Origin of the sequence: Streptomyces sp. NPDC026589, assembly GCF_040638385.1 — a bacterium.
Taxonomy (GTDB): domain Bacteria; phylum Actinomycetota; class Actinomycetes; order Streptomycetales; family Streptomycetaceae; genus Streptomyces.
The window spans coordinates 222,049-262,723 of record NZ_JBEZYG010000014.1 but is presented as its reverse complement, the minus strand read 5'-3'; the positions used below and the strand labels follow the sequence as shown (position 1 = coordinate 262,723).

Here is a 40,675-nt window from a genome sequence, read left to right as displayed (position 1 = left end):
GGACCTGTGGTTCCGGACGCGGATCAACAGGGTGCTGCCCAAGCCGCTGCCGGAAGCGCCTGTTCCGACCGCCGCCGGCCACGCCGACCGCGCCGCCCCGCCGCGCTCGGATGCCGTGCTTCGGGCCTCACGCCCCCTTGAAGGTGCGCAGTCGCAGGGAGTTGCCGACGACGAAGACGGAGGAGAAGGCCATCGCCGCTCCGGCGAGCATCGGGTTGAGGAGCCCGGCGGCGGCCAGCGGGAGAGCGCCGACGTTGTAGGCGAACGCCCAGAACAGGTTGGTGCGGATGGTGGAGAGGGTGCGGCGGGCGAGGCGGATCGCGTCGGCGGCGGCGTTGAGGTCGCCGCGGACGAGGGTGAGGTCACTGGCCTCGATGGCGGCGTCGGTGCCGGTGCCCATCGCGAGGCCGAGGTCGGCCTGGGCGAGGGCCGCGGCGTCATTGACCCCGTCCCCGACCATCGCGACCGAACGGCCCTCCGCCTGAAGGCGCTTGACCACGTCGACCTTGTCCTGCGGCATGACCTCCGCGTACACCTCGTCGATGCCGACCTCGGCCGCGACCGACTCCGCCACGGCCCGGTTGTCGCCGGTGAGGAGGATCGGGGTCAGACCGAGGGCGCGGAGCCGGCGGATGGCCTCGGCGCTGGTGTCCTTCACCGCGTCGGCGACCTCCAGCACCGCCCGCGCCTCGCCGTCCCAGGCGACGGTGATCGCGGTGCGGCCGGCGGCCTCCGCGGCCTTCTTCGCCTCGGCGAGGTGGTCGGGGAGGCGGATCTCCCACTCGGCCAGGAGCTGTTCGCGCCCGACGAGGACGGCGTGGCCCTCGACGACGCCCTGGACGCCGAGTCCGGGGACGTTCTGGAAGTCCTCGGGGGTGGGGAGGGGGCCCGTGGCGTCGGTGGCCGCGGTGGCGACGGCCTGGGCGATGGGGTGCTCGGAGGCGTTCTCCAGCGCTCCGGCGAGCCGCAGGACTTCGGCTTCGGTGGTGGTGCCGGTGGTGTGGGTGGTCTGGAGGGTCATGCGGCCCGTGGTGACGGTGCCGGTCTTGTCGAGGACGATGGTGTCGACGCGGCGGGTGGTCTCCAGGACTTCGGGGCCCTTGATGAGGATGCCGAGCTGGGCGCCGCGGCCGGTGCCGACCATGAGGGCGGTGGGTGTGGCGAGGCCGAGGGCGCAGGGGCAGGCGATGATGAGGACGGCGACGGCCGCGGTGAAGGCGGTGGTGAGTCCGGCGTCGTTGCCGAGCCAGAAGCCGAGGGTTCCCAGGGCGAGGGCGATGACGATGGGGACGAAGACGGCGGAGATGCGGTCGGCGAGGCGTTGTGCGGATGCCTTGCCGTTCTGGGCGTCCTCGACGAGGCGGGCCATGCGGGCGAGCTGGGTGTCGGAGCCGACGCGGGTGGCTTCGACGACGAGGCGGCCTCCGGCGTTGAGGGTGGCTCCGGTGACGGTGTCGCCGACGGTGACCTCGACGGGCACGGACTCACCCGTCAGCATCGAGGCGTCCACGGCGGACGCGCCCTCGACCACGGTCCCGTCCGTCGCGATCTTCTCCCCGGGACGGACCAGGAAACGGTCCCCGACCTGCAACGAGGCGGTCGGGATCGTCGTCTCGACGCCGTCACGCAGGAGCGTGACCTCCTTCGCCCCCAGCTCCATCAGCGCCTTCAGCGCCGCCCCGGCCTTCCGCTTCGAGCGTGCCTCGAAGTAGCGCCCGGCGAGGATGAACGCCGTCACCCCGGCCGCGGTCTCCAGGTAGATGTTCGCGGCGCCGTCACCGCGGGCGATGGTCAGCTCGAAGGGGTGTGTCATCCCGACCATGCCCGCGGTCCCGAAGAACAGCGCCCACATCGACCACAGGAGCGCGGCCGACGTGCCGACGGAGATCAGCGTGTCCATCGTCGCCGCGCCGTGCTTCGCGTTGGTCCAGGCGGCACGGTGGAAGGGCCAGGCGGCATAGACGACGACCGGTGCGGTCAGCGTCAGGGAGAGCCACTGCCAGTAGTCGAACTGGAGGGCCGGGATCATCGCCATCGCGATCACCGGTACGGCGAGGAGGACGGCGGTGATCAGGCGCTGGCGCAGGGAGGTGAGCCCGTCGTCCTCGCTCTCCGCGGCCGCGCCCGCCGGGTCCGTACCCTTGCTCCCGGGGGAGGCGGTGGACGCGGGCGGTGCGGGTGGCCGGGCGGTGTAGCCGGTGGCCTCGACGGTCGCGATCAGGTCCTCGACGGACACGTCGGCGCCCAGGTAGGTGACCTTCGCCTTCTCGGTGGCGTAGTTCACCGTGGCCTCGACGCCGTCCATCCGGTTGAGCTTCTTCTCGATACGGGCCGCGCACGAGGCGCAGGTCATCCCGCCGATCGCGAGCTCGACCGCGGCGGTGTCGGCGGCGGAGCCGGCAGCGGTGGGGGCGGTGGTGGCGGAGTGCGCGGACACGGGGTCCTCCCTGAAGCTGTCCGGATACCCCTAGGGGGTATCTCTTTCTCTCCTCATGTATACCCCCCGCCCCTATGAAACGCAAGGGGTGATCGTGGCGAATGCGCCCGGTCCGTGCCGGTGTGCGCCCGTTCCGCGCCGACGGGCGTGACGGCGCGCGTCACTCGTCTGCGGGGTCGGCTCGCGCGTCGTCGTGGTCGTGCGTTCAGATAGAGGGCTGCGCTGCCCGTCTACCGACCCGTAGGCTGGCCATTGGACTAGACCTATAGCTGCGTATCGGAGGAATGGGGACCCATGAGCAACCGTGCAGTCCTGGAGGTGATCGCTCTCGACGCGGAGGACGCGGTCGCTGCCCAGGCCGGTGGTGCAGACCGCCTCGAACTGGTCACCGACATGGCCGCCGACGGTCTGACGCCGTCGCGGGAGACCTTCGCGGCGATCAGGTCCGCCGTGGACATCCCGCTGCGCGTGATGCTCAGGGTGGCGGACGGCTTCGCCGCCGGTGACATCGACGTACTGGTCGGCAAGGCCCGCGAGATGCGGGAGGCGGGAGCCGACGAGTTCGTGTTCGGCTTCCTCGACGGGGACGGCCACGCCGACCTCGTCGCCGTGGAGCGGCTCGTCGCCGAGCTGGACGGCTGCCGGTGGACGTTCCACCGGGCCATCGACCGGGCCGCCGACCGCGACGCCCTGCGCAAGCAGCTCGCGGAGCTGCCCGGCCTCGACACGTTCCTCACGGCGGGCTCGCCGGACGGGGTGGACGCCGGCATCCCGGTCCTCCTGGCCGAGGCGGCCCGTACCGGTGAGCCGGGATACCAGGCGAAGGTCCTGGTCGGCGGCGGTCTCCACCTGCGGCACCTGCCCCGGCTGCTGGCCGCGGGGATCGACGCCGTCCACATCGGCGGCGCCGCCCGGCCCGGGGGCTGGTCGGCCCCGGTGGAAGCGGCAGCCGTACGGGAGTGGCGCGAGGCGCTGGACGCCTGAGGGACGCCGGGGCGGGACCGCGGTGGACACGGTGGACGAACAACCGTGTCCACCGCGGTTCCGCCCCTCCGCCCCGGCGCGGTCCCGCTACCCCAGCGCCTGGGGCAACGGCGCCGCGTGCAGCACCGTGAGCCCGGAGACCGCACGGGTCAGCGCCACGTACAGCCGCCGCAGCCCGGTCCGCTCGTCCGGCTCGCCGTCGACCACGGCCGCCGGTTCGTCGAGCACCACGTAGTCGTACTCCAGGCCCTTCGCGAGCGACGCGGGCACCAGCGTCAGCCGGGACGCGGCGGTCGTCTCCTCACCCGGGGAGAGATACGCGTGGCCCGCCGCCGTCAGGGCCGCCCCCAGCGCCGGGATCCGGGCGTCGGCGGCGATCAGCCCGACCGACCCCTCGTGGCGCAACGACTCCTCGCAGGCGGCGACGACGGCAGCGTTCAGCGCGTCCGCCGGGCCGGCCGGGTCGGCCGCGTCCAGACCGTCCGCACCGCCCGTACCGTCCGTCACCTCTCGTACGACCAGCGACCCGGGCGACTCACGCACCGACTCCACCGCCGCGAGCCCCGGCGAGATCACGGGCAGCAGCCGGGAGGCGTACGCGATGACCTCGCGCGGCACGCGGAAACCGGCGGTCAGCTCCTCCACCACCGCGTCCGCCTTGCCCAGGTGGAACAGCGCCTCGCCCCAGCTCTCCGTGGACCACGGGGTCGTCCCCTGGGCGAGGTCCCCGAGAACGGTCGCCGAACCGGTCGAGCACCGCCGCCCCACCGCCCGGTACTGCATGGGGGAGAGGTCCTGCGCCTCGTCGAGCACGACATGGCCGAGCGAGTGCGTACGGGCGACGAGGTCGCCCGCCTCGTCGATCAGCACGGCGTCGGCCGCCGACCACTTCGCGGACTTCACACTGCGGGCGGGCTTCGCCCACAGCAGCCGCTTCTGCTCGTCCTCGGTCAGCAGACCCTCCGCGTGGGCGGCCAGGAACTCCGCGTCCGAGAGCAGCCGCAGCACCAGCTTCGCCGGGTCCACGGCGGGCCAGACGGCCTTGACGGCCGCCTTCACCGCGGGATTGCGGGCCACGGTGTTCTGCACCCGGTCGTCGGGGGCCTCCCCGGCCTCCTCCATCCGTACGAGCACGGCGTGCGCGATCCGCTGCGGCAGCGCCTCGTGCGCGGCCCCGTACCGCATGTCGCGGGCCAGCAGCTCGTCGACCATCTCCTGGACCTCGTACGCGGGCACGCGCCAGCGCCGGGACCCGCGCACCACGACGACGGGCTCGACGGGCGGTGTGACGTGCGAGCGGATGGCCCGGCGCAGCACCTCGGCCATGCGGGCGTCGCCCTTGACGACGGCGGTGGCCGCCTCGTCCTCGCCCCGGACCTCGACGCCGGTGCGCACCAGGTCGTCGACGGTGGCCTGCTTCACCGCCAGCTCGCCGAGGGCGGGCAGGACCTGCTCGATGTAGTGCAGGAAGGAACGGTTCGGCCCGATGACGAGGGTGCCGGTGCGGGCGAGCCGCTCACGGTGTGCGTACAGGAGGTACGCCACCCGGTGCAGGCCGACGGCGGTCTTCCCGGTGCCGGGGCCGCCCTGGACGCAGACGGTGCCGCCGAGGTCGCTGCGGACGATCTCGTCCTGCTCCGGCTGGATGGTGGCGACGATGTCGCGCATCGGGCCGACGCGCGGCCGCTCGATCTCCGCCTGGAGGAGCCGGCTGGTGTGCTCGGCCTCGGTGGGGTCGGTGAGGTGCTCGTCCTCGTACGCGGTCAGCTCGCCGGCGGTGTAGCCGAAGCGGCGGCGGAGCGCCACGTCCTGAGGGTTCTTGCGGGACGCCTGGTAGTACGGCTGGGAGACCGGCGCACGCCAGTCGATGACCATGGGGTCCCCGACGGCGTCGTGGACGTGCCGGCGCCCGATGTAGAACCGCTCACCCTCCGCGCCCTCGGCCGGCTCGCCGCCGACGGCGTGCAGATAGTCGAGGCGGCCGAAGAACAGCGGGGTGTGCGAGAGGTCGGCGAGCGCCTTGACGCGGTCGTCGATCTGGGACTGGAGCACGGCGGCGTTGACCCAGTTCGCGGTGACGTCGCGGATGTCGAGGGCCTGGACGTCCTCGCGCATCCCGCGCAGGGCGGCACGGGACGCGGCGAGATGGGCACGCTCGTGTGCCAAGGGGTCGGTGGCGCCGGTGGAACCGGTGGGATCGGGGGCGCCGGTGGGATCGGGGGTGGAATCGCTCTCTGCTACGTGCGCGGGCACGGTGTTGCCTCCGGCTCTTCAACGCAGGACGGCGGACCGCACGCGCTGCGGTGCCATGGCGGCACGCGGAGCGACAGGGTCCGCTGGGAAGGTACGTATCCGTCGGGTGTCGGCCGGTTTCCGTCCGGTCGGCGGCGCTCCCGGGGCCGGGAAGACGGCGCGGGAGGCGGGCAGACCCGCGATTGTAGCCACGGAGAGGGGCCACGGCGAACCGGAATACGGCCCGCGCGGGCCGCCCGGCCTCTGCCGGTCTCGGCTCCGGTCTCCACCCCGGTCTCCGCCTTGGGCGTCTCCTGGGCCTCCCCGGGGGCTGAGACGCCAGGGGTACCCGTAGGGGACGCGCGCGCCCGGAGCGGTACCGGAGGGCTACCCGCCCGGCCCAGGGGTTCCGTCTGCGGGCCGACGCGCCCGAACGGGTGACAGGAGCACCATGGATACATGAGCACAGCCACTCTGAACCCACGCAGGACCGGCCCCGCGCACGGCGCGACCGCGGTCACCGGTCACCACCGACCCCACCGCGTCGGCGACGCGGTGCGCGCCGTGAAGGTGTTCGTCACGGCGGCGTTCGGCGTCGTCGTCCTGGGGGAGTACGCGGAGGAGGCGGGCGTCGCGGGCCGGGGCCGCTGACCGCCTGCCGCTGACCGCCCGCCCTCCCGGGGTCCTCAGTCGTCGGCGAGCAGTTCGTCCGCGTCGACGATGCGGTACGCGTACCCCTGCTCGGCCAGGAACCGCTGGCGGTGCGCCGCGAAGTCCTGGTCGATGGTGTCGCGGGCGACGACCGAGTAGAACCGGGCCTCGTGCCCGTCGGCCTTCGGCCGCAGGACCCGGCCCAGCCGCTGGGCCTCCTCCTGCCGCGACCCGAAGGTCCCGGAGACCTGGATGGCGACGGTCGCCTCGGGCAGGTCGATGGAGAAGTTGGCGACCTTGGACACGACGAGGACGCTGATCTCGCCCTGGCGGAACGCCTCGAAGAGCTTCTCGCGCTGGGCGTTGCTGGTCTCGCCCTTGATCACGGGGGCGTCCAGGTGCTCGCCCAGCTCGTCGAGCTGGTCGATGTACTGGCCGATGACGAGGGTCTGCTCGCCCTGGTGCTTGCGCACCAGCGCCTCGGTCACCTTCCGCTTGGTCGCGGTGGTGGCGCAGAACCGGTACTTCTCCTCCGTCTCGGCGGTCGCGTACGCGAGCCGCTCGGCGTCGGTGAGATTGACCCGTACCTCCACGCAGTCGGCGGGCGCGATGTAGCCCTGCGCCTCGATCTCCTTCCACGGGGCGTCGAACCGCTTCGGCCCGATGAGCGAGAAGACGTCGGACTCCCGCCCGTCCTCCCGTACCAGCGTCGCCGTGAGCCCCAGCCGCCGCCGGGCCTGGAGGTCGGCGGTGAACTTGAAGACGGGCGCGGGCAGCAGGTGGACCTCGTCGTAGACGACCAGGCCCCAGTCGCGGGAGTCGAACAGCTCCAGGTGCGGGTAGACGCCCTTCCGCCGGGTTGTCAGCACCTGGTAGGTGGCGATGGTGACCGGCCGGATCTCCTTCCGCGTCCCGCTGTACTCGCCGATCTCGTCCTCGGTCAGCGAGGTCCGCTTCACCAGCTCGTGCTTCCACTGCCGGGCGGAGACGGTGTTGGTGACCAGGATCAGGGTGGTGGCCTTGGCCTCGGCCATCGCACCGGCGCCCACGAGGGTCTTCCCGGCTCCACAAGGCAGCACCACAACCCCCGACCCGCCGTGCCAGAACCCCTCGACGGCCTGCTTCTGGTACGGCCGCAGCGACCAGCCGTCCTCGGCCAGCTCGATCGGATGGGCCTCGCCGTCGACGTACCCCGCGAGGTCCTCGGCGGGCCACCCCAGCTTGAGCAGGGTCTGCTTGACCTGCCCCCGCTCGGAGGGGTGCACGGCCACGGTGTCCGGGTCGATCCGCGCCCCGACCAGCGGCTGCACCTTCTTCGACCGGAGGATCTCCTCCAGCACGGGCCGGTCGGTACTGGTGAGCACGAGCCCGTGCACCGGGTGCTTGGACAGGGTGAGCCGCCCGTACCGTGCCATCGTCTCGGCGATGTCGACCAGGAGCGCGTGCGGCACGGGGTAGCGGGAGAACTCGACCAGGGCGTCGACGACCTGCTCGGCGTCGTGCCCGGCGGCGCGGGCGTTCCACAGCCCGAGCGGGGTGACCCGGTACGTGTGGATGTGCTCGGGCGCGCGCTCCAGCTCCGCGAACGGCGCGATGGCACGACGGCAGGCGTCCGCCCGGTCGTGGTCGACTTCGAGGAGGAGCGTCTTGTCGCTCTGGACGATGAGGGGTCCGGTCACGCGCTTCGGCCCTTTCTGCGGGGTGCGGCCACGGCTGCGGCCAAACGTCCAGTGTGCCGCATCGGGGGGCGGGGCGGGGTGGGCGTGCGGTCAGCCTCGGGCGCGCGGCCTGCGCTGCGGGCCGAAGCGCACCGGGACGCCCGGGGAGTACAGCACGCTCACCGGCTCGCCGCCCGGCGCGGGCAGGCCGCCCGCCGTCACCAGGTCCTCGTCGCACTCCAGGAGCTCCGCCCGGTGCAGCGGCCAGCGGGGATGAGCGTTGGGCAGATAGGCGGTCCGCCCGAAGAACGAGCTGTGCAGGGCCCACCGGGCGGTGAGGAAGTGCTCCAGGGGCGTCGGCTCGTCGATCGCGTCCCCCGCCCGCAGCACGATCCTGCTCCGCGCACCACGCGGTCCGGGCCAGCGGCGGGTGCTCGTGTACGTGAGGGTGTCGCCGGAGCGCTCGATGTCCATCCGGGACCACACGTACGGCAACCGGAACGCGGCGCGTGCCACGACGACCGGGATGAGCCGCGAGGCGTCGAGCGAGCGGAAGACGACCCCGCGCCGACCGTGCTCGTCCACGGAGTACAGCCGGACGTTGGTCTCGGGGAAGGTCCCGAGGTACGGAAGCCCCGGCAACCCGAGCCCACCCACCCGGTACATCCGGAAGGCCACCAGACCCACGTACGTCGTCGTCCCGTCGAAGGTGTCCGGCACCGTCCCCGGCGGCAGCAGCGGTGCCACGTCCGCCGGATCGACCGCCCAGTGCAGGAACGCGAGGTCCAGCCAGGACTGGGTGAGCAGCGGGGGCATCGGCGCGGGGGGCGGGTCGGGCGACACGGACTCCGGGGGCACCGGGCCGGGGGCGGGGCGGGCTGTGGACATGCCCGCAGCATCGCAGACCGTGGGACGCGGACACCGCCCGACGGCGAACCGGCAGGGGCAGAGCGGCGGCGGGCTACTCGATCTCACCGGATCCAGCAGAACACACCAGGTCAACGAGGCGCGCAAGCCTCGTATGCGGCACCTTGCCAACGGCCGGTCGGCTGCGGTGGCCTCTCCCTGGATAATCGGCGTATGGCATCACAGCCCAGCCCTTCCGATCTCCGCCGTGCCAAGTTCGCCCGGCGCCTGCCCGCAGCACTCTCCGAGCTTGCGGGGCCCGAGCACGGAACAGTGAGCCTGCCGCTCCACCTGGCGTGGTCGGGACTGACCACGTTCGACCTCGACCAGCCCCGGCTGCGGATGAGCTACTACCGCATCGTGCTGGCCGAAGGGCAGCACGATGATCTGGTCCGGTACCTCCATCGCGGCCTCCTCGTCAGCTTGTGGCCCACACTGCGCACATTGATCAGCCGTGATGTCCGTGAAGTCTGGGAACACTCCTTCGGCGAACTGGCTCACAGCGCCCGGGCCGCTGCGTGAACCTCACCGACCTGCACCGTCGCCTGCTCGCGGACGTGCTCGCCGTAGGCAGCGCCTACCCTCTGGCACTTACCGGCGGATACGCGGTCCAGGCGCACGGCCTGGTCGACCGGCTCAGCCAGGACCTCGACGTCGCGACCGAGAACCCCGATCGCATGGAGAACATTGCTGCCGCCGTGCGCGCGGGCCTGCAACAACACGGGTGGCAGGTCAGAGCTCTGGAAACAGACCCGCTCTCCGCACGCCTGATCGTCACTGATCCCGTCAGCCGTGAAGAGTGCGAGGTCGACATCCTCAAGGAAGCACTCTGGCGGCCACCCGTGCAGACGGAACACGGTCTGGTGCTGTCCCTCGAAGACGTCGTCGGAACCAAAGTCCGCGCACTGTCCGACCGTGGACTCGCCAGGGATCTGATCGACGTAAAGGCCGCCGCAAACCGCTGGAGCCACGCCGAACTGGAAGAGCTCGGACGGCGTCATACCCGCGACTCCTTCGACCTGGACGAGCTTCAAGCGCGACTGGGCGGAGTCGACTGGATCGACGACACGGAATTCGCCGCCTACGGACTCGACGAACAAGCAATCACCGGGCTGCGCCGGTGGGCACAGGCCTGGGCCACCGACATCGGTGAACGGCTCCAGGAGCTGGAGACTCCGCACGAAGACTGATGGGTATCCGAAGGGCCGGGCACGCTCAGCCAGAGGCCCATCAGGCTCATCATGCCGCTCGGGGCACTTTCAGGCTTCCGGCCGGGGCCGGGCCGGTCATGGACGGCCCCCGGCCCGTCGCGTCCTACCCCTTCCCGTCGTCCGCCAGCTCCGCCACCCCCGTGATCCGGTGCAGCGGGTACGTGCGGACCTCGTCGGCCGTGTGGTCGTAGGCCGTGACGAAGCCGCCCTCCACGCGGACCGGGGCGATCACGCGCTGGCTGGCAGCGCCGTCCGCGTTGACGTAGCCGATCCAGACCGCGGAGCCCGTCATCGCGGCAGCCTGGACGGTGGCCAGGGTCTCGGCGGAGGTGGTGCGGGGGAGGGAGCCGGAAGGCGTGGTGGACGACGGGTCCTCGGACGTGTCCTTGCGGATCACCGTGGCGGCCGTGTCGCCCGCGCGGATGGCGCGTACGGCCGCACCGAGCAGGGTGTCGTCCGGGACCGGAGGGCCTTCGGGGACCGGGATCGGAGGGGTGCGGGGCGGGGTGCGGCGGGCGCCGGCGCGGGTGATCAGGACGTCGCCCTCGGCGGATTCGGCGGCCGGCGCGTACCCGATGTCGCGCAGGGCCTCCAGGAGGGAGCCGGGGTCGGCCTGGGAGGCCAGGACCGTGGGGGCCAGGCGGCGGAGGCGGAGCCCGGTGGAGCGGCGGTCGGCCAGGATCTCGTTGAGGACCGCCTCGTCGTCGCAGCGCACGTACGCGGACGCCGCCCCGATCCGCAGGTGGCCGTGGCGGCGGGCCACGTCGTCGATCAGATAGCTCAGCGGCTGCGGCACCGGCGTACGGCTGTGCGCCGCCAGGAACGCGTGCAGGTCGGTCGCCGCCTGCCCGGCGTCCAGGGCGCGGCGCACCGAGCCGGGCGTGAAGCGGTACACCGTCGCCCCGCCCTTGGACTCCACGTCGGCCAGGACGGACAGCGTCTCCGCCAGGGGGCGTTCGAGCGGGCCCGGCGCCACCGCCGTGAGGTCGGCCTGGAGCAGGACGTGGTCCAGGGGCTCGGGGACGAGCGGCGCGAGGAGGGCCGCCGCCGCGTCCGGGCCCTCCTCCAGCAGCGCGCGGGCCTGTGCGGAGAGCGCGCCCCGGCCCGTGATGCCCAGCAGTTCCGCCTCGTTGAGCGTCCACAGGGCGAGGCGGGAGCGGAGGTCCGTCCCCTCGGTCGAGGCCGCGGAAGGGGCCGCGCCGCCGCGCAACGGGCGTTCCCAGCGCAGCCTTCGCAGCAGCGTCTCGGCGTCCGGCGCGGTGCCCGGCGGGAGTTCGGCGAACAGGGCCAGGACCCGGCGGCGTACGTCGGGGGCGGCCGAGCGGTCCAGCTCCGGGCCGAGTGCGGAGAGCGCCCGGCCCTTGGCGTCCTGGCCGCCGACCAGGCCCGGGGTCCGGGTGGCGGCGAGCCAGGCGGTGGCGAGGTGCGTCCAGCGGTCCTCGGCGGACAGGTCGAGCCACTCGTCGGAAGCCGGCGTCGGCGCGTACCGCTCCTCGGGCTCCCCGTCGGAGGCCAGCAGCCCCGCACCGTAGGCCAGTTCGATCCAGAACGCGGCGATCGGCTCGGTCACGTCGAGGGAGTTCGCGGCGCGCTTCAGCTCCCGTACGCTCAGCCCGCCCGCGCGCAGGATCGCGGGGCCGCCGCCGTTCCAGAGCTTCAGCAGCTCCTCGACCGTGGACAGCGCCGTGAACGCCTGCCCGGCCGCCGCTCTGTCCACAGCCTGTGGATCGCGTGTCGCGGCCGCCGCGACGGCCGGGGGGACCGGTTCCGGTACGCGGTGCGCGCGTCCGGCGCGCAGATGCAGGGCCGCCTCGCGCGGCAGGACCACCGTGCGGGTGGAGACCGGCAGCAACAGGCCCCGGTCGCGCAGCCACTTCACGGGGGGAGTGGGGTTGGGCGTGACCTCCCCGTACGGCGGGCCCCACACCAGCCGGTCCAGGACCGACAGCGCCTCCACGGGGGCCGTGTCCAGCAGTTCCGCCATCCGCGTCCGGTCCGTGAACAGGGCGCCGAGCGCGGCCACCGCGGACACCGGGTCGTGCGTGGCGGGCAGACCGGTCGTCGCCAAAATCTCCTGGAGCCGGCCCGGCGACATCCCGGCCGTCGCCTCGGCGACCGTGGGGCCCAGGCCCGTGGGCGAGGGGTGCTGCGGGGACGGGGCGAGCAGTTCCCGGGCGGTGCGCACCAGCCGCAGCCGGTCGTCCTCGCCCCAGACCAGGGCCTGTTCGCGCAGCGCCGAGAGCGCGCCCGGCAGTGCGGCGGTGATCGCCGCCCCCGCGTCGTCGCGCTGGTCGCCGTCGTCCAGCCCGTCGCCCGTGAGCAGGGAGAGCAGCGTGCCGTACGGGGCCGGGTCCGGGGCCACCGCCAGTGCCTCGGCGGTCTGGAGTGCGAACCGGTCCAGGTGTTCCAGCGCGCGGACGACGGACGCCCGCGTGCCGGCCCGTGTGGCGAGCTGGGTGATGTCGTTCGGCACCGGGTTGAGGAGGTCGGGGCGGGCACGCAGCAGCCCGGCCAGCGATTCGTCGCCCCGGGCGCGCAGGGCTTCGGCGAGCGTGCGCGGTGGTGTGGTCGTCCCCATCCGTCCCACGGTAGCCGCTGGAACGCTACCGTCGGGGCAGGGCCGGTAGAGGGGATGCATCGCGTGGGGATCGAGAGCGACCAGCTCGTCTACGACTACCTGAGCCGGGTCGGCGACCTGGCCCAGCAGCAACAGCTGTCGTCGGGCGCCCGGATGCGCCTGGTTTCGACACTTCGGGGCGAGATCGACCGGCAGCGCGGCACGGAGGGTGCGGACTCCCCGGCGACCGTGCGCCGCATCATCGGCAGGCTGGGCAGCCCGGACGAACTGGTCGCCGCGGCGGCGGAGTCGGCCGACGGCACGGTCTCGCTGCCGTCCGCCCGGACCGGGGCGGGGGGCGGCGAGCAGCAGCGGCGGACCTCGCTTCCCCGGCCCCGGGGCGGACTGCTCCGCAAGGAGCCGAGGGAGCCCAAGGAGCCGAGAAAGCCGGAGGAGCCCGCGCCGGGGGCGGGGGGCGGCCGGGCGGAGAAGGCCCTCCGGAAGCCGAAAGCCGGTTTCGGGTGGGGCGCGTCGCGCCGTGATCCCGAGGGCGGCGGCGGCAGTGCTCCGGTCGGTGCTTCCGGCCATGCGCCCGGCGGTGCTTCCGGCCATGTGCCAGGCGGTGCTTCCGACAGTGCGCCCGGCGGTGCTTCCGGCGGGGCGCCCGACCGGGCTTCGGGCGGCGCGTCCGACCGGGCTCCCGGCGGTGCTCCCGGCGGTGCTCCCGACCGCGCTTCCGGCGGCGCGTCCGGTGCGCGGTCCGCCGCCGTGCCCCGCCCGGCTGCCGCCCCCGACGACCAGGTGGCAGACGACGACGCCGTCCCCGCCCGCGCCTGGCCCGACCCCTCCGCCCCGCACATGGTCGGCCAGGACCAGCAGGGGGACGCGGACGCGACCGACTGGTGGCGCCTGGAGCCGGGCCCCTTCGACGAGGGGACCGCCATCCCCGGGTTCTTCGGCGGCATCGAGGCCCCGGAGCTCCTCGGGAGGCGGCCGAGGCCCATCGAGAAGGACGGGCAGGACGGGCAGGACGGGCAGGACGGGCAGGACGAGAAAGGCGCGGCGGACGGGAAGGCCGGAGGCAAGGGCGAGGCCGGGACCACCGCGCGCCGCCGCTCCCTGCGCCTCCTGAAGCTCCGTCGCCGCAAGGCCGCCGCGGCGGTCGCCGAGCCCGAGGCCGCCGCCTCCGGCCCCCGCGGCGGCTTCGCCCACCCGCTGCTGCTCCTGGCCGCCGTCCTGCTCGTCGCCGGTGTGGTCACCGGTTCCTGGCTGCCCCTGGCGGGCGGCTGGCTGATCGCGTACAGCTCGCGCACCCTCTCCCGTACGGAGGCGAAGTGGGCGGCGCTCGGCCTGCCGGGCGTGGTGGCGGCCGGGGCCCTCGCGTGGGTCTGGGGGCGGATGGAGGGGCGCTGGGGCGAGCCGATCCGCGAGGGCGCGATGCGGGACGTCCTGCTGGACACCTGGCCGGTGGTCGTCCGCCTCGCCGCCCTCGCCTCCGCGCTCTACCTGGTGTGGCGGGCGCGGAGGCGGGCCGGCTGAGCCGGGCGCCCACGGCGCGCTCACGGCGACGGACGGGCGGCCGGTTCGGCCGGCCCGCCCCGGCGAAACACCGGACGAGGGGCTACTTCGTCATGCTGGTCTCGAACTCCTCCAGGATCTTGCCGGCGGCCGTGTAGCCGATGCCCGCGATCCACAGCCGGTCGTCGACCTTGAAGACCTTGTCGTTCTTGGCCGCCTTCAGCCCCTTCCACAGGCCGCTGTTCATCGTCTTCGTCGTCCCGGCCTTGCCCGGGTCGCCGTACGTCGACGTGAAGATGACGTCCGCGTCCGCGAGGTCGATCTTCTCGGGCGACACGTCGTACGAGAACCCGTCCTTCGCCTTGTCCGTGATCGCGGGGCGGCCGGTGCCGATGTCGGCGAGGATCGAGCCGATGTAGTTCTGCTTGCCGTAGATGCGGATCTCGGCGCCCTCGACGAAGCGGACGAAGTTGACGTCCGTCGCGGCGGCCTTCTCCTTGCCGCCGAGCGCCTCCGTCACCTTCGCCACCTGGGTGTCGTACGTGGCGAGGACCTTCTTCGCCTCGGCCTGCTTGCCGAGCGCCTCCGCGTGTACCTGGAAGTTCTCCTTCCAGGCGCTGCCGGTCGCCTCCGTCATCACGGTCGGGGCGATCTTGCTGAGCTCCTCGTAGCGCTCCCCGTCGCGGACCTTGCTGGTGAGGATCAGGTCCGGCTTGAGCGCGGCGACGGACTCCAGGTTCGCGTTGGCGATCTCGCCGACCGGGGTGATGTCCTTCGTCTCGCTCGCGGGGAGGTAGGAGGGGAAGGCGTCCTCGGACGCCGAGTGCGTCGCGCCGACCGGCCGGACGCCGAGGGTGATCGCGGAGTCCAGCTCGCCGGAGTCCAGGACGACGACCCGCTTCGGCGAAGCGGGGACGTCGACGTCCCCGTTCGCGGTGGAGACGGTGCGCGTCTTCGCCGGGGAGTCGGAGGAGGAGTCCGCCGCCGGGTCGGAGGAGCCGCACCCGGCGAGGGTGAGCGCGGCGGTCACGGCGAGGGAGCCGGCGACGAGGGTGCGGCGGCGGTCGCGGAGGAGGGGAGTCATGTCACAGACCTTTCTGGGAGGGGGAGACCACCGGGGACGGGGTCCAGGGGGCACTCGGGACGACGAGCGGCGAACCCGTCACCGGGTCCGGGACGATCACCGCCTCCAGGCCGAAAACCTCGGCGACGAGCTCGGCGGTGACGACGTCCCCGGGCCGGCCCTCGGCGACGATCCGGCCCTCTTTCATGGCGACCAGGCGGTCCGCGTACCGGGCGGCCTGGTTGAGGTCATGGAGGACGGTGACGACCGTGCGGCCCCGGGTTCCGTCGGCGGCGGGAGAAGCCAACTGGCGCACCAGGTCGAGGACCTCCACCTGGTGCGCGATGTCGAGGTACGTCGTCGGCTCGTCGAGCAGCAGCAGGTCCGTCTCCTGGGCCAGCGCCATCGCGATCCACACCCGCTGGCGCTGCCCGCCCGACAGCTCGTCCACCGACCGGTCGGCCAGCGCCGTGACGTCGGTACGGGCCATCGCGTCGGTCACCGCCCGCTCGTCCTCGTCCGACCACTGCTGCCACCAGCTCTGGTGCGGCTGACGGCCCCGCGCGACCAGGTCGGAGACGGTGATCGCCTCGGGAGCGACCGGGGTCTGCGGGAGCAGCCCGATGGACCGGGCGATCTGCTTCGTGGGGAGCCGCGCCAGCTCCGTACCGTCCAGCAGGACCGCCCCGCCGCGCGGCTTCAGCAGCCGGCCGAGCGCCCGCAGGGTGGTCGACTTGCCGCAGGCGTTCGGGCCGACGATGACGGTGACCTGCCCATCGGGCACGGTGAGGTCCAGTTCGTGGACCACGGTGCGGTCCTCGTACGCGAGGGTCAGGGAGCGCGCGGCGAGCCTGCCGGTCCGCTGCGCCGTGTCGTTCGTCGGGCTCGGGCTCGGGCTCGGACTCATGCGGTGCCTCCACTGCGGCCGCGGTGACCGCGGATGATCAGCCAGATCAGGTACGGGGCGCCGACCGCCGCCGTGAGGACGCCCACGGGCAGTTCGGTGGGCGCGAACAGCTTGCGGGCGAGCAGGTCGCCGAGGACGACGATCACCGCGCCCAGCAGCGCCGAGGACAGCAGCGGGATCTGCGCGGTCCGGGTCAGCCGGCGGGCGACCTGCGGGGCGAGCAGCGCCACGAAGTCCACCGGGCCCGCCGTGCCCGTCGCCACGGACGCCAGGACCACACCGAGCGCGACGAGTCCCAGCCGTACGCGCCCCAGGCGCACGCCCAGCGCGACGGCGGTGTCGTCGTCCATCGCGACGGTGCGCTGCGCGCGGGCCGCCCAGGCGATGGCGGGCAGCAGGATCAGCAGCGTCCAGCCGATCGGGGCGGCCTCCGACCAGCCGCGCCCGTTCAGCGAACCGGTCATCCATATCTGCGCCTGCTGGGCGACCAGGTAGTCACCCTTGGTCAGGAACAGCTGGGTCACCGACCGCAGCGCGATGGCGAAGCCGATGCCGATGAGGACGAAGCGGGTGGCGTGCAGGCCGCCGCGCCACGCGAAGACGTACACGAGGGCCGCCGCCGCGATGCCGCCGACGACGGAGAGGTAGGGCAGGACGGTGTACGAGGTGATGCCGAAGGTCATCGCGCCGACCGTGAGCGCGCTGGCGCCCTGGCTGATGCCGATGATGTCGGGGCTGGCCAGCGGGTTGCGGGCCACCGTCTGGATCAGCGCCCCGGCGATCCCGAACGCGGCGCCCACCAGCAGCCCGACGACCATGCGCGGCAGCCGCAGCGTGCCCACGACCAGTTCGGCCGACGACGGCTGCCCGAGGATCACCTTCACGACCTCGCCGGGTGCGACGAAGCTCTCGCCGACGCAGAGGTAGACGACGCAGACGGCGGCCAGGAACACGGCGAGGGCGGCCGCGACGACGGACGCCCGCCGGTGCAGCAGGAACCGGCCGCGCGGACCGGCCTTCACGACGGAGTAGCCGGCGGGCCGGACCCGTACGGCCTTCACGGGCGCGGTCACGGCCGTCGAGGTCTCGCTCATGCGGGCACTCATGCGGGCACCGCCTTCCGGCGTACGAGGGCGACCAGGAACGGCACCCCGATCAGGGCCGTCATCACGCCCGCCGGGACCTCGCTCGGCGGGAACACGATCCGGCCGACGACGTCCGAGACCAGCAGCATCACGGGCCCGATCAGCGCCGCCATGGGCAGCACCCAGCGGTGGTCGTTGCCGACGATCGCGCGGGCGATGTGCGGGACGGCGAGACCGATGAACGCGATCGGCCCGGCGGCGGCGACCCCGACCCCGGTCAGCACGGTCGCCCCGACACCGCCGACGATCCGCACCGCGGCGACGTTCTGCCCGAGCCCCTTCGCCACGTCCTCGCCGAGCGCGAGCGCGTCCAGGCCGCGGGCGACGGAGAGCACGAGGACCGCCCCGACGAGGAGGAACGGCCACACCTGCTGGACGACGTCCGCCTCCCGTCCCGCGATCGAGCCGACCTGCCAGAAGCGGAACTCGTCCAGCGCGGCGGCGTTCGTCGTGAGGATCCCCACCGTCACCGAAACCAGCAGCGCGTTGATCGCCGCACCGCCGAGCGCGAGCTTCACCGGGGTCGCGCCGCCGCGTCCGCTGGAGGCGATGGCGTACACGGCGACCGAGGCGAGCGCCGCGCCCGCGAAGGCGAACCACACATACCCGGTGAGCGTGTGGACCCCCGCGAACGCGATGGCCGTCACCACCGCGACCGAAGCGCCCTGGCTGATGCCGAGGATGCCGGGGTCGGCGATGGGGTTACGGGTGATGCCCTGGAGCACCGTGCCCGCGAGGGCCAGCGCCGCGCCGACCATCAGCCCGATGAGCGTGCGCGGCACCCGCATCGTGCGGATCACCTCGGCGGCGTCGGAGTGCCCGCCGTGCAGCAGGACGTCGAACACCTCGCCCGGAGGAATGGACCGCGCCCCCACGGCGAGGCTCAGCAGGACCGCCAGCAGCAGCGCGAGCACGGCCCCGGCGGTCGAGGCGGCACGTCGGGAGAGGCGGGGTGCACGGGGTGGCGCGGCGGTCCGCACGGGCGCTGACGCTGACATTTCACCCAATCGGGACGGACGCGGACGTGACGGAACGGAGGGGACGCCGGGGCGCGGGGCCAGGACGGTAAGGCTTGGCTAAGTGCGCGTCTCAGTCTAAGCGGCCGGATTCCGGCACCGACGGGGGCTTCGGAACAGCCTCCGGCCGGTCGGCACAATGGCACGCATGACTTCCACGGATCAGAACACTCCCCAGCACCCGCTTGAGCACTCCCCCGCGCCCTCCCCCCGGCGCCCTCTGACGGTCGGCTTCGACCTCGACCTGACGCTTGTCGACTCCCGGCCGGGTATCGCCGCTGCCTTCCGGGCCCTCTCCGCGGAGACGGGGGTGGAGATCGACGTCGACCGGGTGGTGAGCCGGATCGGCCCGCCGCTGGAGACGGAGATGGCGCACTGGTTCCCGGCCGCCGAGGTGGTCGCCGCCGCCGACCGCTACCGGGCCATCTACCCGGACCACGGGATAGCCCCGAGCACGGCCCTCGCCGGGGCGCGGGAGTCGGTGGCGGCGGTCCAGGCGCTCGGTGGCCGGGCGATCGTCGTCACGGCGAAGTACGAGCCGAACGCGAAGCTGCACCTGGCCCACCTCGGCATCGAGCCGGACACGGTGATCGGCTCACTGTGGGCGGAGGCCAAGGGGGAGGCGCTGCGCGAGCACGGCGCGCAGGTGTACGTCGGCGACCACACCGGCGACGTACGGGGGGCCCGGGTCGCCGGAGCGCTGTCGGTCGCGGTGACGACGGGCCCGTGCGACGCGGCGGAGCTGCGGACGGCGGGCGCGGACGTGGTGCTGGAGGACCTGACGGGCTTCCCGGCCTGGCTGGCCGCCTTCGAGGCGGCCCGGGCGGCGTGACGCGGCCCGGGCGGCGTGGCGGGGAGGGGCGTCAGGCGCGGTTCGCGGCCCGCTTCGGAGAGTTGGACCAGGCCGAGCGCACGACGCCCGCCCCGGCGATCAGGAACCCGACGCCCATCAGCATGCAGACCGCGTACGCGACCGGAGGGAACGGGTCCGTGCCCAGGAACAAGGGGGCCACAGTGACCAGAGTGGCCAGTGCGCCGACGAAGAAGACGATCGCGCCGACCTGAACGAGCCGGTCACCTGCGCCTGAAGGAGTAGTACTCACGCGACCAGGGTAGTTCCCAGCCCGGAGGAACTCTCCGGCGACGTCTTGTCACCGGCCCTAGGCCCATTAGCCTGGGACCGGGCGGGTCACGGTGACCCGCTGTACTGCTATCCGGAGCCGTTTTCCCTGGGGACCGGCTCTTCCGCACACCGACGAGTACGAGGACGAGGACAGACGTGCCCACCGGCAAGGTCAAGTGGTTCAACCCCGAGAAGGGCTTCGGCTTTCTCTCCCGCGACGACGGCGGCGACGTCTTCGTCCACTCGTCGGTTCTCCCTGCCGGAGTCGACGCCCTCAAGCCCGGCCAGCGCGTGGAGTTCGGCGTGGTCGCGGGCCAGCGCGGCGACCAGGCCCTTTCCGTGGTGGTCCTCGACCCCACCCCGTCCGTCGCGGCCGCGCAGCGCCGCAAGCCGGACGAGCTGGCGTCGATCGTGCAGGACCTGACGACGGTCCTGGAGAACATCACGCCGCAGCTGGAGCGGGGCCGCTACCCCGACAAGGCCTCCGGCGCGAAGATCGCGGGCCTGCTGAGGGCGGTCGCCGACCAGCTCGACGTGTAGCGGACGCACCCCGCCGAGGCGCTGTCGTAGCGCGGCCCCTGCCGGGTCAGGCCTGGCTCTCCGCGAAGAGCCGGGTGGACCTGCCCAGGGCCGCGCGCACAGCGCCCGAGCGGGTCAGCGGAGCGCGGGCGACGTTCGGGGACCGTGAGGTGCCCTTCCGGTCCGCTCAGGGGAACGCGAGCGCGTCCGGGCCCAGCGGCGGTACGAGTCCCTCGGCCGCCGCGCGGGTCAGCAGGCCGCGGATCGCCGCGTAGCCGTCCTCGCCGAGGTCGGCGGTGAACTCGTTGACGTACAGCCCGATGTGCTGGTCCGCCACCGCCGGGTCCATCTCCTGGGCGTGCTCCAGGACGTAGGGCCGGGAGACCTCCGGGTGGTCCCAGGCGAGCCGGACCGAGCTGCGGATCGTGTCGGCCAGGCGGCGCAGGGTCTCCGCGCCGAGCGAGCGCTTGGCGATGATCGCGCCCAGGGGGATCGGGAGGCCCGTGGTGTCCTCCCAGTGGCGCCCCATGTCGGCGAGGTTGTGCAGACCGAAGTTCCGGTACGTGAAGCGGGCCTCGTGGATGACCAGGCCGGCGTCGACCTTGCCGTCCCGCACGGCGGGCATGATCTCGTCGAACGGCATCACGACGACCTCGCCGACGCCGCCCGGCACCATCTCCGCCGCCCAGAGCCGGAACAGCAGGTACGCCGTCGAGCGCTCGCTCGGCACGGCGACGGTCCGGCCGGTCAGGTCGAGGCCCAGCTCCTTGGTGAGGACCAGCGGACCGCAGCCCCGGCCCAGCGCCCCGCCGCACGGCAGCAGCGCGTAGTCGTCGAGCACCCACGGCAGCACGGCGTAGGACACCTTCAGGACGTCCAGTTCACCGCGCTCGGCCATGCCGTTGGTGATGTCGATGTCCGCGAAGGTCACGGCCGGCACGGGCGCGCCGGGGACCCTGCCGTGCGCCCAGGCGTCGAAGACGAAGGTGTCGTTGGGGCAGGGGGAGAAGGCGATCTCGATCGGGTCCGGGTTCGCTTCAGCTTCAGTGGTCATGCCGGTGCCAACCTTCCAGTACGGCTGCGGTTTTTCCGAACGCGTCCGTGAGCGCCGCCAGCGCGTCGCCGATGCGCCAGGCGTCCCGGTCGCGGGGGCCCACGGCGTTCGACACCGCCCGCAGCTCCAGCACCGGCACATCGGCCCGGGCGGCGGCCTCCGCGACCCCGAAGCCCTCCATCGCCTCGGCCAGCGCCCCCGGGTGCGCGGCGAGCAGGTCCCCGGCGCGCTCGGCGGTGCCGGTCACGGTGGAGACGGTGAGGACGGGTCCGGCGGCGGCGCCCGCGGCGGCCGCCACCTCCCGTACGAGCGTGGGCGGGGCGGTGAAGCGGTCCCGGCCGAAGCCGAGCGCGGTGACCGGCAGGAAGCCGTCGGGGGTGTCGGCGCCCAGGTCGGCGGCGACGATGTCGCTCGCCACGACCAGCGAGCCGAGCGGCGTCAGCGGGGTGAACGCCCCGCCGATCCCGGCCGAGACGACCAGTCCGTACGGCGTGGACGCCGACGCGGAGGCCGCCGCCAGGGCGAAGGCGGTGGCCGCGGCGGCGGCGGCCGGGCCCGCACCGCCCGCCAGGACGTCGAACGCCCCGGCGCGGTGCAGCTCGCCCCCCGGCAGCGCCACGATGTCCGGCGCGCCCCCGAACGCACGCGTGACCGCGTCCCGTTCCACCGGGACAGCGGTCACGACCAGCACACGCACGGATACAGCCTCAGGGTCGAGGACGGGGGAGGGGCGCTCTCGGTCGAGCGGGTCAGTCCTTCTTGAGCTCGAACTGCCAGATGCCCGTGAGCTTCTTGCCCTTGGTCTCCACGATGGAGATGTTCGTCTTCTCGGACGGCTGGCCCGTCTGGCTGGCGAAGAAGGCGCTGCCGGGGATCGTCCGGTAGGTCTTCTCGTACGGCTCCTGCTCGGCCTGCTGGCCGTTGATGAAGAGCGTCCAGCCGTTCTCGGCGATCTCGGGGTCGACGCCGAAGCGGACCTTGTCGTCCATGGAGACCGTGAGGGACTTCTCGGCCTTCTTGTTCAGGCAGCCCTGGATCAGGGACTCCTTGATCGCCTCGCCGTCGTTGTAGCAGGCGGCCTCGGTGTTCACCGAGTCACTGCCGACCGTCACGGTGGCGAGCGGCGTCGGCTTGTCGCAGGCGGACAGGACAAGGAGTCCCGCGGACACGGCACCAAGAGCGACGCCGATTCGGCGGCCCTTACCGGAGAAGAACGCAACGGTCATGGGCCGAAGGCTATCGGTCGCCTCGGCTCATGCCACGCGGGGGTGCGGCGTGCCGCGCCGTGCGGACCCGAGGAGGCCCCGTACGGACGTGGCCGCGCCGAGCGCGAGAATGCCCGCGGCGACCGACATGCCGAGCACCGCGTTGAGCGGCAGGGCGATGCCGATGGCGCCGCCGACCACCCACGCCATCTGGAGCAACGTCTCGGACCGGGCGAACGCGGAGGTGCGGACCTCCTCGGGCACGTCCCGCTGGATCATCGCGTCGAGCGACAGCTTGGACAGGGCCTGGGTGAAGCCGGCGACCGCGCCGAGCGCGGCGACCAGCACGGTGGAGAAGAAGACCGCGGTCAGGACCGCCACGCCCAGCGCGAGCCCCAGCACCGTCGCGATGATCACCTCGGGGCCGCGGGCCCGCAGCCAGGAGCCCACCGCCGTACCGCAGGCGTTGCCGACGCCCGCCGCCACGCCGACGATGCCGAGCGAGACCGCCGCGCTCTGCCCGGCCAGCGGGTGCTCGCGCAGCAGGAACGCCAGGAAGAAGATGAGGAAGCCGGAGAGGGCCCGGTGCGCGGCGTTGGCCTGGAGCCCGTGCAGGACGGACCCGCCGACGGACCGCAGACCCGGTGGCCGCTCCTTGGCCGGCTTCTCCCCGTTGCCGCGCCCGCGGAGGCCCGCCCGGGTGCCGCCCTTGCCGGGGGTGGGACGCGGGGTGGCTTCCTCGTGGTGCGGGACGATCAGCCGCGCCCGGCGCTCGCCCTTCGCGGAGTCGACCTTGGGCGGCAGGGTGAAGGCGAGGAACGTGCCCGCGACGAAGATCGCGCAGGCGCCGTAGAGCGGCCACGGTGAGCCGATGGTCTGGAGGCCCGCCCCGATCGGGGCCGCCACCCCGGTGGCCAGCAGCCCCGCCAGGGTGACCCGGGAATTGGCCTTCACCAGGGAGAACTTCGGTGGCAGCAGCCGTGGCACGACCGCGCTGCGCACCACGCCGTACGCCTTCGACGAGACCAGGACGCCCAGCGCGGCCGGATACAGCTCCAGACCCCCCGTGGCGACCGCGCCCGACATGGTGATCGCCAGCAGCGCCCGGGCCAGCATCGCGCCCGCCATCGCGGCGCGACGGCCGTGCGGCAGCCGGTCCAGGAGCGGGCCGATCACCGGGGCGAGGAGAGTAAAGGGGGCCATGGTGATGGCGAGGTAGAGGGCCACCCTGCCCCGCGCCTCGTCCGTGGGCACCGAGAAGAAGACGGTGGAGGCGAGCGCGACCGTGATCATGACGTCGCCCGCGCCGTTCACCGCGTGCAGTTCGATCAGTTTTCCGAGGCCGGATTCCCCCGCGCCGTGGGCGTGCGTCGCCTTGCGGATACCGCGCGCCGTGCCGGTGAACGGGGCGCGCAGGGCATGGCCCGTCGCCCGCCCCGCCCTGCGGAGCGGGCCGGGACCGTCGTGCGACCTGGCGGCAGTCACCCCGTCATAGTGCCCCAACCCCGGCCGGTATGAACGGCGATCGGCCGCGGACGCGCGTGTGACGTCCTGTCGGACGAGCGCGCCGGGACCGACCGGGGCCCTGCCGCCACCCGCGTCCGAACGGCATCGGCGGGCCCGCCGACGGGAACGGATACGGCACGTTTGGGGCGGGCAGGTGGGCGCAGCGCGGCGGAGAGGGTAGCGTGCGTAACGCGCCACCGGCGGTTGTTCTTGGCCGCGCGCCTCTCGGCGATCCCGCAGAATGGGTGGCAGAAGGCGCGCCCGAGGCAGGCACAACGGGTGTGGACGTCGACGCGGCCCTCAGGTCCGCTCCGCCCGCACTTGTCTGGCCGAAACGGCAATCGTGCGGCAGCCGGCGCGCTCGTGAGACTGGCGTATGGAGAGAAGCGAAGACCTGTGAGTGCTGCGACGACGACGCGAAGCCGTACGGCCCGGACCCCCGTTCCCGACCGCCTGTGCGCCGAGGCGGTGGACCTCGCGCGCGCGGCCGCGGAGGAGGCCGCCGCGCCCGGTGTGGTCGGTGAGCACATCGGCGTGGTCTCCGAGGGAGACCGGGTCGTCACCCACTACTTCGAGGCCAAGGAGCCCGGGTACCGGGGCTGGCGCTGGGCGGTGACGGTGGCGCGGGCCTCCCGCGCGAAGAACGTCACCCTGGACGAAACGGTGCTGCTGCCGGGGGACGACGCCCTCCTGGCGCCGGAGTGGGTGCCGTGGAGCGAGCGGCTGCGCCCCGGCGACATGGGCCCCGGCGACCTGCTGCCCACCGAGGCGGAGGACCTGCGCCTGGAGCCGGGCTGGACCGGTGAGGACGAGCCGCCGCCGAACTCCGTGGTCTCCCGTGAGCTGGCGGAGCTGGTCGACGCGGAGGACGCCGAGCTGACGGACCGGCCGGTGGCCGCCACCAGCCGCGGGTCCATCGCCGCGGTCGCCGACGAGCTCGGTACGCGCCGGGCGCGGGTGCTGTCCCGGTACGGGCTGTACGCGGCGGCCGACCGCTGGGACGAGGAGTTCGGCCCGAAGACGCCGATGGCCCAGGCGGCCCCGGCGACGTGCGTCAGCTGTGCGTTCCTGATCCCGATGGCGGGCTCCCTGAAGCAGGCCTTCGGGGTGTGCGCGAACGAGTTCGGCCCGGCGGACGGGCATGTGGTGTCGCTGGCGTACGGCTGCGGCGGGCACTCGGAGGCCGCGGTGATGCCGACGCCGCCGAAGCCGGCGCCGCACGCGCTGGACACGATGCGGGTGGACGCGTACTCGCTGCGGCCGGAGCGCGGTGGGGGCTCCGTGCCGGCCGAGACGGACGGGGCGTCGGAGGACCTGGGTCACTCCTGACGCTCCTGCCCGCTGAGGGGTCCGGGCTTGCGGTGCGCCCTTGCAGCCCGTCCGGCGTTTGAGGACGGAACCGTTGCTGTGGGGTGGGGTGCCCATTCCAGCCCGTCCGGCGTTTGAGGACGGAACCGGCGCTGTGGTGGCGGGTGTCGCTGCGGGGTACCGGGCCCCAGGGACCCTTCGCTGTGCCCGCCCACCCGAGCAAGGGTTCCGTCCTCAAACGCCGGACGGGCTGGGAATGCCGGGCTTGCCGGTCACCGTGAGGGCCGGGCGGGCCGGGATGGCCGGGCTTGCCGGTACGGCGGAGGCGGCGCGCGCGGTACCTTCGGGCGCACACTGGGCCGCACAGGCATACGCGGTCCCCACCCAGCGGAGGAGTCGAGAGCGTGAGCATGAAGGCGACCGAGGGGGCCGATCCGTTCGGGACGGCACGGCTGCGGCGCGGCGTGCTCGACGCGTGGGGGGCCGGGCCCGCCCGGTTCCGGGAGGACGCCAACGCCGAGGAGGACCTCGCGCTCGGCGGCTACCGTGACCGCCTCGTCGTCGAGCTGGCCCAGAACGCCGCCGACGCCGCCGCCCGCGCCCGCGTCCCCGGCAGGCTCCGTCTCACCCTGCACCCCGCCGCCCCCGGCGACCCGGACGACCGCTGCGTGCTGGCCGCCGCCAACACCGGCGCGCCGCTCGACGCCACCGGTGTGGAGTCCCTGAGCACCCTGCGGGCCTCCGCCAAGCGCGAGGGGCACGAGTCCTCCGTCGGCCGCTTCGGCGTCGGGTTCGCCGCCGTCCTCGCGGTCAGCGACGAGCCCGCCGTGCTCGGCCGGCACGGCGGCGTCCGCTGGTCCCTGGCGGAGGCCCGCGAGCTGGCCCGGGGGGCGGCCGTCGGAAGCCCCGGCCTCGGCGACGAACTGCGCCGCCGCGACGGACACGTACCGCTGCTGCGCCTGCCGCTGCCCGCCGAGGGCTCCGCGCCCGACGGGTACGACACCGTCGTCGTGCTGCCGCTGCGCGACGGCACCGCCGAGGACCTGGTGGCCCGGCTGCTGGCCGCAGTGGACGACGCGCTGCTGCTCACCCTGCCCGGCCTGGACGAGGTCGTCATCGAGACCCCGGACGGGACGCGGACCCTCAGCCGTTCGGCCCACGGCCCGTACACGCACATCGACGACTCCGCGCACGGCCTGGGCCGCTGGCGCACCGTGCTCCACCACGGGCCCATCGAGCCCGCCCTGCTCGCCGACCGCCCGGTCGAGGAGCGGCTGCGCCCGCACTGGTCGGTGACCTGGGCGGTGCCGGTCGACGAGGCGGGCGCCCCGCTCCACCCCCGTACCGCACCCGTCGTGCACGCCCCGACGCCCACCGACGAGCCGCTCGGCATCCCCGCCCTGCTCATCGCCTCCCTCCCGCTGGACACCGCCCGCAGGCACCCCGCGCCGGGGCCACTGACCGACTTCCTGGTGGAGCGGGCGGCCGACGCGTACGCGGAGCTGCTGGGCTCCTGGCGGCCCGTGTCGACCGGGACCATCGACCTGGTGCCGGGGCCGCTGGGCAAGGGCGGCCTGGACGGGGCCCTGCGCGGGGCGATCCTGGCCCGGCTGCCCCGGGTCGCGTTCCTGGAGCCCGCCGCACCCCGGGACCCCGAGGCCGAGCAGGGCTGGGCGGACGACTGGGACCGGGACCAGGACCGGGACCGTACGGAGAGCGCCGCCGACACCTCCGCCCTGCGGCCCGTGGAGGCGGAGGTCGTCGAGGGCGTCGGGGCCGAGACCGTACGGGTGCTCGCCGAGGTGCTGCCCTGTCTGCTGCCCGCGGGCCTGGAGCGGCGCCCCGAGCTGCGCACCCTGGGTGTCGCCCGCGTCCCCCTGACCGAGGCCATCGACCGCCTCGCCGGTCTGGAGCGCGACCCCGCCTGGTGGCACCGGCTCTACGACAGCCTCGCGGGCACCGACCCCGACCGGCTCACCGGCCTCCCCGTTCCCCTCGCGGGCGACCCGGACGACGGGCGGGCGGGCCGTCCGCCGCGCACCACGATCGGACCCCGGCAGGTCCTGCTGCCGCTGCCGGACGCGCTCACCGGCCCCGTCCTCGCCCGGCTCTCCCGCCTGGGTCTCAAGGTCGCCCACCCGGACGCCGCGCACCCGCTGCTGGAGAAGCTCGGGGCCCTGCCCGCCACGCCCCGCTCCGTGCTGAGGACTCCTCAGGTGCGGGCGGCCGTCGCCGGTTCGCTGGACGCGGGGGAGATCTGGGACGAGGACGCGCTCGGCGGCGAGGAGCTGGCCGAGACCGTGCTCACCCTGGTCCGGGACGCCGAGCTGGCCCCCGGCGACGAGCCCTGGCTCGGCGCGCTCGCCCTCCCCGACGAGGACGGCGAGCTGTCCCCGGCGGGTGAACTCGTCCTCCCCGGCAGCCCGTTCGCGCAGGTCATGCGCGAGGGTGAACTCGCCCTCGCCGACCAGGAGCTGGCCGACCGCTGGGGTGAAGGCCCGCTCACCGCCTGCGGGGTGCTCGCCACCTTCGCCCTCGTGCGAGCCACCGATGTCGTCCTGGACCCGGACGAACTGGAGCCCCGCGACAGCGACTTCGCCGAACCCGACGACGCCGGGCTGCTGGACGCCGTCGACGTGTGGTGCGAGGACCTCCTCGATCAGCTGCCCGAGACGCCGGTGCCGCCCGTCGCCACCGAGATCGTCGCCGTACGGGATCTGGACCTGGTCGACGACGACGCCTGGCCGCAGGCGCTCGCGATGCTGGCGAAGCCGCCGCTGCGCGACGCGCTGACACAGCCGGTGCGGGTGCTGCTCCCGGACGGCACGACGCAGTCCGTGCGCCCGTACACCGCGTGGTGGCTGCGGGACCACCCCGTGCTGGACGGCCGCCGCCCAGCAGGACTGCGCGCGGCGGGCGGCGACCCCCGGCTGGCCGGGCTCTACGACGCGGTGGACGCGACCGGCTTCGACGACGCCCAGGTGCTGCGGGCCCTCGGGGTGCGCACCTCGGTCGCGGCCCTGCTGGACGAGCCGGGCGGCGCGGCGGAACTGCTGGGCCGGCTCGCCGACGAGGACCGCCCCGTCACCCCCGTACAACTGCACGCGCTCTACACGGCGCTCGCCGAACTGGACCCGGACCAGGTGACGTTGCCGGACGAGCTGCGCGCGGTGGTGGACGGGGACGTGGCCGTGGTCGACGCGGCGGACGCCGTGATCGCGGACGCCCCCGATGTGCTGCCGCTGACGGAGGGCCTGCCGCTGCTGCCCGTAGCACCTTCCCGGGCCGCCGAGTTGGCCGAGCTGCTCCAGGTGCGGCGGCTCGGCGAGACGATCGAGGCGGGCGTGACGAGCGAGGGCGAGGAGCACCGCGTACCGGAGCCGGTCCGCGTGCTGCTCGGACCCGGGACCCCGGACACGTACGTCGAACACCCCGAACTCCGCGCGGGCGGCGTCGAACTGGACTGGCGCCGCACCCCGGACGGGACCGTCCACGCCGCGACCCTGGAGGGTGTGGCGGCCGGCCTGGCCTGGGCGGCCGGTCAGTGGCCCCGCCGCTTCGAGGTCGCGGCCCTGCTGGAGGACCCGTCCCGGACGGAGGAGCTGGCCCGGGACCGCTGGTTCGACTGAGGCGGATGCCGGGCGCTGTCCGCGTCCGGCGGTCAGGGCCCGGGTGGGCGCGCACCGAAGTGTCTTCACGAGAAACGCATATGCGTGTACAACCCTTCACGGGTGAGGCCGGTCTGATCAGACGAGTCACGGATTGCCGTCCGTAAGCAATCACCTCATGACCGTTCGGACCGGCCGCCAGGATCACCCTGGGCAAGGCCCTTTCTCCACGGGGAACACATGCGTATGCGTACATCTGCCGGCGTTGTCGTCGCCGGTGCTCTGGCCGTCTCCGCCCTCGCCGTCCCGGCCGCTCAGGCCGGCGGCGGTTCGGGTGACACCGCCATCACGAAGGTGACGGTCAACGGCGGCGCGGCTGTCGTCGTCGGCACGTCCGCCGCCAAGAAGTTCTCGGTCACTCTCACGGCCAAGGACGACTCGGGCATCAGTGACGCGGACGTCACTCTCTTCGGCCCCTCGTTCGGCATGCTGTCCCCGTCCAGCACCAGTTGCTCGGGCAACACGTGCACCGCCAAGTTCGTCGTCGACCCGAAGGTGGACCTCGCGTACAACAACGAGGTGGCCGGCACCTGGTACGTCGACGCCTGGGTGGACGCCAACGACGGCGACTACGTGTGGACGGAGAAGGTCAAGTCGTTCAAGTTCCAGCGTGCGTCAAAGCTCACGGTGAACGCCTCGCCGGAGCCGGTGAAGAAGGGCAAGACCGTCACCGTCACCGGGAAGCTCACGCGCGCCAACTGGGACACGTTTAAGTACCACGGGTATGCCAAGCAGTCCGTGAAGCTCCAGTTCAAGAAGAAGGGCGCCAAGAGCTACACGACCGTCAAGACGATCAAGAGCAGCGCGACCGGCGGTCTGAAGACCACGGTGAAGGCGTCCAAGGACGGCCACTGGCGCTACAGCTTCGCCGGGACGTCCACCACCCCGGCCGTCTCGGCCGGCGGTGACTACCTCGACGTCAAGTAGCGACCGGCGCGGGGCGCTCCCGGAGCGCAGGGCCTCGGGAGTACTTCGCCTCGACCTGCTTCACAGAAAAGTCACAGGTCCGCACAACCGTTCACCCTGTTCGCCTGTCTGTTCCTGTGAGCCAAGAGGCTCACAGGAACAGATGGGCCCTGCCGGGCTGACGACACAAGCGCGCCCCGGGGCCCCTTCTCCACTTGGGGACACATGCGTATTCGTGCCACCGTGGCCGCCGTCACCGGCGCCCTGGCCCTTTCCGCTCTCGCAGTACCGGCCGTCCAGGCCGACGAGAAGCCCGACGCCGGTCTGAGCGTGCCGTCCGGCGCCGAAGTCTTCGCCTCCGAGTCCGGCGCGCCCGCCGCCAAGGCCCGCGCCGCCCGTGCGGCCGAGACACCCGTCATCAAGAAGGTCGTCGTCAACGGCGGCAAGGACATCGTGGTCGGCACGAAGTCCAAGAAGAAGTTCACCGTCGCGATCACGGCCTCGTCGCCTTCCGGCATCGCCGACGCGTTCGCCTACCTGTGGCATGGTCACATCGACGAGGTCGACGGTTTCCTCGCTCCCACCCAGGAGTTCGGCAGCTGCAAGGTCTCGGCCGACCCGACCACCTCCACCTGCACCGTCTCGATCACGGTCGACCCGCGATCCGACGACCTCTACACGAGCAGCCTCGCCGGCACCTGGAAGGTCGGCGCCGGAGCGCTCGCGGCCACCGGCAGCGACCAGGACTTCATCTGGAACGACACCCAGGCGAAGACCCGCGTCCAGCGATTCTCCAAGCTGACCGTCAACGCCTCCCCGGAGCCCGTGAAGAAGGGCAAGACCATCACGGTCACCGGCAAGCTCACGCGCGCCAACTGGGACACCAACACGTACAAGGGCTACACCAAGCAGCCCGTGAAGCTCCAGTTCAAGAAGAAGGGCGCCAAGAGCTACACGACGGTCAAGACCGTCAAGACGAGCTCGACCGGCACCCTGAAGACCACCGTCAAGGCCTCGGCCGACGGCACCTGGCGTTACAGCTTCGCCGGTACGTCCACCACCCCGGCCGTCTCGGCCAAGGGCGACTTCCTCGACGTGAAGTAGTCCGGACAGCCGGAAGCCCCCGGGAGGACAACGGTCCTCCCGGGGGCTTCCGGCTGTCCGCGCCCGCATCTACATCCCGAAGCGCCGCCCCACCCAGCGCCAGACGAACTCCAGCAGGGCGGCCGCCGCCACCGCGATGCCGACCGCCGTCCACGGCATGGTCGTGCCGACCAGCTTCAGCGCGAAGAAGTCCTGGAGCCACGGCACCACGAGCACGATCAGGAAGCCGAGTCCCATCGTCGCCACCAGGCCGACGCGCCACCAGGTGTACGGGCGGGCGATGATCGCCAGCACCCACATCGCGACCAGGAACAAGGTCAGCGTCGCCGCGCTCGTCTCGGCCGCCAGCGCGCCCTCGCCGCTGTAGTGGTGCCGCGCCACCAGGTACGTCGTGAAGGTGGCCGCCGCCGCGATGACGCCCGAGGGGATCGCGTACCGCATGACCCGGCGTACGAAGTGGGGCTGGGCCCGTTCCTTGTTCGGCGCGAGCGCCAGGAAGAACGCGGGGACGCCGATGGTCAGCGTGGCCAGCAGCGTCAGGTGCCTCGGCAGGAACGGGTACTCCACCTGGGTGCAGACCACCAGGATCGCCAGCAGCACCGAGTAGACCGTCTTGGTGAGGAAGAGGGTCGCGACGCGGGTGATGTTGCCGATCACCCGGCGGCCCTCGGCGACCACCGAGGGCAGCGTCGCGAAGCTGTTGTTCAGCAGCACGATCTGCGCCACCGCACGCGTCGCCTCCGAGCCCGAGCCCATCGAGACGCCGATGTCGGCGTCCTTGAGGGCGAGGACGTCGTTCACGCCGTCACCCGTCATGGCGACCGTGTGGCCGCGCGACTGGAGGGCGGCCACCATGTCCCGTTTCTGCTGCGGGGTGACCCGGCCGAAGACCGCGTTCTGTTCCATGGCCGTGGCCATCTCGTCCGGATCGGTGGGCAGCCTGCGGGCGTCCAGCGTGTTCTCCGCGCCCGCGAGGCCCAGCTTCCCGGCGACCGCGCCGACCGAGACCGCGTTGTCGCCGGAGATGACCTTGGTCGCCACGTTCTGGTCGGCGAAGTAGGCGAGCGTGTCGCCCGCGTCCGGCCGCAGCCGCTGCTCCAGGACGACCAGGGCGGTGGGGGCGGCTCCGGCCGCCGCGCCGGGCGCGCTCAGCCCGCCCTCGGCGCGGGCCAGCAGCAGCACCCGCAGGCCCTGCTCGTTGAGGTGCTCGATCTCCGTGAGGGTCGCGTCGCCCTCGGACAGCAGGACGTCGGGGGCGCCGAGCAGCCACGCGGAGGCCGTTCCGTCGGCCTCGGCGAACGCCGCGCCGCTGTACTTGCGCGCGGAGGAGAACGGCATCGCGTCGGTGACCGTCCAGCTCTCCACGTCGCCGCCGGCGGCCGGATGCGCCTCGTCGTCGCCATGGCCCGCCGGGTACGCGTCGATGATGGCCCGGAGGCTGGCGTTGGGCCGCGGGTCCGAGGAGCCGAACGCCCGCAGCACCCGCGTCACGTACGCCTCGTCGCTCCCGTTGAGCGGCCGGACCTCCGTGACGTCCATGCCGCCCTCGGTGAGGGTCCCCGTCTTGTCCAGGCAGACCACGTCGACCCGGGCGAGGCCCTCGATCGCGGGCAGCTCCTGCACCAGGCACTGCTTGCGGCCCAGCCGTACGACGCCGATGGCGAAGGCGACGGAGGTGAGGAGGACCAGGCCCTCGGGGATCATGGGGACGATGCCGCCGACGGTCCGGGCGACGGAGTCCTTGAAGTTGTTGTCCTTCACGACCAGCTGGCTGATGATCAGCCCGATCGCGGTCGGCACCATCATCCAGGTGACGTACTTCAGGATCGTGCTGATGCCGCTGCGCAGCTCCGAGTGGACGAGCGTGAAGCGCGACGCCTCCTCGGCGAGCTGTGCGGCGTACGCCTCGCGTCCGACCTTGGTCGCGGTGAACGCGCCGCCGCCCGCGACGACGAAGCTGCCGGACATCACCGGGGCGCCGGCCTGCTTGACCACCGGGTCGGCCTCCCCGGTGAGGAGCGACTCGTCGATCTCCAGGCTGTCGGCCTCGGCGACCGTGCCGTCCACGACCACCTTGTCCCCGGGGCCGAGCTCGATCAGGTCGCCGAGGACGATCTCGGAGGTGGAGATCTCGGCGGCGACCCCGTCGCGCCGCACGGTCGGCTTCGCCTCACCGATCACCGCGAGGCTGTCCAGGGTCTTCTTGGCCCGCCACTCCTGGATGATGCCGATCCCGGTGTTGGCGACGATCACGAAGCCGAAGAGGCTGTCCTGGATCGGCGCGACGAACAGCATGATCACCCAGAGCACGCCGATGATCAGGTTGAACCGGGTGAGGACGTTGGCCCGGACGATCTCGGTGACCGAGCGCGAAGAACGTACGGGGACGTCGTTGACCTCGCCGCGCGCGACCCGTTCGGCGACCTCGGCGGTGCTCAGCCCGTCCGGCCGACGGGCGGGCGGTGGCTCCATGGGGTGCACGGGGTCGAGTTCCGCCCCCGCGTCGATCATGGCCGGCCGGGAGGTCCCGGGGGTCTGCTCCCCGGAGGAATCGAGTGCCCGCTGCGTCATGGGTTCGACGGTACGGGCGTGCGCGCCGAATCACCCACCGGAGGGTCGAAGATCCGACCAGGGGAGGACGGAGACGGTCCCGTGGTCGTACGGGAGCTTCGCGGAGGTGTCCTACGGGAACGGAGTCAGGCGGTCCGGTCGGCGCCGCCCGCCGGGCCGCCGCCCAGCGCGCTGTCCGTCGCCGCGGCCCCCGCGGCGTCCTTGGCCTCGACCTTGGCGGCGTGGCGCTTGAGGGCGGCGTCGCGCCCCCGGACGTACCAGATGCCGATCAGGCCGAGCCCCGCCCCGGCCAGCGGGGTCCACACCCACCAGGTGTGGCCCCGGTCGGCGAACCAGCCGTAGAAGGGAAGCTGGGCGAGGAAGAGGACGAACCAGAGAATCGTGCCGCCGACGACGGTGGCGACGACGGGGCCCTCCAGGGGGTCGGGCGCCTCGTGCTGCGGTGTCCACTTCTCCATGAGTTCAGTGTATGGGGCCACCCGATCGGGGGTGTACGGCCCGGTGGGCCCAAGGGGCCACGCGGGTCTACGCGCGGAGATAGCGATCTTCGCTTGATGTATTCATACTGAATCTGCTTTGGGTTGGCTGGTTTCGTTCGTCTGAACATCCAATTTCGATCACCTTGCCCGCCCCATCGCATCCACCCCTCTACGTACGACTGAGGTCACCCATGCCCCCCTCGGCCACCGCTCCGGTCGACTCCCCGCCCCCCGCGACTCCGCAGTCCCAGGGCAGCCTGGACCGGTTCTTCAAGATCTCCGAGCGGGGGTCGACCGTCGCCCGCGAGTTCCGCGGCGGGTTCGCCACGTTCTTCGCGATGGCGTACATCATCGTGCTCAACCCGATCATCCTGGGCAGCGCGAAGGACATGTACGGCAACCAGCTCGACAACGGGCAGCTGGTCACCGCCACCGTGCTGTCCGCCGCGTTCTCCACGCTGTTGATGGGCGTCATCGGCAACGTGCCGATCGCGCTCGCCGCCGGTCTCGGCGTCAACACGGTCGTCGCGCTCCAGCTCGCTCCCCGGATGAGCTGGCCGGACGCGATGGGCATGGTCGTCCTCGCGGGCGTCGTGGTGATGCTGCTGGTCGCCACCGGGCTGCGGGAACGCGTGATGAACGCCGTGCCGAAGTCGCTCCGCAAGGGCATCGCGATCGGTATCGGCCTCTTCATCCTGCTGATCGGCCTCGTCGACTCCGGCTTCGTCTCGCGCATGCCGGACGCCGCGCACACCACCGTGCCGCTCCAGCTCGGCGGCAGCGGCCACCTCGACGGCTGGCCGGTGCTCGTCTTCGTCCTCGGCGCGCTGCTCACGCTAGCGCTGATCGTGCGCAAGGTGCCCGGCGCGATCCTGATTTCGATCATCGCGATGACGGTCGTGGCCGTGGTCATCGACGCGGTGGCCGGAATGCCCGACGGGGCGTGGGGCCTGACGACGCCCGCGTGGCCGGGCAACCCGGTCTCTGCGCCGGACTTCGGGCTGCTCGGCGAGGTCAGCCTGTTCGGCGGCTTCGAGAAGGTCGGCGTCCTGACCGGCGTCCTGTTCGTCTTCACCGTGCTGCTGTCCTGCTTCTTCGACGCGATGGGCACCATTCTGGGCGTCGGCGACGAGGCGAAGCTGATGGACCAGGAAGGCAACTTCCCCGGCATCAACAAGGTGCTGTTCGTGGACGGCATCGCGGTCGCCGCGGGCGGCGGCAGCTCCTCCTCCGCCACCACGTGCTTCGTGGAGTCCACCGCGGGCGTCGGCGAAGGCGCCCGCACCGGACTGGCGAGCGTGGTGACCGGTCTGCTCTTCTCGGTGGCGCTGTTCCTCACACCGCTGGCGACCATGGTCCCGTCGCAGGCGGCCACTCCCGCCCTGCTGGCGGTCGGCTTCCTGATCATCGCGGGCTCGGTGCGGGACATCGACTGGAGCGACTACACGCTCGCGGTCCCGGCCTTCCTCGCGATGGTGATGATGCCGTTCACGTACTCGATCACCAACGGCATCGGCATCGGCTTCGTCGCCTTCTCCGTGCTGCGCCTGGCGGCCGGGCGCGGCCGTGAGGTGCCGGTGGCCATGTACGTGGTCTCGGCGGTGTTCGTCTTCTACTACGCGATGCCGGCGCTCGGCCTCACGTGATCGGTGGCGTCGCGCTCCTCCTGGAGTCGATCGGTGGCGTCATGCTTCCCCCGGGGTCGCCTCCCTCGGGGTCGCCGTAGAACTTCTCCGTCTCCTCGACGGCCGCCTTGAAGCGTTCGTCGAAGTCGTCGCGAATGAGCGTCCGGACCACATAGTCCTGGACGCTCATTCCGCGTTTCGCGGCGTGCTGCCGGAGCCGGTCGAGCAGCTCACCGTCTATCCGCAGGCTGAGCACTGTCGATCCCATGTCCAGCAGGGTCGCCGCCCCGGAGCGCTCTGTGCGTCACTTTCCGCCTCTAACTCACTCGTTCGGGTGAGCGGTTTCTCGCGCGTGTACCACCCGGTGGTATTTAGATTGGGTAATGAGTTACGCTAACAAACATGCCTGACCTGATCCACGACGGCGACAGTGCCGCCGCCGTGAGCTCCCTTCGCTCCGCCGTGATGCTGCTGGGCCGTCGACTGAAGCACCAGCGTGTCGACGAGTCGCTGAGCCCCACCGAGATGTCGGTGCTCGGCACCCTTGCCCGTTGCGGCTCGGCCACCCCCGGTGAGCTGGCCCGCAAGGAGCACGTGCAGCCCCCGTCGATGACCCGCATCGTCGCGCTGCTGGAGGCGAAGGGGCTGGTCAGGCTGGAACCGCACCCCGATGACCGTCGGCAGAAGAGGGTCAGCCAGACCGAGCAGGCCGAGGCCATGCTCGCGGAGAGCCGCACCAAGCGGAACGCCTGGCTGTCCCACCTCGCCGAGGGCCTGGACGAGGACGAGTGGGAGACGCTTCGGGCCGCCGCGCCCGTGTTGGAGAAGCTCGCCCACCTGTGACCCCGCGGGCGCGCCGACGGTGATCCGCCGCCGGACCGGAAGCACGAACCGGTCCGGACCGGATCACCGCCGGAGCGCCCGTCGTCACGTCCTCGTCGGACCGAACGCCGCAGACGCCCGAGGAGGCGAACCCTTTTGAGTACGGGATCCGGAGCAGACTCCGCCCCCGCACCGACTTCCACCCACGAGAGCAAGACCGGCGGGACCTTCTCGTCGCTGAAGATCCGTAACTACCGCCTGTTCGCCACGGGCGCCGTGATCTCCAACACCGGTACCTGGATGTCCCGCATCACGCAGGACTGGCTCGTGCTGAGCCTGACGGGTAGCGCCACCGCCGTGGGCATCACGACGGCCCTGCAGTTCCTCCCGATGCTGCTCTTCGGCCTGTACGGCGGCGTCATAGCCGACCGCCTGCCGAAGCGGCAGATACTGCTCGTCAGCCAGGCCCTGCTCGGCCTGTGCGGCATCGCGCTGGCCGTCCTGACCCTGTCCGGTGTCGTGGAGGTCTGGCACGTCTATCTGGTCGCCTTCCTCCTCGGCATGGTGACCGTCGTCGACAACCCGGCCCGTCAGTCGTTCGTCTCCGAGATGGTCGGCCCCGCGCAACTGCGCAACGCGGTCAGCCTGAACTCGGCGAACTTCCAGTCCGCCCGGCTCATCGGCCCCGCCGTCGCGGGCGTCCTGATCACCACGGTCGGCAGTGGCTGGGCCTTCCTGCTCAACGGCCTCTCCTTCCTGGCCCCGCTCGTCGGCCTGCTGATGATGCGCACCAACGAGATGCACGCCTCGGTGACCGTCCCCCGCGCCAAGGGCCAGCTCCGCGAGGGCCTGCGCTACGTGAAGGGCCGCCCCGAACTGATCTGGCCGATCGTCCTGGTCGGCTTCGTCGGCACGTTCGGCTTCAACTTCCCGATCTGGCTGACCGCCTACGCCGACGAGATCTTCGACGGCGGCGCGGGCCTGTACTCGTTCTTCAACATCCTGATGGCGGCCGGTTCGCTGGCCGGCGCGCTGCTCTCGGCCCGCCGCCGCTCCACCCGGCTGCGGATGCTGGTGATCGCGGGCACGGCGTTCGGGCTGCTGGAGATCGCCGCCTCGCTTTCCCCGTCGGTCTGGCTGTTCTCGATCCTGCTGGTCCCGATCGGCATGCTCGGCCTGACCACGAACATCACCGCGAACACGAGCGTCCAGATGGCCGCCGACCCGGAGATGCGGGGCCGGGTGATGAGCCTGTACATGATGGTCTTCGCCGGGGGTACGCCGGTGGGCGCCCCGATCGTCGGCTGGATCAGCGACGCGTACGGCCCCCGCACCGGCTTCGCGGCAGGCGGCGCGATCTCGGTGATCGCCGCCCTGGGCGTCGGCTTCGCCCTCGCCCGCGTCGGCGGCCTCCGCCTGAAGGTCGACCTCCGCCCGGGCCGCCCGCACGTCCGCTTCGTCCCGCGCGAGCAGCTGGCGACGGCGGCGTGACCCGCAGAGAACCGCCCTCCTCCCGGACCGGGAGGAGGGCGGTTCTCGTATGCCCGGACGGGGTCGGGCGGGGTCGGGCGGGGCTGGTCGCGGGTTCAGTCGCGGGGGAAGGCGTCGGTCGCGAGGACGAGGCCGACGACGGTCGAGGTGAGGTCGACCGGGGTGCCGAAGTCCAGGCTCAGGACACTGCGGTACTCGTCCTCCTTCGGGAGGGAGTGCAGGTGCCAGGTGCCGGTGTACGGATCGACGATGAGGTAGACGGGGACACCGGCGAGCGCGTAGGTGGCCTTCTTGGAGCCGTAGTCGTTGGCGGCGGTGCTCCGGGAGACCACCTCGGCGACGAACTCGACGTCCTGGTAGCGCCAGCGGCCGTCGGCGGTCTTGGCCGCGTCCTGCGTGACAGCCGCGACATCGGGGGCGAAGCCGTTGAGGAGGCCTGGGAAGTCGATGCGCACGTCGGTCTTCAGCTGCCGGCGTCCGTAAGTGGTGCGCAACTGCTCCAGGATGTCGAAGGTGATCTCCCAGTGTGTGTCCCGCTGTGGCGACATGTGAACGGTCCCCTCGACGATCTCGACCTTGAATCCCTCGGGGACGGGCTCAAGCCACTCGAACATCATGTCCAGGGTGCGCTCGTCGCTGATGTCGGCCATGTCGATCCTGTCGGTGTCTACGACGGTCATCGTGCCGCTCCTCCCCGCTGCCGCACGGGCGTGCGGGCAGCCGCGTAGTACAACGATAGGCCCGGCGCCCCGGACACGCCCGGACCTGCGAGACTCGCGCGCATGAGCAGCCACGGCTCCGAACACAGCTCCGGCCGTCCGCCCACCCAGCGACTCTTCGCCGCCCTCCTGCCGCCCGCCGGGGCCGTCGCCGCCCTCCGATCGGCGCTGGCCCCGCTCCACGCGCTGCCCGGCGCGGGGGACCTGCGGTGGACGGGACCCGAGGGCTGGCACTACACACTGGCGTTCTACGGCGAGGTCCCCGAGGACGTCCTGCCGGAGCTGTACGCGCGCCTGGAGCGGGCCGCCCACCGCACCGAGCCCTTTCCGCTCCGCGTCCACGGGGCGGGGCACTTCGGCGGGCGGGCCCTGTGGGCCGGGGCGGCGGGCGGGCTCGACACGCTGCGGCTGCTCGCCGAGCGCGCCGACGCCGCCGCCCGGCGGGCCGGACTGCCGATGGAGGAGCACCGCCGCTACGCCCCGCACCTCACGCTGGCCCGGAGCCGGGGCGAGGCGGACCTGAGGCCCTTCACCGCGGCGCTGGCGGGGTTCGAGGGGGAACGCTGGGAGGCGGGTGAGCTGAGTCTCGTACGGAGCGATCCGCCGGTGTCCGGGGTGCCGGGGGAGCGGCCGCGCTACGAGACGGTGCGGGCCTGGGCGCTCGGCGGGTGAGCGGTGCCGTTACGCTCGAAGGGTGGACCCGAAGACCAGAAACCGCATCATGGCGGCCGTGCTCGTGCTGATGTTCGTCGTCGTCGCCGTGGGGGCCGCCCTGGGCGGCTGATACCGGCGGACCGCCGGGAGGCCGTGGCTGTCCGGCGCGTCCGGGGCACATGCTTGCCTGGAGTGGACTCGAAGGAGTTGGCTGGGGCGTCATGAAGTACACACAGCTCGGACGCACGGGACTCAAGGTCAGCCGGCTCGTCCTCGGGACGATGAACTTCGGCCCGCAGACCAACGAGTCGGACAGCCACGCCATCATGGACTCCGCGCTCGGCGCGGGCCTGAACTTCTTCGACACGGCCAACGTCTACGGCTGGGGCGAGAACAAGGGCCGCACCGAGGAGATCATCGGCACCTGGTTCGCGCAGGGCGGCGGACGGCGCGACAAGGTGGTCCTGGCCACCAAGATGTACGGGAACATGGCCGCCGACGGCGACGCCTGGCCGAACCACGACAAGCTCTCCGCCGTGAACATCCGGCGCGCGGTCGACGCCTCGCTCAAGCGCCTCCAGACCGACCACATCGACCTGTACCAGTTCCACCACGTCGACCGCGACACGCCCTTCGACGAGATCTGGCAGGCGATCGACGTCCTGGTCCAGCAGGGCAAGATCCTGTACGCCGGTTCCTCGAACTTCCCCGGTTACAAGATCGCCCAGGCCAACGAGCAGGCCGCCCGGCGGGGTTCGCTCGGCCTGGTCAGCGAGCAGTGCATCTACAACCTGGCCGAGCGCCGCGCCGAGATGGAGGTCATCCCGGCCGCGCGGGACTACGGCCTCGGTGTCATCCCGTGGTCGCCGCTCCACGGCGGCCTGCTGGGCGGTGTCATCAGGAAGACGACCGAGGGCGGCCGCCGCGCCTCGGGCCGCGCCGCCGACGCCCTGGCCGACCCCGCCACCCGGGTCCAGCTCCAGGCGTACGAGGACCTGCTCGACAAGCACGGCCTGGAACCCGGCGAAGCGGCCCTGGCCTGGCTGCTGACCCGCCCCGGCGTCACGGGCCCGATCGTCGGCCCCCGCACCGCCGACCAGCTGGACAGCGCCCTGCGCGCCCTGGAACTGGACCTCCCGGAGGCCGTGCTCACGGGCCTGGACGAGATCTTCCCGGGTCCGGGGCCGTCGCCGGAGGCGTTCGCCTGGTAGTCCGCGACCGCGAAGGGGGCCTGCCGTCGTCGTGACGGCAGGCCCCCTTTCCGCTCCTGCTCAGTCCGTCAGCTGAGTGCTTGGAAGTCGAGCCAGCCGGAGGTTCCGACGGCGACGCCGCTCCCGGAGAGGTTGGGGTACAGGTAGAGCTTGTCGTCACCGCCGGTGGCGAAGATGTCCGCCTTTCCGTCCGAACCCGCGTCGGGGAAGGCGGTCAGCAGCGGGCGGTGGGCCCGGGTCCAGCCGGTTCCGATGACGGCGGAGGCGGCCCCGTCGCCGAGGCCCTCGCCGGCGGGGCCGGTTCCCTGGTAGAGGCGGAGCTCTCCGTTCGTCCTGTGCCGGGCGATGAGGTCGACGTGGCCGTTGCCGGTGCGGTCGCCCGGTGAGACCAGGTCGTAGTTCGACCACGATCCGTCGCCGACGAG

The 40,675-nt window shown here is 72.6% G+C and carries 35 protein-coding genes (1 of these 35 cut by a window edge); 16 read left to right on the top strand and 19 right to left on the bottom strand.

The window, feature by feature from the left end; all coding sequences use genetic code 11:
* Positions 1-127 precede the first annotated feature (127 nt).
* Positions 128-2,437 (bottom strand): heavy metal translocating P-type ATPase, encoded by a 2,310-nt coding sequence (locus tag AB0F29_RS24855; protein WP_361875752.1) that lies wholly within the window; start codon positions 2,435-2,437, stop codon positions 128-130.
* A gap of 294 nt (positions 2,438-2,731) precedes the next feature.
* On the opposite strand from AB0F29_RS24855, the gene AB0F29_RS24850 reads away from it, so the two are divergent.
* Positions 2,732-3,421: a copper homeostasis protein CutC gene (locus AB0F29_RS24850; RefSeq protein ID WP_361875749.1), complete on the top strand. Its 690-nt coding sequence runs from the start codon at positions 2,732-2,734 to the stop codon at positions 3,419-3,421.
* A gap of 87 nt (positions 3,422-3,508) precedes the next feature.
* On the opposite strand, the gene AB0F29_RS24845 is transcribed toward AB0F29_RS24850, so the two are convergent.
* Entirely contained in the window at positions 3,509-5,674 is a 2,166-nt protein-coding gene (locus tag AB0F29_RS24845; protein WP_361875746.1) for a UvrD-helicase domain-containing protein, read from the bottom strand.
* Positions 5,675-6,112: 438 nt separating this feature from the next.
* Here AB0F29_RS24845 and AB0F29_RS24840 point away from each other — a divergent pair, with 438 nt between their 5' ends.
* The gene (locus tag AB0F29_RS24840) at positions 6,113-6,304 is read left to right on the top strand and encodes a hypothetical protein (RefSeq protein WP_361875744.1); all 192 of its coding nucleotides are present in this window, start codon (positions 6,113-6,115) and stop codon (positions 6,302-6,304) included.
* 35 nt (positions 6,305-6,339) lie between these two features.
* Here the strand turns inward: AB0F29_RS24840 and AB0F29_RS24835 are convergent, their stop codons facing one another.
* Together AB0F29_RS24835 and AB0F29_RS24830 are read right to left on the bottom strand one after the other, a co-directional pair.
* Positions 6,340-7,983, bottom strand: coding sequence for a DNA repair helicase XPB (locus AB0F29_RS24835; protein WP_361875741.1), 1,644 nt, complete (start codon positions 7,981-7,983; stop codon positions 6,340-6,342).
* 90 nt (positions 7,984-8,073) lie between these two features.
* The gene (locus AB0F29_RS24830) at positions 8,074-8,850 is read right to left on the bottom strand and encodes a DUF2071 domain-containing protein (RefSeq protein WP_361875738.1); all 777 of its coding nucleotides are present in this window, start codon (positions 8,848-8,850) and stop codon (positions 8,074-8,076) included.
* Positions 8,851-9,042: 192 nt separating this feature from the next.
* On the opposite strand from AB0F29_RS24830, the gene AB0F29_RS24825 reads away from it, so the two are divergent.
* Positions 9,043-9,390 (top strand): transcriptional regulator, encoded by a 348-nt coding sequence (locus AB0F29_RS24825; RefSeq protein WP_361875735.1) that lies wholly within the window; start codon positions 9,043-9,045, stop codon positions 9,388-9,390.
* Positions 9,387-10,058 (top strand): nucleotidyl transferase AbiEii/AbiGii toxin family protein, encoded by a 672-nt coding sequence (locus AB0F29_RS24820; RefSeq protein ID WP_361875732.1) that lies wholly within the window; start codon positions 9,387-9,389, stop codon positions 10,056-10,058. The genes AB0F29_RS24825 and AB0F29_RS24820 overlap by 4 nt, the downstream gene beginning before the upstream one ends.
* A 124-nt stretch (positions 10,059-10,182) precedes the next feature.
* On the opposite strand, the gene AB0F29_RS24815 is transcribed toward AB0F29_RS24820, so the two are convergent.
* A complete protein-coding gene (locus AB0F29_RS24815; protein WP_361875729.1) occupies positions 10,183-12,657 on the bottom strand; it encodes a helicase C-terminal domain-containing protein in 2,475 nt (824 codons plus the stop codon).
* A 54-nt stretch (positions 12,658-12,711) separates the two neighbouring features.
* Here AB0F29_RS24815 and AB0F29_RS24810 point away from each other — a divergent pair, with 54 nt between their 5' ends.
* Positions 12,712-14,175: a hypothetical protein gene (locus tag AB0F29_RS24810; RefSeq protein WP_361875726.1), complete on the top strand. Its 1,464-nt coding sequence runs from the start codon at positions 12,712-12,714 to the stop codon at positions 14,173-14,175.
* A gap of 82 nt (positions 14,176-14,257) precedes the next feature.
* On the opposite strand, the gene AB0F29_RS24805 is transcribed toward AB0F29_RS24810, so the two are convergent.
* From AB0F29_RS24805 to AB0F29_RS24790, 4 genes are read right to left on the bottom strand one after another with little or no spacing between them, the layout of a single operon-like run.
* Positions 14,258-15,238, bottom strand: a complete 981-nt coding sequence (locus tag AB0F29_RS24805; protein ID WP_361875723.1) for an iron-siderophore ABC transporter substrate-binding protein — start codon at positions 15,236-15,238, stop codon at positions 14,258-14,260.
* Between the two features lies 1 nt (position 15,239).
* The gene (locus tag AB0F29_RS24800; RefSeq protein ID WP_361875720.1) at positions 15,240-16,124 is read right to left on the bottom strand and encodes an ABC transporter ATP-binding protein; all 885 of its coding nucleotides are present in this window, start codon (positions 16,122-16,124) and stop codon (positions 15,240-15,242) included.
* The gene (locus AB0F29_RS24795; RefSeq protein ID WP_361875801.1) at positions 16,121-17,218 is read right to left on the bottom strand and encodes an iron ABC transporter permease; all 1,098 of its coding nucleotides are present in this window, start codon (positions 17,216-17,218) and stop codon (positions 16,121-16,123) included. Before AB0F29_RS24795 ends, AB0F29_RS24800 begins: the two co-directional genes overlap by 4 nt.
* An 8-nt stretch (positions 17,219-17,226) precedes the next feature.
* A complete protein-coding gene (locus tag AB0F29_RS24790) occupies positions 17,227-18,267 on the bottom strand; it encodes an iron ABC transporter permease (RefSeq protein WP_361875717.1) in 1,041 nt (346 codons plus the stop codon).
* Positions 18,268-18,433: 166 nt separating this feature from the next.
* Between AB0F29_RS24790 and AB0F29_RS24785 the strand changes: the two genes are divergently transcribed.
* Positions 18,434-19,117 carry an HAD family hydrolase gene (locus tag AB0F29_RS24785; protein WP_361875714.1) on the top strand — a complete coding sequence of 228 codons (684 nt, stop codon included), beginning with the start codon at positions 18,434-18,436 and terminating at the stop codon, positions 19,115-19,117.
* Between the two features lie 31 nt (positions 19,118-19,148).
* Here the strand turns inward: AB0F29_RS24785 and AB0F29_RS24780 are convergent, their stop codons facing one another.
* Positions 19,149-19,388 carry a hypothetical protein gene (locus tag AB0F29_RS24780; protein WP_215107772.1) on the bottom strand — a complete coding sequence of 80 codons (240 nt, stop codon included), beginning with the start codon at positions 19,386-19,388 and terminating at the stop codon, positions 19,149-19,151.
* A 176-nt stretch (positions 19,389-19,564) separates the two neighbouring features.
* Here AB0F29_RS24780 and AB0F29_RS24775 point away from each other — a divergent pair, with 176 nt between their 5' ends.
* Positions 19,565-19,948: a cold-shock protein gene (locus AB0F29_RS24775; protein WP_361875710.1), complete on the top strand. Its 384-nt coding sequence runs from the start codon at positions 19,565-19,567 to the stop codon at positions 19,946-19,948.
* Between the two features lie 166 nt (positions 19,949-20,114).
* Here AB0F29_RS24775 and AB0F29_RS24770 read toward each other — a convergent pair whose 3' ends face one another.
* Genes AB0F29_RS24770 through AB0F29_RS24755 form a run of 4 tightly spaced genes read right to left on the bottom strand, consistent with a single transcriptional unit; the run spans position 20,115 to position 23,671 of the window.
* Entirely contained in the window at positions 20,115-20,981 is an 867-nt protein-coding gene (locus AB0F29_RS24770; protein WP_361875707.1) for a 1,4-dihydroxy-6-naphthoate synthase, read from the bottom strand.
* Positions 20,971-21,678 carry a futalosine hydrolase gene (locus AB0F29_RS24765; RefSeq protein WP_361875705.1) on the bottom strand — a complete coding sequence of 236 codons (708 nt, stop codon included), beginning with the start codon at positions 21,676-21,678 and terminating at the stop codon, positions 20,971-20,973. The genes AB0F29_RS24770 and AB0F29_RS24765 overlap by 11 nt, the downstream gene beginning before the upstream one ends.
* Before the next feature lie 52 nt (positions 21,679-21,730).
* Entirely contained in the window at positions 21,731-22,207 is a 477-nt protein-coding gene (locus AB0F29_RS24760) for a DUF2771 domain-containing protein (protein ID WP_361875703.1), read from the bottom strand.
* A gap of 27 nt (positions 22,208-22,234) precedes the next feature.
* Positions 22,235-23,671, bottom strand: coding sequence for an MFS transporter (locus AB0F29_RS24755; protein ID WP_361875700.1), 1,437 nt, complete (start codon positions 23,669-23,671; stop codon positions 22,235-22,237).
* A 417-nt stretch (positions 23,672-24,088) separates the two neighbouring features.
* Between AB0F29_RS24755 and AB0F29_RS24750 the strand changes: the two genes are divergently transcribed.
* From AB0F29_RS24750 to AB0F29_RS24735, 4 genes are all read left to right on the top strand, one after another.
* The gene (locus tag AB0F29_RS24750) at positions 24,089-25,021 is read left to right on the top strand and encodes a DUF3027 domain-containing protein (RefSeq protein ID WP_361875698.1); all 933 of its coding nucleotides are present in this window, start codon (positions 24,089-24,091) and stop codon (positions 25,019-25,021) included.
* Positions 25,022-25,410: 389 nt separating this feature from the next.
* Complete coding sequence (locus AB0F29_RS24745; protein ID WP_361875799.1) at positions 25,411-28,629, top strand: molecular chaperone Hsp90; 3,219 nt, start codon at positions 25,411-25,413, stop codon at positions 28,627-28,629.
* 219 nt (positions 28,630-28,848) lie between these two features.
* Positions 28,849-29,595: a calcium-binding protein gene (locus tag AB0F29_RS24740; RefSeq protein WP_361875695.1), complete on the top strand. Its 747-nt coding sequence runs from the start codon at positions 28,849-28,851 to the stop codon at positions 29,593-29,595.
* A gap of 204 nt (positions 29,596-29,799) precedes the next feature.
* Positions 29,800-30,678, top strand: coding sequence for a calcium-binding protein (locus tag AB0F29_RS24735; RefSeq protein WP_361875692.1), 879 nt, complete (start codon positions 29,800-29,802; stop codon positions 30,676-30,678).
* Between the two features lie 69 nt (positions 30,679-30,747).
* Here AB0F29_RS24735 and AB0F29_RS24730 read toward each other — a convergent pair whose 3' ends face one another.
* Positions 30,748-33,249: an HAD-IC family P-type ATPase gene (locus AB0F29_RS24730; RefSeq protein WP_361875689.1), complete on the bottom strand. Its 2,502-nt coding sequence runs from the start codon at positions 33,247-33,249 to the stop codon at positions 30,748-30,750.
* Positions 33,250-33,374: 125 nt separating this feature from the next.
* Positions 33,375-33,707: a DUF2530 domain-containing protein gene (locus AB0F29_RS24725; protein WP_361875686.1), complete on the bottom strand. Its 333-nt coding sequence runs from the start codon at positions 33,705-33,707 to the stop codon at positions 33,375-33,377.
* Positions 33,708-33,919: 212 nt separating this feature from the next.
* Here AB0F29_RS24725 and AB0F29_RS24720 point away from each other — a divergent pair, with 212 nt between their 5' ends.
* The gene (locus tag AB0F29_RS24720; RefSeq protein ID WP_361875683.1) at positions 33,920-35,374 is read left to right on the top strand and encodes an NCS2 family permease; all 1,455 of its coding nucleotides are present in this window, start codon (positions 33,920-33,922) and stop codon (positions 35,372-35,374) included.
* Here AB0F29_RS24720 and AB0F29_RS24715 read toward each other — a convergent pair.
* Positions 35,367-35,621 carry a hypothetical protein gene (locus AB0F29_RS24715; RefSeq protein ID WP_361875680.1) on the bottom strand — a complete coding sequence of 85 codons (255 nt, stop codon included), beginning with the start codon at positions 35,619-35,621 and terminating at the stop codon, positions 35,367-35,369. The two genes, AB0F29_RS24720 and AB0F29_RS24715, sit on opposite strands and share 8 nt — an antisense overlap.
* A gap of 134 nt (positions 35,622-35,755) precedes the next feature.
* Here AB0F29_RS24715 and AB0F29_RS24710 point away from each other — a divergent pair, with 134 nt between their 5' ends.
* Positions 35,756-36,196, top strand: a complete 441-nt coding sequence (locus tag AB0F29_RS24710) for a MarR family transcriptional regulator (RefSeq protein ID WP_007452526.1) — start codon at positions 35,756-35,758, stop codon at positions 36,194-36,196.
* Between the two features lie 135 nt (positions 36,197-36,331).
* Positions 36,332-37,666, top strand: a complete 1,335-nt coding sequence (locus tag AB0F29_RS24705; protein WP_361875678.1) for an MFS transporter — start codon at positions 36,332-36,334, stop codon at positions 37,664-37,666.
* Positions 37,667-37,761: 95 nt separating this feature from the next.
* Here the strand turns inward: AB0F29_RS24705 and AB0F29_RS24700 are convergent, their stop codons facing one another.
* The gene (locus AB0F29_RS24700) at positions 37,762-38,346 is read right to left on the bottom strand and encodes a Uma2 family endonuclease (RefSeq protein ID WP_361875675.1); all 585 of its coding nucleotides are present in this window, start codon (positions 38,344-38,346) and stop codon (positions 37,762-37,764) included.
* A 102-nt stretch (positions 38,347-38,448) separates the two neighbouring features.
* On the opposite strand from AB0F29_RS24700, the gene thpR reads away from it, so the two are divergent.
* Both thpR and AB0F29_RS24690 read left to right on the top strand, forming a co-directional pair.
* Positions 38,449-39,057, top strand: coding sequence for an RNA 2',3'-cyclic phosphodiesterase (gene thpR, locus AB0F29_RS24695; protein WP_361875672.1), 609 nt, complete (start codon positions 38,449-38,451; stop codon positions 39,055-39,057).
* Positions 39,058-39,260: 203 nt separating this feature from the next.
* A complete protein-coding gene (locus tag AB0F29_RS24690; RefSeq protein ID WP_361875670.1) occupies positions 39,261-40,250 on the top strand; it encodes an aldo/keto reductase in 990 nt (329 codons plus the stop codon).
* 68 nt (positions 40,251-40,318) lie between these two features.
* On the opposite strand, the gene AB0F29_RS24685 is transcribed toward AB0F29_RS24690, so the two are convergent.
* Positions 40,319-40,675: the 3' end of a VCBS repeat-containing protein gene (locus tag AB0F29_RS24685; RefSeq protein ID WP_361875668.1), read on the bottom strand. The gene runs 2,763 nt beyond the window's last position; only the last 357 of its 3,120 coding nucleotides appear in the window; its start codon lies off the right edge, out of view; its stop codon occupies positions 40,319-40,321.

Coding starts and splice junctions, on each gene's coding strand:
- thpR (WP_361875672.1), top strand. CDS start 38,449: ATGAGCAGCCACGGCTCCGAACACAGCTCCGGCCGTCCGCCCACCCAG.
- AB0F29_RS24730 (WP_361875689.1), bottom strand. CDS start 33,249: ATGACGCAGCGGGCACTCGATTCCTCCGGGGAGCAGACCCCCGGGACC.
- AB0F29_RS24710 (WP_007452526.1), top strand. CDS start 35,756: ATGCCTGACCTGATCCACGACGGCGACAGTGCCGCCGCCGTGAGCTCC.
- AB0F29_RS24790 (WP_361875717.1), bottom strand. CDS start 18,267: ATGTCAGCGTCAGCGCCCGTGCGGACCGCCGCGCCACCCCGTGCACCC.
- AB0F29_RS24690 (WP_361875670.1), top strand. CDS start 39,261: ATGAAGTACACACAGCTCGGACGCACGGGACTCAAGGTCAGCCGGCTC.
- AB0F29_RS24770 (WP_361875707.1), bottom strand. CDS start 20,981: ATGACCACTGAAGCTGAAGCGAACCCGGACCCGATCGAGATCGCCTTC.
- AB0F29_RS24725 (WP_361875686.1), bottom strand. CDS start 33,707: ATGGAGAAGTGGACACCGCAGCACGAGGCGCCCGACCCCCTGGAGGGC.
- AB0F29_RS24740 (WP_361875695.1), top strand. CDS start 28,849: ATGCGTATGCGTACATCTGCCGGCGTTGTCGTCGCCGGTGCTCTGGCC.
- AB0F29_RS24815 (WP_361875729.1), bottom strand. CDS start 12,657: ATGGGGACGACCACACCACCGCGCACGCTCGCCGAAGCCCTGCGCGCC.
- AB0F29_RS24715 (WP_361875680.1), bottom strand. CDS start 35,621: ATGGGATCGACAGTGCTCAGCCTGCGGATAGACGGTGAGCTGCTCGAC.
- AB0F29_RS24850 (WP_361875749.1), top strand. CDS start 2,732: ATGAGCAACCGTGCAGTCCTGGAGGTGATCGCTCTCGACGCGGAGGAC.
- AB0F29_RS24840 (WP_361875744.1), top strand. CDS start 6,113: ATGAGCACAGCCACTCTGAACCCACGCAGGACCGGCCCCGCGCACGGC.
- AB0F29_RS24700 (WP_361875675.1), bottom strand. CDS start 38,346: ATGACCGTCGTAGACACCGACAGGATCGACATGGCCGACATCAGCGAC.
- AB0F29_RS24745 (WP_361875799.1), top strand. CDS start 25,411: ATGAAGGCGACCGAGGGGGCCGATCCGTTCGGGACGGCACGGCTGCGG.
- AB0F29_RS24785 (WP_361875714.1), top strand. CDS start 18,434: ATGACTTCCACGGATCAGAACACTCCCCAGCACCCGCTTGAGCACTCC.
- AB0F29_RS24760 (WP_361875703.1), bottom strand. CDS start 22,207: ATGACCGTTGCGTTCTTCTCCGGTAAGGGCCGCCGAATCGGCGTCGCT.
- AB0F29_RS24830 (WP_361875738.1), bottom strand. CDS start 8,850: ATGTCCACAGCCCGCCCCGCCCCCGGCCCGGTGCCCCCGGAGTCCGTG.
- AB0F29_RS24795 (WP_361875801.1), bottom strand. CDS start 17,218: ATGAGCGAGACCTCGACGGCCGTGACCGCGCCCGTGAAGGCCGTACGG.
- AB0F29_RS24825 (WP_361875735.1), top strand. CDS start 9,043: ATGGCATCACAGCCCAGCCCTTCCGATCTCCGCCGTGCCAAGTTCGCC.
- AB0F29_RS24720 (WP_361875683.1), top strand. CDS start 33,920: ATGCCCCCCTCGGCCACCGCTCCGGTCGACTCCCCGCCCCCCGCGACT.
- AB0F29_RS24800 (WP_361875720.1), bottom strand. CDS start 16,124: ATGAGTCCGAGCCCGAGCCCGAGCCCGACGAACGACACGGCGCAGCGG.
- AB0F29_RS24735 (WP_361875692.1), top strand. CDS start 29,800: ATGCGTATTCGTGCCACCGTGGCCGCCGTCACCGGCGCCCTGGCCCTT.
- AB0F29_RS24810 (WP_361875726.1), top strand. CDS start 12,712: ATGCATCGCGTGGGGATCGAGAGCGACCAGCTCGTCTACGACTACCTG.
- AB0F29_RS24805 (WP_361875723.1), bottom strand. CDS start 15,238: ATGACTCCCCTCCTCCGCGACCGCCGCCGCACCCTCGTCGCCGGCTCC.